Here is a 57,671-nt window from a genome sequence, read left to right on the forward strand (position 1 = left end):
TCAAAGGAGCAAGCTCCTTCTCTGTTCGCTCGACTTGCATGTATTAGGCACGCCGCCAGCGTTCGTCCTGAGCCAGGATCAAACTCTCCATAAAAAGAAATTTGATTAGCTCAAATTGTTTTGCTGGCATCATGTTTGATGTCCAAAATTTTGTTTCGTTCACCAACTCAAGGTTAGCTACTAAAAACTTTATTGATTACGTTTTGCTTGTTCAGTTTTCAAGGTTCATTAATCTTTTTTAAAGTGTCACCTCTTGGCGACTCACTAATAATATCAAGAATCTAAAACTATGTCAACACTTTCTCAAAAAAAAATAAATAGTTTTTTAAAATCTATTATTTTTCTTCTACATTACTATGTTCAAAGGATTAGTTAGCCTTAAATTCGCATTCATCTCACTATCTATAGAGGCGGACTTCTATAACCTGTCTCTTTGCTTTCGCTACGAAAACATTTGTAACTGCCGTTTCACTTACGTTACATAAAACACTTGCTGAAAGAAGTTAAATATTTTTAAAGAGATCATTTTCACTATTTGGCTTGGTTTTTAAGAGATTCATTTTCTCGTACTTAACTTTTTACATTTAGACGATGAAGTCTTTGTTGATACGTTGGTTTTATCTCCTAAATAATTTATCAATCGAATTAAAATAAAAAAGGCGAACGCCAATGTTAATGGGTTGCCTTTCAACTATTATAAATTTGTTATTATACGTGAAATATAGAAGGTACGATTTTTTTCTAAATCAAATATCTCCCCTGATTGGCTTAATTTAATAAGTGGTCGAGATGGTGCAAATTTATTTACAAACATCACTTCGCCTTGTTCCAGATTAGATAGTTCAACGATTGTCCCTATAGGAAGGTCAGCAACAATATCTATCAGTGCACGAACTACTTTTATATCGAACTTCCCAAATTCAGATTCATGAATCATCTCTATAACTTTAAAGGAAGATTGCTTTGTTCTATATACTCGCTCACATGTCATTGCATGGAATACATCTGCAACAGCAATAATTTGAGCGAAAGTAGAAATATTAGCAATTTTTTCTCCTTTCGGATAGCCACTACCGTTTAAACGCTCATGGTGCTGGAAAATAGCCTCTTTTATTGTATCTTTTAAGATTGTTACATCTTTGACCATACTATAGCTATAAATCGGATGCTTATAAATTTCATTAAACTCCTGCTCTGTTAAGGTTGTTTTTTTATCGCGGATACGCGGATGAATTTTTGCCATTCCACAATCAGCTAATAACCCTCCAATTGCAACTTGAATCGTAATTCCTTTGTCATAGCCTAATTTTTGTGCAATCACCGAAGAAATCAATGCTGTTGCTACACAATGATGGTACAAATAGTCTTTTGGATTTGAATACTCATTTAAATCCAAAATTATTGTACGATCTTCTAAAACCATTTCTAATAATGGCAAAATAATTTTACGTGCTTTCGCAATATCTACCTTTGCACCAGCTTCCCAATTTTTAAATTCCTTTTTAAATTGTTCAACTGAATTGTCATAAATCTTTCTAAAAGTCGGTATAGGTTCTGTTGGAACAACTAAATCTGTTTCTTTTACTTCTGATTGAGCCTCTACACCTTCTTTATAAACAGGAACCCTAGAAATATTAAAAGCCAAAAAAACTTGTAGATGCTCATAGGAAATCATTGTGTTTTTAAAAATTATTGGATACTGTGTATTAGCAAAAATATCTTCAGAAATTACTTTACCAACGCGTAACTCTGAAATTGGGATATGTATAGTTTCCACGTAATTAACTCCTCTTCACTATTTCACTTGCATAAATATAAGGATCAATTATGCCTCGGCATAAAATGCCACAGGGCTTAGACTAAGCTCCTCTATCTCAACTGGTGTTTGGACACCTGCTGAAATAAGTTAAACTTATTTTATCATGGAATTCAAAATAATTACTTATTTTTCATATTCTATGATAAAAAAACCGATGAACGGCAAACATTAGCTGTCGTCATCGGTCTTTTTATTATTCCTCTACTTGGTCATTTTCTTCGATCGACTCTTCTTCGATCGATTCTTCTTCTTTTTCAACCTTCGCTACAGTTGCAACAAGTTCTTCATCGCCTAAACGAATTAAACGAACTCCCTGTGTACTACGACCAATTAATGAAATATCATTCACATCCATACGGATTAGCATGCCGTTAATTGTAATCAGCATTAAATCTTCTGAACCATCAACCGTTTTTACAGCTACCATTGGACCGTTTTTATCAGTGATTTGAATTGTTTTTAATCCAACACCACCACGGCTCTGTAAACGATATTCCTCTTCAGACGTACGTTTACCGTAACCTTTTGCTGTAACAACTAAAATTTCCTGTCCTGGTTCAACGATTTCCATACCAACTACTTCGTCACCATCACGTAGCTTAATACCTCGTACACCACCTGCAGTACGACCCATTGAACGAATATCATCCTCTTGGAAACGTACAAGCATTCCATCACGAGTACCGATAATCACTTGTTTCTCGCCATCTGTTAAACGAACAGAAATGAGATCATCATCTTCTCGCAAACTTATAGCTATTAAGCCGTTTGTTCGGATATTAGCAAATTGAGATACTGGCGTACGCTTTGTAATACCTGTTTTAGTAGTGAAGATAAAGTATGCATCTTCTTCAAATGAACCTACACGGATCATTGCTGTTACTTTTTCACCTTTTTCAATATTGAGTAAGTTAACAATCGGTAATCCTTTCGCTGTACGACCAAATTCCGGGATCTCATAACCTTTTGCTCTAAATACTTTCCCTTTTGAAGTGAAGAATAAAATTGTATCGTGTGTAGATGTATTCATAAGATGCTCTACGAAATCATCTTCATTTGTGCCCATCCCTTGTACACCACGACCACCACGTTTTTGACTGCGATATGTATTTGCAGCTAAACGTTTGATATAACCATTGTGCGTTAAAGTTACAACTGAATTTTCGACTGGGATTAAATCCTCGTCCTCAATCATTTCTAAACCGCCAGATGTAATTTCAGTACGGCGTGTATCATTAAAGCGTTCTTTTAGTTCTAATATTTCAGTACGAATAATATCAACAATTTTAGTCTCATCCGCTAAAATTGCTTTTAATTCAGCAATTAATATTTGAAGCTCTTGGTATTCTGCTTCAATTTTTTCACGCTCTAATCCACTTAAACGAACTAAACGCATATCTAAAATCGCTTGCGCTTGACGTTCAGATAAATTGAATCGCTCCATTAATTGAGGTTTCGCTTCATCACCACTACGTGAACCACGAATAATAGCAATAATTTCATCGATATGATCAAGGGCAATACGTAAGCCCTCTAAAATATGTGCTCGATCTTCTGCTTTCCTTAAGTCAAATTCCGTACGACGACGAATAATAACCTTTTGGTGCTCTAAATAATGATACAACATTTCTTTTAAGCCCATTACTTTAGGCTGACCATTTACTAATGACAGCATATTAATACCGAAGCTTGATTGCATGGCTGTTTGTTTATATAAATTATTTAAAACTACATTGGCATTTGCATCTTTACGAATTTCAATGACTACTCGCATACCACGTCGGTCAGATTCATCACGTAGATTTGTAATACCGTCAATTTTTTTATCGCGTACAAGCTCTGCTATTTTTTCAATAAGCTTAGCTTTATTCACTTGGTATGGTAATTCATGAATAAGAATTGTTTCTTTACCATTTGATTTTTGTTCAATCTCTACCTTTGCGCGAATAATGATAGAGCCACGACCAGTATCATAAGCACGACGAATACCGCTACGACCTAAAATTAATCCGCCAGTTGGGAAATCAGGTCCTGGAATGATTTCCATCAATTCTTCTGTTGTGATAGCTGGATTTTCTGAAAGTGCTATCACTGCATCTATCGTTTCCCCAAGTTGATGTGGTGGAATATTTGTCGCCATACCAACCGCAATTCCTGCCGCTCCATTTACTAATAAGTTTGGATAGCGACTAGGAAGGACAATAGGCTCTTTTTCTGAACCATCATAGTTATCCGTATAGTCAATTGTGTCTTTATTGATATCACGAAGCATTTCCATTGCAATACGAGACATACGTGATTCTGTATAACGCATTGCTGCCGCTCCGTCGCCATCGACAGATCCAAAGTTACCATGACCATCGACTAGCATGTAACGATAGCTGAAATCTTGCGCCATACGTACCATTGCATCATAAATAGATGAGTCACCATGTGGGTGGTATTTACCCATTACGTCCCCAACAATACGTGCTGATTTTTTGTACGCTTTATCTGCTGTATTCCCTAGCTCTTGCATGCCATATAAAATACGGCGATGTACAGGCTTTAATCCATCTCTCACGTCTGGTAACGCACGAGAAACGATTACACTCATCGCATAATCGAGGAAGGATGTTTCAATTTCTTTTGTTATATTAACTCCTTTAACACCGGAGCGTTCTTGTTCTGACAAAGTGTAGACCTCCTCTCAAGAAAAATTAAATATCTAAATTAGCGTATACCGCATTCTCTTCGATAAATTGACGGCGTGGTTCAACTTCATCGCCCATTAAACGTTCAAATGCTTGGTTTGCTTTAATTGCATCATCTAATTCTACTTGTAACAATGTGCGGTGCTCAGGATCCATTGTAGTATCCCAAAGCTGCTCTGCATTCATTTCTCCAAGACCTTTGTATCGTTGTACATTTGGTTTTGGCATTTTCGGTAACCGTTCTAAAATTCCTTGAAGAGTAATATCATCATAGCAATACTCTACATGTTTACCTTGCTTAACTTGATAAAGAGGTGGCTGTGCAATATAAATATAACCTGCCTCTATAAGAGGTCGAAGGAAACGGAAGAAGAATGTTAAGAGTAATGTACGGATGTGCGCACCATCAACATCGGCATCTGTCATAATAACGATTTTATGATAACGAGCCTTTTCTAAAGTAAACTCTTCACCAATACCTGTGCCAAATGCTGTAATCATTGCACGAATTTCTGCATTCGATAAAATTTTATCTAAACGCGCCTTTTCAACGTTAAGGATTTTACCACGTAACGGTAAGATGGCTTGGAAGTGTCGGTCACGTCCAGATTTCGCAGATCCTCCGGCAGAGTCACCCTCAACGATATAAATTTCGCATTCAGATGGATTTGTTGATGAACAGTCAGCTAATTTACCTGGCAAACTCGATACTTCAAGTGCATTTTTACGACGTGTAAATTCACGTGCTTTTTTAGCGGCGACACGTGCACGAGCAGCCATTAAACCTTTTTCTACAACTTTACGAGCGACAGTTGGATTTTCTAACATAAATCGTTCAAAACCATCTGAGAACAAGGAGTTAGTAATTTGGCTAACTTCAGAGTTACCAAGCTTTGTTTTTGTTTGTCCTTCAAATTGTGGATCTGGATGCTTAACCGAAACAATAGCTGTTAACCCTTCTCGAACATCTTCACCAGTAAGATTTGCATCTGACTCTTTTAAAAGTCCATTTTTTCGTGCGTAATCATTAATAACACGTGTTAGAGCCGTTTTAAAACCAGACTCATGTGTACCGCCTTCATACGTATTAATGTTATTAGCAAATGAAAAAATATTAGAAGAGAATCCAGCGTTATATTGCATAGCAATTTCAACTGAAATACCATCCTTTTCTCCAAGAACATCTATCGGATCATGGATTGGCTCTTTAGATTGATTCAAATGCTCTACATAAGAACGAATACCACCTTCATAATGATACGTAGTAGAACGTTCTTCACCTTCACGTTCATCAGCAATTGTAATCTTGATACCACGATTCAAATAAGCTAATTCACGAATACGATGTGCTAAAATGTCATATTCATAAACAGTCGTTTCTTTAAATATTTCAGGATCTGCTTTAAAACGTGTAGTCGTTCCGTTACGGTCTGAATCACCAATAATCATTAACTCTTGAACAGTTCTTCCACGTTCAAATTTAATTTCATGAATATGACCTTCACGATGAACTTGAACGATCGTCTCAATTGATAGAGCATTTACAACAGATGCCCCTACACCATGAAGACCACCTGAAACTTTGTATCCTCCACCGCCGAACTTACCTCCGGCATGGAGTACTGTCATAATAACTTCAACAGCAGGCTTACCCATTTTCTCTTGAATACTTACCGGAATACCACGACCATTGTCCTCTACACGAATCCAATTGTCTTGTTCTATCGTTACTTTTATATCTGTACAAAATCCTGCCAGTGCTTCATCAATACTATTATCAACAATTTCCCATACTAAATGGTGAAGCCCTTTAGAGCTTGTTGAACCAATATACATCCCAGGTCTTTTACGTACAGCTTCTAATCCTTCTAATACCTGTATCTGATCGGCTTCATAAGCTTGATTTTGTAAACCTTCGTTCTCTATAGCCACGGCTTTCATCTACTCCTTCATAACATCATTGTGTGTAAATGAATGAACAGTCAACCGAGCTGACTATTACCATTCTTTTGTAATCTAAAAAACTCCCCGGGCTAACTTTCTTCAATCGCTCCTTGTTTCACGTGAAACAGCTGTGCATGCTCCATCGTTTCATGATGAATTCCATCAACACTTGTAGTCGTAACAAAGGTTTGAACTTCACCTTGAATGGTGTTTAATAAATGCGATTGACGATAATCATCGAGTTCCGACAATACATCATCTAAAAGTAGTATGGGTGTTTCATTTGTTTCTTGTTTAATTAACTCGATTTCAGCAAGCTTTAATGAAAGAGCGGTTGTACGTTGCTGTCCTTGTGAACCGTATGTCTGAACATCATAGTTATTTACCAAAAACTGTAAATCATCTCGATGTGGACCAACTAGTGTTACACCTCGATCAAACTCACGGTCCTTAGCTTCTATTAGCTTTTTATGCAAAAAGCCTTCAATTTCACTGGAAGTATGTTCTTTTTCAATACCAGCTACTGTGCGGTATTTAATAGCTAACGTTTCTTTACCTTGTGAAATACCTGCGTGAATTGGCTCTGCCCACTCCTGCAATAAATCCATGAATTGAAATCTTTTTCGAATAATTTGGGTAGCTGCGTGAATATATTGTTCATTATAAACTTCGTACATCACGTCATCTGGCATTTTTTTACCTTGATTCATTTTTAAAAAATGATTACGTTGCTTTAAAATTTTTTGAAAGGTTAATAAATCATGCAAATAAACAGGCGAAATTTGCCCAATCTCCATATCAATAAAACGTCGTCGTAATTGCGGACTCCCCTTTACGACGTTTAAATCTTCGGGTGCAAACATAACGACATTCATTTGGCCAATATAATGACTGAGGCGGCTTTGTTCTATATGATTTATCTTACCTTTTTTGCCTTTTTTCGTAATCGTAAGCTCAATCGGTAAAATACCATGCCTTTTTTGAACGGCCCCTTCTATTTTACCATAGTCTGAATCCCAACGTATTAATTCTTTATCGTTCGTCGTTCGATGGGATTTAGCCATCGCCAATACGTAAATAGATTCCATAACATTTGTTTTCCCTTGTGCATTTTCACCAATGAAAACATTAATTTTTGGAGAGAAGTTTAATGCTAAGTCATCATAATTACGGTAATTTGTAAGTTTTAACTGCTCTATCTGCATAATCTACTGTCCAGTTGTGCCAACGATACGATATCGACCACATCCAGGAATATTTACAATGTCACCATCACGTAATTTACGACCGCGGCGGTCATCTACTTCTCCATTTACATAAACCTCATTTTCATGTAAAAACCACTTCGCCATGCCACCAGAGCTTATAGCATCGGTCATTTTTAAAAGTTGCCCTAATGTGACAAATTCCACATCAATTTTAATGTCCTTCATAGTTGTGTTCCCCTCCAAATACAGACTGTCTATCTCTCTATCATACCTAAAATTCCGTCATAAGTAAAAAAAGATAGCCGCAGCTAGCGACTATCAGAACGTTTTTCAAAATATTTAGAGCTTGAAATTATGGAGTTTATTCTCTCCAACAAAAACTGTTTGAATTTTAATAAGTTCGTACAGGTAAAATTAACTGTAAAATTGCATCATCATGAACAGAACGCAAAATAAACGGTCTCATTGCTCCTGTGAATTGAATGACTACTTCTTGACCATCTATTGCTTTCAATGCTTCCATCATGTACTTCGCACTGAAGGAAATTTTTAAGTTCTCCCCTTCTAATGACTCAACAGGAATTTCTTCTTGAACCTTACCGATTTCTGGTGAATTAGAAGAAACTTCAACAGATTGATTATCAAAAATCTCAAAACGTACAACATTATTACGATCACCACGAGCAACAAGAGATGCACGATCGATTGCTTGTAATAACGATTTACCGTTAATCGTTAGATTTGTTTGATATTCTTCAGGGATTAGACGTGTTGTATCTGGGTAGTTACCTTCAAGTAAACGTGAGAAGAATAATACTTCTCCAGTTTTAAATAATACTTGCTGGCTTGTAATAACGATTTGCACAAGATTTGTCGAATCCTCTAAAACTTTATTTAACTCATTTAAACTTTTACCAGGAATGACAACACTATGTTCAACCTCAGGTAAATTTTCCAGTTGAACTTTGCGTCTTGCCAAACGGTGGCTATCTGTTGCAACACAGATTAACGCTTCGTTTTTTATCTGCCAGTTTACACCTGTCAACACCGGTCTACTTTCTGAAGTGGCAACAGCAAATACTGTTTCACGGATGATTGTCTTTAATAGGTCTGCAGGAATAGTAAATTTTTGATCCTCTGTTAACTCAGGTAATAAAGGATATTCAGCAGCATCTGAGCCAATTAAGTGGAATTCAGATTTACCTGAACGGATATGAGTCTGGAAACCAGTTGTTACTTGAATTTCAACCTCATTTGTTGGTAACTTACGTACAATTTCATTAAACATACGAGCTTGTACAACAATTGATCCTGTTTCTGTAATATGAATTATTTGTTGGCCATCTTCTTCAACTGGAATAAATGTTTGTATAGTGATATCAGCGTCACTACCTGTTAAACGAATACCCTCAGATGTTACATCAATTTTAATCCCCGTTAAAATTGGAATAGTTGTTTTAGAACTTACGGCTTTCATGACATCATTTAAACCCTCTAATAAACGGTCACGTAAAATATCAAATTTCATTCGTTTTCCCTCACATATTTATATTATTTATTTATATAAAATAAAAAAGATATAGTAATAGGTCCTGTGGATTTGTGGATAAGTGTGTTTAAGTGAATAAAATCAGTCTATCCACATGTAGATAGACTGTGTATAAGTTTGTGTTTAAACGTATGGGTTGTCCACAGTTTTATTTCCCTAGCATGCTTCGAATTTGTTTAATATCTTGCTGTAGCTGAACGTCATTTTTCAACATAGAAGATATTTTTTCGTGAGCATGGATAACAGTAGTATGGTCACGTCCACCAAATTCTTCGCCAATTTTCGGCAGCGAAAAATCTGTTAATTCGCGAGATAAAAACATCGCGACCTGACGTGGAAAGGCAATTAACTTTGTACGTTTTTTCGCGGCAAAATCCTCTAAACGAATGTTAAAGTGCTCACCTACTGCATTTTGAATGTCTAGTATAGTGACAGTTCGTGGCTTCGAATTAGGAATAATATCCTTTAGTGCCTCAGCAGCCAAAGTCGCATTAATATCCTTGTTAACAAGTGATGAATAGGCAACGACGCGAATAAGCGCACCTTCAAGCTCCCGAATATTGGAGTCAATCTGGTTCGCAATATAGAGCATGACTTCATTTGGCACTTCTAGACCATCAGCCTTTGCTTTTTTTCGAAGAATGGCGATACGAGTTTCCAAATCAGGAGGCGCAATATCTGTAATTAGTCCCCATTCGAATCGAGAACGTAAGCGATCTTCCAATGTCGGGATTTCCTTAGGAGGACGGTCACTGGAAATAACAATTTGTTTCGATTCTTCATGCAATGTATTAAAAGTGTGGAAAAATTCTTCCTGAGTTGATTCTTTTCCAGCTAGAAATTGAATATCATCAATTAGCAGTACATCAACATTGCGATATTTATTGCGGAAATCAAGTGCCTTATTATCTCGAATTGAGTTAATAAATTCATTTGTAAATTTTTCAGATGATAAATAAACTACCTTTGCATTTGGATTGTGTTCCAATACATAATGACCAATCGCATGCATTAAGTGTGTTTTGCCAAGCCCTACTCCCCCATAGATAAAGAATGGGTTATAAGCCTTCGCAGGTGCTTCTGCAACAGCTAACGAGGCAGCATGTGCAAAGCGGTTACCAGAGCCAATAACAAACGTATCAAAAGTATACTTCGGGTTTAACATACCTGGTGAAATATCATGGTGATCGTCATTTTTTGCTTGGATAATCGGCGCTGGTAAATCGAAATCGTCCGAATCCTGGTTTTTTTGAACAACAAACTTAATAAGCAAGTCTTCGCCTGTAAGCTCCGTTAATATACCTGTAATCAAATGAATATAATGATTTTCAAGCCAGTCTCGAGCAAACGAATTTGGCGCAGCAATTGTCACAGTAGAACCACTACCATTGTAGGAAAGTAGTTTTGTAGACTTTAGCCACGTTTCGAAGCTTGGTTTAGAAATTTTTTGTTCAACTTGAGCCAGGACATTATTCCATAGTTCTTCTAAATGTTCCAAGCTGCTAATCTCCTTTACAGTTCAATACAATTAAAAAAGCGCATTTATAGAAACGGTAAATACGTTCATTTTACAACTAGTCCACAAACTCACAAGTTGTGGATAAAAGTTAACCAAAGGCTGTGATAAAAATTATCCACAGCATATTAACAGTTGTGGATAAAATAATAAGTAATTTCAGTTTTCAACAAAGTGAAGCACAGATATCGTATCAGAAAAACAAAGCTATTTCAATAGTTTGTGAAACTTATCCACATACCTTTTATTTATGCACGTTCAAGTTGTCCACAAGGTCTGCGTATGTGAAAAAGGTGTAGATAAGTGTTGTGGATAAAAAATAATGCAAAAATTACTATACACAACCCTGTGTAAAAAAAACAAGTATTCTGTGGATAATTTATTTTATTCAGAAGAAGAGGATTGTAGGTAAAGATAGACATGGATTTGCTTAAATATATAAATTTATAAAAGTCATTGACAAAATAACTAGTTACTTTATATAATATTCAGGTCTGTATGTTGAAAAATTCAACTCATTCAGGAGGTGTCTATATAAATGAAACGTACTTACCAACCAAAGAAACGTAAGCACAGCAAAGTTCACGGTTTCCGCGCACGTATGAGCACGAAAAACGGTCGCAAAGTTCTTGCTGCTCGTCGTCGTAAAGGAAGAAAAGTATTATCAGCATAAAATAAGTCCACTGAGACACATCAGTGGTCTTTTTTTTCTTTATTTTTGGGAAACCTAGAAATGAGGATCAAAGGATAATTATCGAGTAGCAGGTGAAAGTAATGAAAAAACGCCAACGAGTGAAAAAAAACGATGATTTTCAAAAGGTGTTTAAGAAAGGTAAATCTTTCGCTAATCGTCAGTTTGTCGTATATTTTTTAGAAAAAGAGGGACAAACAGAATTTCGTGTAGGATTATCGGTTAGCAAAAAACTTGGGAATGCAGTAACACGCAACCAGATCAAGCGCTATATTCGACAAAGTATTCATGAAGTAAAAGATGAACTAAAGCAGAATATGGACTATGTTATTATCGCCAGACAACCGGCGGCCACTATGGATTTTTATGAAGTAAAACAAAGTTTGCAGCATGTACTACGAATCGCAAAAGTATTGAAGAAGACGTAATATGGATGGCAACCAAAGTGGTGAAATAGAAGCGTTTCTGCGCGAAAGTGAAGTCGCTGAAAATACGCATAGGGGTATTTTGAAGATAGGATTTCACTGCGATATGTGAATGATTAGTAACATTACTTAGCAAATATATGTACATTGTTAGAATATTTAGTAGAGTGAAACGTTATATGCATGATAAAATAACTGATAACTTTATTCAGTCGCAGGAAACTGTAAATGTATAAAGAAGAGAATGCATATAGTTTTAGAAAAAGTGAATAGTATTTGTAGGGGGAAGAAGGTTGAAGAAACAACTTTGGGTAATTTTGTCGCTAGCATCAGTAGTATTACTACTATCTGGTTGTACAGAGTTCAAAGAACCAATCTCCAAAGAAAGCACAGGCTTCTGGAATGAATTCATTGTTTGGCCTTTAGTGTCAGCAATTAAATACTTTGCTGATATGCTTGGTTCATATGCATGGGGGATTATTGTTGTAACGATTATTATTCGTTTAGCTATTCTTCCATTGATGATTAAACAAACAAAGAGCTCTAAAAAAATGCAAGAAATTCAGCCGAAATTGAAGGAATTGCAAAAGAAGTATGCTTCTAAGGATGCACAGACACAGCAACAGTATCAAAAAGAGATGATGCAGCTTATGAGTGAGTCTGGTGTCAATCCACTTGCTGGATGTTTACCTGTACTCATTCAAATGCCAATTTTAATGGGTTTCTACCATGCGATTAGTCGTATGAATGCTACAGCTGCTTTCGATTTAGGGAATTTCTTTATTTTCCCGTTAGCAGATCCTGCACCGGCATTAGCAATTACTGCTGGTTTAATGCAATTTATCGTTCTACGTACGGGCCCAGCAATGGATAACCCTCAAATGAAAATAATGATGTACATTATGCCATTTATGATTATTGGTTTTGGTATGGCATTACCAGCAGCATTATCACTATACTGGGTAATCGGTAACATTATTTCGATTGCTCAAAACCTGTTTATTTATAAACCTTGGAAAAAAGATAAAACACAACCTGCTCAAAATGGAGGGGCTAAAAAGTGAAACAACTTACGCAAATAGGCGCAACAACACAAGAAGCGATCTCATTGGCGTTACAGAAACTTGGCAAAACCCGTGAACAAGTAGATGTTGAAGTTTTACAAGAAGGTAAAAAAGGATTTTTAGGTTTTGGGGCACGATCTGCAGAAGTTCGTGTAACAGTAAAGGAAGTGCAGGTTCGACCAACGATTGAGGAAGAAAAAGCTGAACAGCGAAATACGACTCAATTTGTCGAACCAACAGTAATAGATGATGTTGAAACAATAAGTTCACAAGTTTCTGAACAACAAAGTGATATCGAAGCTGTTCAACAAGTCGTGGAGGAACAAAAAGAGGAAGAAGAAACCTCAGTAAACCCAATTGAAGAGGCAAAGAGTTATTTAGTCAACATTGCTGAACAATTGGATATTCATGATCTGGAAATTGAAACGACACGAGAAGGGAAATATGTATTATTTCAACTGAAAAGCGAGAAAGCTGCACTGCTTATAGGGAAACGTGGTCAAACATTAAATTCCTTGCAGCAATTAACACACCTTGTGTTAAATAAAAGTTCCAAGCAGTTCTTAATGGTGAAATTAGACGTAGAAAACTATCGTGAACGTCGTCAAGAAGCATTGGAGTTACTGGCAGATCGTATGGCGGATAAAGCACTTCGCTTAAATCAGCGTGTGACGTTTGAGCCAATGCAGTCGTACGAAAGAAAAGTTATTCATAATCAATTGGCAAATCGCTTTGATATTGAAACATACTCAGAAGGAACGGAGCCTAATCGTTATTTAGTCATTGAACCTGTAAAGAACGACTAAACTTCGTAGAAAACATACAGACAAAGCTAAAGTCATTTTATCGTCATGATAAAATGACTTTTTATGTTGTTGAAAACAAGATGGTCAATGAACATTGCTGAAGTTTTCATTGTATCGCTATAAATTTTGAGTGACATGCCAGGTTGATTGGAGTGGAGACTGAGCGACTCCTTGGGGATCAGTAATAGGGGAACCAAGGCTAAAATCATCACATCCTGTGATAACGCCTTCTTGACCAACATCGTGTTGGCCCGAGACCCTGGAGCGAGCAAATAGGGGAACGAAGGCTAAAAGCATCACGTCCTGTGATAACGCCTTCGTGACCAACATCTTGTTGCCCCAAGCGGCTCATCGGACGCCCCCAGGAAGCTTTGCTCTGTGCGAAAGCGTAGTGCTAACGTAGCGACAGCAACAAAGCGCTCAGTCGGAACGGAAATCAACCCCTCGTTTTGCCGAAGAGCATATTTTATTCATTGGCAAGATAGTTTTTTTATGATCTAGAATGAACGCTCTAGCATTTGCAACTTTTGTCGAAATACGTGCTATAATGTTGAGCTTTCTTATTATCCACAATTGGAAATTATCCTTACTTTAGATTTTGCAGAAAATATGTTAGTCTAAGGTGTTAGTAAGTATTGGTCGGTTTTTATTTATCCACATGTGGATAACGTTAAGGAGGTCATTAAATGGAGTTCGATACAATTGCTGCGATATCCACACCTATGGGTGAAGGAGCTATTGCTATTGTTCGTTTAAGTGGGGACGAAGCAGTCGCAATTGCAGATAAAATATTCAGATCGCCTGGTGGAAAAAGTTTAACAACGAAGGCTTCACATACAATTCATTATGGACATTTAGTCGATCCAAAAACAAATGAGATTGTAGAGGAAGTAATGCTGTCGTTAATGCGCGGACCTAAAACATTCACTCGTGAGGATGTAATAGAAATTAACTGTCACGGTGGACTTGTTTCGGTGAACCGTGTATTAAAGCTAGTATTAACAAATGGCGCAAGACTCGCAGAGCCAGGTGAATTTACAAAGCGTGCATTCTTAAATGGACGTATCGATTTATCACAAGCTGAAGCAGTCATGGATTTAATAAGAGCGAAAACAGATAGAGCGATGAATGTAGCATTAGGACAAATGGATGGCAAATTATCGCGTTTAATTGGTGACTTACGCCAAGCATTACTAGAGACATTAGCGCAAGTTGAGGTTAATATAGATTATCCGGAGTATGATGATGTAGAAGAAATGACAGTACCAGTATTAGTAGAAAAATGTACATGGGTACGAAATGAAATTATAAAACTTTTGCAAACATCTTCTCAGGGGAAAATATTACGAGAGGGTCTATCAACTGTTATTTTAGGCCGCCCAAACGTTGGGAAATCTTCTCTTTTAAATAGTTTAGTACAGGAGAATAAGGCTATTGTGACAGATATAGCAGGGACAACTCGTGATATTATAGAAGAGTACGTGAATGTACGTGGTGTTCCGCTTCGTTTAGTCGATACAGCTGGTATTCGAGAGACAGAGGATATCGTTGAACGAATTGGTGTTGAACGTTCACGTGAGGCGTTGCGTGGCGCGGATTTAATTTTATTTGTTTTAAACTACGCAGAAGAATTGACCGCTGAGGATGAGCGTCTATTCGAAACCATTAAAGCGATGGATTACATCGTTATTGTTAATAAAACAGATCTACCGCAAAAAATTGATTTAGCACACGTCAAAGAGCTAGCAGGCAACCGTCGCGTTGTGACAACTTCTCTTTTACAAGAAGAGGGTATCGTAGAGCTAGAGGAAGCGATTGCCGCGTTATTCTTTGAAGGGCAAATTGAAGCGGGCGATTTAACATATGTTTCAAATGCAAGACATATTGCATTACTTCATCAAGCACAAGCAACTGTCGAGGATGCATTAGCTGCAGCACAAGCTGATGTACCTGTTGATATGGTGCAAATAGATGTAACAAGAACATGGGAATTACTTGGTGAAATTATAGGTGACACAGTACAGGAAAGCCTAATTAATCAGTTATTTTCACAGTTCTGCTTAGGAAAATAATTTTACTAAAGAAAGGAAGATACGAGCTATGCCAACAAAATATGAGGCAGGCACGTTTGATGTTATCGTAATTGGCGCAGGTCACGCAGGTTCTGAAGCTGCATACGCCGCAGCCAAAATGGGTGCTAACACACTGATGTTAACAATCAATTTAGATATGATTGCATTTATGCCATGCAATCCTTCCATTGGTGGTCCTGCCAAAGGAATCGTAGTACGAGAAATTGACGCATTAGGTGGCGTCATGGGGAAAGTTATTGATAAAACGCATATTCAAATGCGTATGTTAAATACAGGGAAAGGTCCTGCTGTGCGTGCATTACGTGCGCAAGCGGACAAAGTTTTATACCAACAAGAAATGAAACGCGTGTTGGAGGAAAATGAAAACTTAACAATGCACCAAGGAATGGTAGAAGAGCTAATTATCGAAGACGGGGAAGTAAAAGGTGTTATTACACAAATTGGTGCTATTTACCGAGCTAAAACTGTTGTTATCACAACAGGTACATTCCTTCGCGGTGAAATCATTATTGGAGACATTAAGTATTCAAGTGGTCCTAATAACCAACAACCGTCCATTCGTTTAGCTGATAACTTAAAAGAAATTGGCTTTGACCTTGTGCGTTTTAAAACAGGTACACCACCACGAGTGAATAGCCGTACAATTGATTATGATAAAACAGAGATTCAACCAGGGGATGATGTTCCACATGCATTCAGCTTTGAAACAACTGAATTCATCATGGATCAGATGCCTTGCTGGCTGACTTATACAAGTCTAGAAACGCATGAAATTATCGAGGCAAACCTACACCTTTCACCGATGTACTCAGGGATGATTAAAGGTACTGGTCCACGTTATTGCCCTTCTATTGAAGACAAAGTTGTGCGATTTAACGATAAACCGCGCCACCAAATTTTCTTAGAGCCAGAAGGTCGCAATACACGTGAAGTGTATGTACAAGGTTTATCAACTAGCTTACCAGAGCATGTACAAACACGTTTACTAAAATCAATTCCAGGCTTAGAAAAAGCAGAAATGATGCGTGCAGGCTATGCTATTGAGTACGATGCAATCGTGCCAACACAATTATGGCCAACGTTAGAAACAAAACGTATTAAAGGCTTATATACTGCTGGTCAAATCAATGGAACATCAGGTTACGAGGAAGCAGCAGCCCAAGGCTTAATGGCAGGGATGAATGCTGCTGCTAATGTGCTTGGAAAAGAAGAATTAATTTTAGGTCGTTCAGATGCTTATATTGGCGTATTAATTGATGATCTAGTAACAAAGGGAACAAATGAACCGTATCGCTTACTAACATCTCGCGCAGAGTATCGTTTACTACTTCGTCATGATAACGCTGATTTACGTTTGGTAGAGCAAGGGTATAATATGGGAATGATTACTGAGGAAAGATATGCAATATTCAATGAGAAAAAAGAGCTGATTGAAAACGAAATTGCACGTCTTCGCGAAGTTATTATTAAACCAAATGAAGCAACACAAGCCGTTATCCGCTCTGTAGGTGGCAGTGAGCTAAAAGATGGTATTCGTGGAGCAGATTTATTAAAACGTACAGAAATGCATTATGGTTTAATTTCTTCATTAATTCCAGCAGACATAGAGTTTTCGGATGAAGTGAAGGAACAAATTGAAATTCAACTTAAATATGAAGGCTATATTGAAAAAGCATTGCAACAAGTTGAAAAGCTTCATAAAATGGAGAATAAAAAAATCCCTGAAAATATTGATTATGATGCTATTTCAGGTCTAGCAACAGAAGCTCGACAAAAATTAAAACAAGTTATACCACTTTCCATTGCCCAAGCATCGCGGATCTCTGGTGTAAACCCAGCAGATATTTCAATATTGCTTGTTTATATTGAGCAAGGTAGAATCGCACGCGTCAGCGGCGAATAATTAAGAACAGTAAAGTGAATATGAGGCGGGCATACCTTTGTGCCCGCTTCCTATTTTTAACTTCTTTCAGCATTCATCTCCCATCTCCATAGGTGGTGAGATGAATGCGGTTTTAAGTCACTTTTCAGTGGGTGTCCAAACATCCGCTGAAATAGAGGAACTCAGTCTAAGGACGCCACGTCCTGTGGCAACGACTGAGTGACCAACATCATGTTGGCCCAAAGCCTCCGGCGGATGTCACAGAATCGGAAAGGAGTTCGCATAGGATGTTAGCCTAAAATCATCGCATCCATGCGATAACGACTAACTGACCTGCGTCATGTTGCTGTCGCTGCGTTAGCACTACGCTTTCGCACAAGAAACATCTGCAGGCCTAAGCACAAAGCCGATTCAAGACGCAATTATGCCGAGGCATAATTGATGGTTATGCTATTTTTATATAGTTGATTTGGGAATGTAAACGAATATATGCTTACAAATCAATAATAGAGATAGTAAGGCCATTTAGAAAAAGGAGACTTTACATGAACGAACAACAATTTATCGAGGCTTTAAAGAAAAAGGGCATCGAACTTTCTGAAAAGCAGATTGCTCAATTCAAAAAATACTTTGAGTTACTTGTTGAGTGGAATGAAAAGATGAACTTAACAGCTATTACCGATTTAGAAGGTGTTTATTTAAAACACTTTTATGATTCAATTAGTGCCTCTTTCTATTTTGATTTTTCAAAAGTAACAACAGTTTGTGATGTTGGAGCAGGTGCTGGTTTTCCAAGTATTCCAATTAAAATCTGTTTCCCACATTTACATGTAACAATTGTCGATTCTTTAAATAAAAGAATTACATTCTTAAATCATTTAAGTGATGAGTTACAATTAGAGAATATGAATTTTGTACATGCACGTGCAGAGGAATTTGCTCAAAATGCGAAATATCGTGAACAATTTGATGTTGTAACAGCTCGTGCAGTAGCCCGCTTATCGGTCTTATCAGAGTTATGTGTACCACTAGCAAAACAAGGTGGCTATTTTGTTGCTTTAAAAGCAGCAGCTGGTGCGGAGGAATTAAAAGATGCCAAAAAAGCATTGACTACATTAGGAGTCGCGCTAAAAGAAGAGTTTTCTTTCCAGCTACCTGTTGAAGAAAGTGACCGCATGTTATATATCTTTGATAAAATAAAAGGAACACCAAAAAAATATCCGCGTAAACCAGGTGTACCAAATAAATCACCGATTCAATAATTAGTGTTTCATGTGAAACTTCTCAAAGTAGAAAATATTTTTTCTATTTTGAGCATACATACTAGTTATGGATGGTTCACGCAAATGACATCTACGAACTATATACATTTTAAGAAATATAATAAATAATAATAGAATAAAACAGAGCAAGATAGTTACTTAAAGGTGGTGCCACTTGGATGAAAAGTCCTTTTTCACGTTTTTTTGGAGGCGGAAATAAAACTGAGCCTATTGTGAAAAATGAAGTAGAACAAGCAGAGACGGTTCATGCAGCGGAAGAGGTTATAAAGCTGCCGATTGATCAAATTGTGCCTAACCGTTTTCAGCCACGTACTATTTTTGATGATGAAAAAATTGAAGAATTATCAAGAACCATTCATACGCATGGTGTAATTCAGCCAATCGTTGTACGTAAAACAGCAGAAAACCAATATGAAATTATTGCTGGTGAGCGTCGTTATCGAGCAATGAAAAAGCTACAATGGACAGAAGTTCCGGCAATTATAAGAAATTTAACTGATAAGGAAACAGCCTCTATCGCGTTAATTGAGAACCTACAGCGTGAGGAGTTAACAGCAATTGAAGAAGCTGTTGCCTATCAAAAATTATTGGAGCTTCATGAGCTGACACAAGAAGCTCTAGCCCAACGACTTGGAAAAGGACAATCCACGGTAGCCAATAAATTGCGTTTATTAAAACTTCCTGAAGAAGTGCGGCAAGCTATTTTGAAACGTGAAATCTCTGAACGACATGCACGAGCATTAATTGCAATTAAAGATCAGCCACTACAGCTAGAGGTTTTACAACAAACGATTGAAAATGATTGGAATGTTCGTCAGTTAGAAGAGCAAATTTATTCTTTATTGCATCCAGAGTTGGAAGTACAAGAAGAAGCAGAGCCGAAGAAAGTAAAGCCGAAGCGTAAGGCCATTAGTAAAGACGTACGAATTGCTTTAAACACGATTAAACAATCGTTATCAATGGTAACAAAGAGCGGTATTACAGTTAAGACTGAAGAAGAAGATACAGAGGAATATTATCAAATTACAGTGAAAATACCTAAAAAGAAAAAGTCTTAGGTCGTGATTGAAGTTTTATTAGAAAAATAAAGAATTGACTTTTGTGACATCATCAAAATTGAGGATGTCATCTTTATAACGTATACCATATAAGTTGATGATAAGTCGCTTTTATATCTCTGTACGGAGGAGACATCTTAGTAATATTTCTGAGATGTCTCCTTTTTTGCATATATTCTTAATATTTTATACAACTCTTTTCTGTTTTTTTGATAGAATGAAAGTAAGATAGAGGTATTTAACTTCTTTCAGCAGAAGTCTCTCACCTCTATAAGTGGTAAGTTGAATGCGGGTTTAAGTTACTTTTCAGCGGGTGCCCAAACATCCGCTGAAAGAAGTTAAAGCCTCCGGCGGATGTCACGGATTCGGAAAGGAGTGCTTTGTGCAAGCACAAAGCCGAATCCGGACACAATTATGCCGAGGCATAATTGATCAGTGATTTTACAAATGATTTGTCAAAGTGAACTTTGATAGATGAAAGCAGGTGCTTTTAAATGGGTAGAATTATAGCAATCGCCAATCAAAAGGGTGGCGTAGGAAAAACAACGACATCGGTCAATTTGAGCGCTTGTCTAGCATATTTAGGAAAGAAAGTGCTCTTAATCGATACTGATCCACAAGGAAATACAACAAGTGGACTTGGTGTTAATAAGGGAGAACTTCACGGCTGTATTTATGATGTGTTAATTGATGATGAAAAAGTTGAAAACGTCATTCAACAAACAAATGTTGAAAACTTAGCAATCATTCCAGCAACCATTTCATTAGCAGGTGCAGAAATTGAATTGGTTTCGACCATTTCCAGGGAAGTACGTTTAAAGCATGCACTTCAAGATGTAAAAGAAGACTATGATTATATTATTATTGATTGTCCGCCTTCGTTAGGGCTGCTAACAATTAATGCTTTAACGGCTTCGGATGCACTCATTATTCCTGTACAATGCGAATATTACGCATTAGAGGGATTAAGTCAGTTATTATCAACTGTCCGTTTAGTGCAAAAACATTTAAATCAGCAATTATACATTGACGGTGTATTATTGACGATGCTTGATGCACGAACAAACCTTGGCTTACAAGTTATTGATGAAGTAAAAAAATATTTCCAAGAAAAAGTATACAAAACAATTATTCCTCGTAATGTGCGTTTAAGTGAGGCTCCTAGTCATGGACAGCCAATTATCACTTATGACGCAAAATCAAGAGGTGCAGAGGTGTATTTAGAGATGGCGAGGGAAGTGATTAAAAATGGCTAAAGGTTTAGGAAGAGGCATTAGTGCATTATTTCCTGGGGAGTCTTTAGAACAAAGTGGGCAAGTGGAAGAAATACAATTAGAACTTATCGTCGCAAACCCATTTCAGCCTCGTAAAATTTTCGATGAAGAAACTTTACAAGAATTAGCTGACTCCATACAGGAACATGGTATTTTACAGCCTATTGCCGTACGTAAAAAGGGACGTAAATATGAAATCGTAGCTGGGGAACGCCGTTATAGAGCAACTCAATTAGCAGGGTTAGATGCTATTCCAGCTATTATAAAAGAGCTATCAGATACGCAAATGATGGAACTAGCTATTTTAGAAAATCTACAGCGTGAAGATCTAACAGTTATTGAAGAGGCTGAGGCATACCAAAGCTTAATGGAAAACTTACATTTAACACAAGAGGAGCTATCCAAACGCTTAGGGAAGAGTAGACCACATATTGCCAATCACGTTCGTTTACTTGCATTACCAGATGATGTTCGTGAGTTTATGAACGATGGAACATTATCGATGGGACAAGGGCGAGCATTACTTGGATTAAAGAATAAAAGACAAATATCAGAAGTGGCAAATAAGGTCATTAAACAAGGTTTAAATGTGCGGCAAGTTGAAATGTTAGTACACAACTTAAATGAAGAAGTTTCACGTGAAACAACTCAACCAAAGAAAAAGGATATATTTGTTGCAGCTAAAGAATCGCAGTTACGTGATTATTTTGGAACAAATGTACAAATTAGAAAAGCTAATAATAAAGGGAAAATTGAAATTGAATTTTACTCCGAAGATGATTTAGAACGCATTTTAGAAATACTAAATTTACAAGAAGAGTAAGAAAGATCGATAACGTAATCAGAGCGCCGAACTACAAGGCGCTCTCTATTTTTCTAGAGAGAAGGAAGGTAGGGACGTGGTATTACTAGGGGCATTCATTAACGCGCTGCTCATTATGGTAGGAGCATTGGTAGGACGCATTTTTAAAAATATACCTGAATCGATGAAGTCTACTGTATTATCGATTATCGGTTTAGCAGTTGCACTTTTAGGGATTAAAATGGGCTTTGAAAGTGATAATTTTATTATTCTAATGATAAGTTTAGTGGTCGGTACAGTAATTGGTGAGTGGTTAGATTTAGATAAGCAAATGAATAGACTTGGACAATGGGTAGAATCTTTATTCGGTAAAAAACGTACTGATAATAATCAAATTAGTATAGCGGAAGGCTTTGTAACAGCTTCTTTAATCTTTGTAGTTGGCTCTATGGGCGTCATTGGTGCACTCGATAGTGGTCTGCGTAATGATCATAATGTACTGATTACGAAAGGATTAATCGATGGATTTATATCGATCATCTTAACATCTACATTAGGTATTGGCGTGCTATTATCTGCATTACCTGTATTCGTCTATCAAGGATTAATTGCACTTTTTGCGGGTGTTATTAGCTCTTTTATACCAGAGGCTGCACTACAAATGTTTATTCATGAAATGACTGCTGTAGGCGGTGTTATGATTTTTGCTATTGGTTTAAATATAGCAGGTTTAACTAAAATCAAGGCTGCTAACTTGTTGCCAGGTATCGTTGTTGTCGGTATTGTGGTTGCTATCTTCTATATTTTTCAATGAGTAACGATGTGCAGCGAGCAATAGAGCTCTTGAAAGCTTTTCAGCCATTGCATAGGAAATATGAAGTCTTGTATTTTGTAAAACAAGCATTTCCATAAAGCCTCCAACATTGACGATTCCCTTAATGGAAATGTCACCGATTGGAGGTAATTGTTTTTTTACGGCTTTTCCCGGGAAAATAGGTCCGTTCTGTACAGAAATATGTCCAACATTTTGTTCACTTCCAAGACATGCATCAATCGCAATAATGAAAGGTTTTATAGTATGATTGTGTAGCTGTTGCATAGTAGTGTCTAAATTAAGGGCATGCAAAGGATTGTCTAAAGATCCTACAATTTCATATGGAAAACTAACTGACTTTTTTAGGAAGCTACCTGTTAACGGCCCAAGCGTATCACCTGTACAACGGTCACTTCCAATACAACAGAAAATAAGGCGTTCATGATGAAAGGGTATATGTTCTAAAAATAATGTACTTAATTGCCAAACGATATTTTTACTTTCATGATGAATAGAATAAGGGAGTAACAATTTAGGTATAGTATTCATAAAAAAACTCGCTTTCCTTTTTATTTGTAAGAAGTGCTCGATTTTTATGAAGTATACGCAAATTTTTAGCAAGTTATTCAAGAGGTGGTAATAATGGATTGGTTTAGTGAAAAGGTATTAAGTAACTTATGGGATAAGCTGCTGTCAGAGAAGCTTTGGGAAACGATAATGACTGCTTCAATTAAGATAACGGTTATTTTGATTGCATCGTGGTTAGCTGTTCGATTAGGTAAAAAATTTATTAAAAAAGTGTTTTTAATGCGTATGCGTTCGCCTTTAGATCATTCAGAACGTCGCCAAACAACAATTTCAAGATTATTACAAAGTGTCATTTCCTATGCTGTTTATTTTTCAGCAATCATTGCTATTCTCTCTATATTAAACATTAAGATAGCAGGGTTACTGGCAGGAGCAGGGATTGTCGGTTTAGCCATTGGTTTTGGTGCGCAGAGCTTAGTAAAGGACGTCATTACTGGATTCTTTATTATTTTTGAAGATCAATTTGGTGTTGGCGATTATATAAAAATCAATGCAGCTGAAGGAACTGTTATAGAGATAGGCTTACGTACGACAAAGATTAATGGTTCTACAGGGGAGCAGTTTATTATTCCGAATGGTTCGATTGGCGATGTTGTCAATTACTCTGTCAACAACTCTAAAATTTATATAGATTTACAAATGACGACGGATGCCAATTTTGAAAGAGCTGAATCTATTATTCAAAAGTATTTGAATACTTTACCTGAAATTCATAAGGAACTTGTAGCAGTACCTGCCTTTTTAGGTGTACAAAATGTTAAGGGTACAGAAGTAACGATTCGTATAGCCGCAGAAACATTACCACAGCAACAATATGGGGTGGCTCGTACTATTCGTCGTGATGTTACAAAACTCTTTGAAGAAAATAATATACCAATGGCTCATCCGAAAATGATGTTCTATGGTGTGAATGGAAATGAAGAGGGGAGAAGTGAGTAATATGGACGCAAAGAAATTTGGTTTAAATGATATTGTTGAAATGAAAAAGCAGCATCCATGTGGCACAAATAAGTGGAAGATTATTCGGATGGGGGCGGATGTACGCATTAAATGTGAAGGCTGTCAGCATAGCGTCATGATTCCACGCCGCGAGTTTGAGAAAAAAATGAAAAAGGTTTTAATTTCCTCTAGTGAAGACTAGTTTGATGTGTATTAGACTTTTTATGAGTGAATCAATATAATAGATAAGGTTATACAGTGATTCATCAGTGGGGACTTCTGTAACCTCACAGTATCCGTTAGTACGGGAAATAAAAACAAATTTGAACAGATCATAGAAAGGTTGTGTCCATTCATGGCATTAACAGCTGGAATCGTTGGTTTACCTAACGTTGGAAAATCAACATTATTTAACGCAATTACAAAAGCGGGCGCATTGGCTGCAAACTATCCATTCGCAACAATCGATCCGAACGTCGGTATTGTTGAAGTACCAGATGCACGTTTAGATAAATTAACAGAATTAGTAACACCTAAAAAAACAGTACCAACAGCATTTGAGTTCACAGATATTGCTGGGATCGTAAAAGGCGCTTCAAAGGGTGAAGGGTTAGGGAACAAATTCCTTGCTCATATTCGTGAAGTAGATGCAATTTGCCAAGTTGTACGTTGTTTTGTTGATGAAAATATTACACACGTATCAGGTGGAGTAGATCCGATTGACGATATTGAGGTCATTAATTTAGAGCTTGCACTTGCTGATTTAGAATCTGTTGATAAGCGATTGCAACGTGTTGGCAAAATGGCAAAGCAAAAAGACAAAGAAGCAATGATCGAAGAACCAATTCTTGTAAAAGTTAAAGAGCAATTAGAAAACGGTCGACCAGCACGCGCTGCAGAGCTTTCAGAAGACGAGCTAAAGGTTATTAAAGGACTTCATCTTTTAACAATTAAACCTATGCTTTATGTGGCAAACGTTTCTGAAGATGAAGTTGCTGACGCAGATAATAACGAATATGTGCAAAAGGTACGTGAGTATGCAGCTGCTGAAGGAGCTCAAGTTATCACAATTTGTGCAAAAATCGAGGAAGAAATTTCTGAGCTTGATGATGAAGAAAAAGCAATGTTCTTAGAAGAACTAGGCATTAAAGAATCTGGTTTAGACCAGTTAATCCGTACTTCATATGATTTACTAGGACTAGCAACTTACTTCACTGCTGGGGTACAAGAGGTACGTGCATGGACGTTCCGTAAAGGTATGAAGGCACCACAATGTGCTGGAGTCATTCATACAGACTTTGAACGTGGATTTATTCGTGCAGAAACAGTTGCTTTCGATGATTTAGTAGAAGCTGGTTCTCAACCTGCTGCTAAAGAAGCTGGTAAAGTACGTCTTGAAGGTAAAGAGTATGTTGTACAAGACGGCGATATTATGTTATTCCGTTTCAATGTGTAAAAAACGAACAGGGGCAATCTTTCAATAGATTGCCTTTTTTGTATATATTTTTATCTGAATTTTCAATCTGGAGGATTAGTATGAACATATTACAAATAAAAGATCGTGGTTTAGAAATTGAGGAGCTAGGTAGATTACCAGAAGATATAGTAGAGCTTATTTATGAGCATCAATTGTTTAAGCTATTCACAGCAAAAGAATTAGGCGGTAAAGACTTAGAGCTACTAGAGGGCGTTAAAGTATTCCAGCAGATGTCTGCACTTGATGGCAACTTTGGCTGGCTTGTCACAATAGGGACAGGGGGTAACGCATTTATTCCAACATTGAACAATGAGATTTGTGAAAAAATATTTTCACCAAGAAATGCAGTCATAGCAGGCAGTGGCTATCCTACAGGGATAGCGGTGAAAATAGATGGGGGCTATCGTGTAACGGGTCAATGGAAGTATTGTAGCGGAGCAGATTATGCTACAACTTTTACGATGAATTGCTTTGTCGAGTATGAAGGTATTAGAACTGATAAAATAATTAGTTGCTCAGTAAATTGTGATCAAGTAGAGGTTCTTCATGATTGGCGAGCAATGGGCTTAAAAGCGACAGCTAGCCATACGATTCGTGTGCAAGATGTTTGGGTACCTGAAAAGGAAATATTCCAATTGGGCATAATTAAAAACAAGTATGGAAGTGCGGTACATAGTTTTCCGTTTGGTGCATTTGCAGAAGCTTCATTTGTAAGTGTTTGTCTTGGGATAACAGAAAATTTCTTAGAAGAGGCATCAGTTTTAGTAAAGCAAAGAAAGCATGATCCAAGCCGTACCGAACGTATGGGTGCCATACAATTTTTATTGATGCAACAACAGAAGAACTTTAAACAGCTTGAAGAGAAATTTTACTCAAAGTTGAATGAATACTGGCAAAAACATAAAGAAGGTCATGAGTTGACCGAAGAAGAACTACAACTATTTTCACAAATGGGTAAAGACATTGCAGCGTCTTGTGTAGACATTGCCAATAGCTTAATACGTAAACTTGGTATGGATGCGATTACGGAGACATCTTCAATTAATCGTATTTGGAGAAATTTATATACAGCTGCACAGCATAGTTTTTTAACGCCATAACTTTGTGTTAAAAAATAGAATCTGCTTGGAGACAAGCAGATTCTATTTGTAACGTGACTCTCAGCAAAGTTATTTCTTTCCCTCGGACAAATATACATAAAGCTTAGGTAAATGAGGATCATCCTGTATTAACGCATTTTTGGGGTATTTACGCAATTCTTTATACATGGAAAAATCACCGACTGCTCCAGCGATTAAAAAAGCACCTACTAATACTAAAATAGTACTGTTAAAGTAGAAACCAGCAATTGTCGGGAGAACACCAGTTGTCCAAAATGGAAGTAATAAAGCTTTTTTCATTGCATGATTCGGTAACGGTTGTTCAGTTGTTGCGTACGCTATGCCAAGCTCTAAATTCAGTCCATATTTTAACGATTTAAAGGGTACGCCTCCAAAGACCATAAAGCCAATTAAATGAAAGGCTTCATGTAAGACAATGAAAACAATATACAGAATAACAAAAAGGATAGATCCAATAATCATATTCCAAAATGAAAAATCAAAATCTTTAAAGCAAATAGATTGAATAGCTACAAATAATATGACGAGACCACTTGTGACAACAATATTGTCCATCATTAGTTTTTTTATATCCAACTCTATTATGATAGGTTCTTTATCTGGTAGCATGAAGATCCTCCGTTCATTCATGAATTAAGTTCATTATATAGAAAGAATTGTTTAGTTGCGACTTGAAAGACATGTATCTATATGTTACAATTCATTGATGTGAGTAATAATTATTACTTGCTCCTTGCTCCCTGTGTACAGGAGAGCCTAAGTCCATAAGGAGGTGTAAACAGATGAGAAAATACGAATTAATGTACATCGTACGTCCGAACATTGAAGACGAAGCGAAGAAAGCTTTAGTTGAACGTTTCAACGAAGCCTTAACTTCTAACGGTGCAGAAGTCATCGAATCAAAAGAGTGGGGCAAACGCCGCTTAGCTTATGAAATTCAAGACTTCCGCGAAGGTTTCTACCAAATCGTGAAAGTAAACGCTACTTCAGAAGCAATTAACGAATACACACGTCTTGCTAACATTAGCGAAGATATCATTCGTCACATTGCTGTTCGCCAAGAAGCATAATCATTTATTTTTAACAAAATGCTGAAAAAGGAGGTTGCATTTCTGATGATTAACCGTGTCGTATTAGTTGGAAGACTAACAAAGGATCCTGAGCTACGCTATACGCCTAATGGTGTTGCGTCTACAAGATTTACAGTTGCTGTAAATCGAACATTCTCAAACCAACAAGGTGACCGCGAAGCTGATTTCATTAGCTGTGTTGCTTGGCGCAAACAGGCTGAAAACTTAGCGAACTTCATGCGAAAAGGAAGTTTAATTGGAGTGGAAGGCCGCATTCAAACAGGCAGTTATGAAGGACAAGATGGTAAGCGAGTATACACAACAGATGTAGTGGCAGATAGCGTACAGTTTTTAGAACCTCGTAATGGTAGCGGTGCTCCTGCATCTCCTCAATACGGTGGACAGACTTACGGTAATAACCAACCGTCATATGGCGGTGGTCAACCACAACAACAGTTTGGTGGTGCTATGCCAGGACAGGGTTCATTTGGCGGCGATGCTTATCAGCAAAATCAACCACCTGTGAATCAGCCGAATTATACACGTGTAGATGAGGATCCATTTGCTAATAGCAAAGGACCGATAGAAGTATCTGAGGATGATTTACCGTTCTAATACTTCTAAAATAAAAAATGATAAGGAGGAGACACACTATGGCACCACGTCGCGGAGGCCGCAAACGCCGTAAAGTTTGCTACTTCACTGCTAATAACATTTCGAATATCGACTATAAAGATGTGGATTTACTAAAAAAATTCATCTCTGAACGCGGTAAAATTTTACCACGTCGCGTAACTGGCACTAGCGCTAAGTACCAACGTAAATTAACTTCAGCTATCAAAGTTTCTCGTATTATGGGATTACTTCCATTCGTAGCAGAAGATAAATAATATTTAAAATAAAGGCACAACAAGGTTTAATCGCTTTGATTGTGCTTTTTTTATTTGTGAAAATGGAGTTGCTAATCTTATAACCGCCAATATGGAAATATTAGAAGGTGGAACTTGTGAACAATTACAAAGGGTAGGAGTATTGAAAATAGCAATCCTTATTTTGATAATATTGTTTATTTTTCACCAAAAGATGTGGATGACGCTTGTTAAAATGTAGTCATTTATATTAGTTGATTGGAGTGGAGACTGGGCGACTCCTTGGGGATTAGCAATAGGGGAACGAAGGCTAAAATCATCACATCCTGTGATAACGCCTTCGTGACCAACATCGTGTTGGCCCGAGACCCTGGAGCGAGCAAAGCGAGTGAAGCGGCTCATCGGACGCCCCCAGGAAAGCGCCCGGTCGGAACGGAAATCAATCCCACATTATGGAGGTTGATGAGCTTAGTTTATCTCAGTAATTGCTCTATAAATTACCATTTGCTATTATGATAAGAATTTATTACACTCTTAATAGACATGAATAAAGAAAAGATGAAATTTTAGAGATTGAGAAACAATCGACTAAGTAACATTTTTTAAAACAAAACGGCTTATAATCATTTCGATTAAAAGCCTTTTTTCATGTATTAGTAACTGTCGTAAGTTGCTTTTTTTTATTGTTAGAGAAATTTTGAAATATATATATAGAAGAACATAATCAATGAATGAATTTGTTATGCTTTTTCGGTAAAAAATCTCCTATATAGCTATGTATTTTATGCTTTAGTCATTGGTTCTACAAAATTAATGACAAAGCATACAGTTGTTCTTAGCGTTTTTTGTTCAATAACCTGAAAAAATGGTACAATAAAGGTCAGTAAGTTTGACTAAAAAAAGGAAGGTTTTCAATGCCGAATAATCAAACAAAGGCGCTTGTACAAGGCTCAATGATGGTCGCAATCTTTACGATTCTAATGCTTATTTCTGCATATGTACCATTCATTTTTATAGTAGGTCTACTATTTGCCCCACTACCGATTGCTTGGTATAGCGCAAATTACAAGCGTTCTTCATCAATACTCGTAGTAGTAGTAGGATGTATCTTAACCACTTTAACGAGTGGCATAACTATGTTACCATTTGCTTTTATTTTGGCATTACTTGGTATTGTTATAGGAAGCGCAATAAATCAAAAGAAGAGCAAACTTTACCTATTCATGTCGTCTGGGGTTTCTGTTCTTCTGTCAATGGCAATTGCCTATGTAGCCTATGTTCAATTTGCTGGTATCAATATCATTAACATGAGCACAGATCTTTTACGCGAAAATTATGAGCAATCAAATGAACTTGCAAAAAATGTGACAGGTCAAGTAGTGTTTCAGCAAGAACAAATTGAGGCTATGTTAAAAACAATTGAGCTGACAATACCTGCAACAGTAACAATCTTTGCATTTATGGCAGCATTTATTATCATAACGTTAAATTTACCTGTATTAAAACGTCTTGGTTTAGACGTACCAAAATTTGCACCGTTCCAAAATATGCGTCTACCACGATCTATTTTATGGTATTACATGATTGTTTTATGCATTAATTTATTTATGCGTCCAGAATTTGGATCTACATTAGATATTATTGTTTTAAATGTTTCTTCTATCTTATGGATGTTATTAATCCTGCAGGGAATTTCCTTTATACATTACTTTATTTCTAAAAAGGAAATGCCCAATGTTGTCAAATGGATAGCGACTTTGTTAGCCTTACCACTATCATCCATTATGATATTGCTAGGCATCGTAGATTTAGGTTTCGACTTACGTTCACTTGTGAAGGGGAAAACCAAAGAATAAGGGGCTGATGTAATGGGGACTTTTAGAAAACGACCAATCCGCTATCCGCTTTTTGTTCTTTCCATTTTTGGCATTGTGACGTTCGTACTTCTATGTATTTGGAGTATCGGGATAGGTATCGGTTATGGAGTAGGTTTTGTTCTATTAATGGCCTATACGTGGAAGGTAGAAAAGATTACCTTTGAAGAAACAGAAAAGCATATTGAATCCATCTCTTTCCGCATGAAAAAAGTTGGGGAAGAGGCATTGCTTGAAATGCCAATTGGGATTTTGCTTGTCAATGATCAATATGAAATAGAATGGTCGAATCCATATATGCAAGGTGTTTTAAATATGGAGAGTTTAGTAGGTGAAGGAATCGTTAATATATCTGATGACATTTACGTGCTAATGAAGAACGAGGAGACAAACGAAGATACGATTACGCTCCGTGATCGTAAGTACCGCGTTTATTATAAAAAAGAAGAGAATTTACTATATTTCTTTGATATTACTGAGCAGATAGCTATTGAAAAACAATACTATGCTGATAGTACAGTTATTGCGATTTTATTTGTTGATAACTATGACGAAATTACACAAGCAATGGACGACCAACCACGTAGTATAACGAATACGATGGTGACATCAATTGTTAATGATTGGGCGGCTGAGCAAGGGATATTTGTGAAACGAATTTCATCCGATCGTTTTTTAGCTGTATTAAACGAATCCATTTTAATGGAGCTTGAAAAGAAAAAATTTGCTATTTTAGATACAATTCGAGAAAAAACAGCGCAAAAAAATACGTCATTAACATTAAGTATTGGCGTTGGTGCAGGATCATCTTCATTAATAGAGCTTGGTGAACTAGCACAATCAAGTTTAGATCTTGTTTTAGGCCGTGGTGGTGATCAGGTTGCCATCAAGCAACCTACAGGAAAGCTAAAATTTTATGGCGGGAAAACTAACCCGGTTGAGAAACGTACACGCGTTAGAGCTCGTGTTATTTCCCATGCACTACGCGATTTAATTCAGGATAGTGACCAAGTGTTTGTTATGGGACATAAAAATCCTGATATGGACTCTATTGGTGCCTCTGTTGGTGTACGTAAAATGGCACAAATGAACGATGTGAAGGGCTACGTAATCATAAATTTTGAAGAATTAAACGGAAGTGTAACACGTTTAATGAATGAAATTGAGAGTAAATCGGATTTCTATGAACATTTCCTAACACCAGAGGAAGCTGCGACAAAAATGACAGAAAAATCATTGCTCGTTATTGTCGATACACATAAACCGAATTTAGTCATAGATTCGCACCTATTGAAGTTGGCTGAAAAAGTTGTGGTCATTGATCACCATCGTCGAAGTGAGGACTTTATAGAAAATCCAACGCTTGTTTATATGGAGCCGTACGCATCGTCCACAGCTGAGCTTGTGACAGAATTACTCGAGTATCAACCAAAACGTGCAAAGATTAATATGCTAGAAGCTACTGCATTGCTAGCGGGAATCATTGTCGATACGAAAAGTTTTACACTACGTACAGGAGCGCGTACGTTTGAAGCGGCTTCTTATTTACGGACAAATGGTGCCGATACAGTGCTAGTACAGCGATTATTAAAAGAAGGTGTCGATACGTATATTGAGCGTTCTAAAATAGTGCAGACTGTTAAGTTCGTGAAGCCAGGTATTGCTATTGCTGTAGGTGAGGAAGCGAAAGTATATGATTCTGTACTAATTGCGCAAACAGCTGACATTTTACTAACAATGAAGGATGTTAGTGCTTCCTTTGTCATTGCGCATCGTTCAGATGGCAAAGTCGGCATAAGTGCAAGATCACTTGGCGAGGTAAACGTGCAGCTTATTATGGAAAAGCTAGGCGGCGGCGGGCATTTAACTAATGCTGCTTGCCAAGTAGAAGCAAATTCCATTGATGGAGTAAAAAAATATTTAGAAGAGGCCATAAATGAGGTACTCGAAGGGAGTTCTGAATCATGAAAGTAGTATTTTTAAAAGATGTTAAAGGAAAAGGGAAAAAAGGGGAAATAAAAAATGTAGCAGACGGCTATGCACAAAACTTCTTAATTAAAAATGGTTTTGCTGCTGAAGCAAATGCACAAGCATTAAGTCAATTAGAAGGTCAAAAGAATTTAGAAGCTAAAAATGCTGCTGCCGACTTGGCTGAAGCGGAAGCATTAAAAGAAAAATTAGAAGCTTTAACGGTAGAACTAAAAGCAAAATCAGGTGAAGGTGGTCGCCTATTTGGTTCAGTATCTTCAAAGCAAGTTGCCGATGCACTTCAAAAAAAGCATGGCATAAAAATTGATAAACGTAAAATGACTTTAAGTGATGGAATTCGTGCGCTAGGCTTTACAAATGTACCTGTAAAACTACACCATGAAGTATCTGCTACATTAAAAGTTCATGTAACGGAAGAATAAGGGGCGACAATCCATGACCGAACCGATGATGGATCGCGTTCCACCGCATAACCGGGAAGCCGAGCAATCGGTTATCGGTGCGATTTTCCTCGATCCTCAATCGTTAATCACTGCATCTGAAATTTTACTAGCAGATGATTTTTATCATAATGCACATAAGCAAATTTTCGAAACGATGCTACGTTTAAGTGATCAAGGGAAAGCGATAGATGTTGTCACAGTTACTGAAGAATTATCAGCTAAAAAAGAAATTGAGGATGTTGGCGGGCTATCGTATTTACTAGAGCTCGCCAATGCTGTCCCTACAGCTGCTAACGTCGCACACTATGCGAAAATTGTCGAAGAAAAGGCCCTATTACGTCGTTTAATTCGTGTAGCTACTAAAATAGTAGAAGATGGCTATACTCGTGAAGATGAGGTAGAGGCGTTACTTGGTGAAGCAGAGAAGAAAATGATGGAGGTAGCCAGTCGTAAAAATGCGGGTGACTTTAAGCATGTTAAAGACGTATTGGTGGAAACCTTTGATAACATTGAGCAGCTTCAATCACAAAAAGGTGATGTTACAGGTATTCCGACAGGCTTCCGTGACTTAGACCATATAACAGCTGGCTTCCAGCGTAACGATTTAATTATTGTTGCGGCACGTCCATCTGTAGGGAAAACAGCCTTTGCATTGAATGTCGCACAAAGTGTTGCCGTTCAAGCGCGGGAAAATGTTGCGATCTTCTCCTTAGAGATGGGTGCTGAGCAGTTAGTTATGCGTATGCTTTGTGCAGAGGGAAATATAGATGCACAAGTTTTACGTACTGGTGCTTTAACAACAGAAGATTGGGGTAAACTAACTATGGCAATGGGGAGTTTATCAAATTCAGGAATTTTTATTGACGATACACCGGGTGTACGTATTAATGAAATTCGCGCAAAATGTCGACGTTTAGCACAAGAGCATGGCCTCGGTATGATTTTGATTGACTATTTACAACTTATTCAAGGTAGTGGTAAACCAGGGGAGAACCGTCAGCAAGAGGTATCTGATATTTCACGTTCTTTAAAACATTTAGCGCGTGAATTAAAGGTTCCAGTCATTGCATTATCACAGCTATCTCGTGGCGTTGAGCAACGTCAAGATAAGCGACCAATGATGAGTGACTTACGTGAATCGGGAAGTATTGAGCAAGATGCTGATATTGTTGCCTTCTTATATCGTGATGATTATTACGATAAGGAGTCCGAGAGTAAAAATATGATTGAAATTATTATTGCTAAACAGCGTAACGGTCCAACGGGTACAGTTACTCTTGCCTTTAAAAAAGAATTCAATAAATTCATTAATGTGGATTGGTCGCAAATGCCGCCACCACCACCACGTGATTAAATATTTATTTGGCTCATCACCAATAGTTGGAGATGATTTTTGTTAAAACGTATGCTATGTTGGCCAAATACTGATTGAAAAAGAGGAACATAACGTTTCCGATTACGCCAAAACGGAATTAATCTGAATGTTAGATAATATTCATACCATTCTGTTATTAAACACGAACGTTGAATCATATTTTTTGATTTTATGTTCGTGTTTATAAGTATTTATGTTGACTAGGCGTTTCTATCATTGTTACAATAATTAACGGCTTAAAAATTGAGATACAAATCGTATCTAACGGAGGTGCTGACTATGACATCAGTTGTAGTTGTAGGAACACAGTGGGGAGACGAAGGAAAAGGTAAAATTACGGATTTCCTTTCACAAAAAGCCGATGCAATCGCTCGTTTTGCAGGCGGTGATAATGCAGGACATACTATTAAATTTGATGGTGAAACTTATAAGTTACACTTAATCCCATCAGGTATTTTCTATAAAGAAAAAACTTCAGTAATCGGAAATGGTCTTGTTGTAAATCCAAAGTCATTAGTGACTGAGCTTAGAGGTTTACAAGAGCGTGGCATTGATACAGATAATTTACGAATTTCTAACCGTGCGCATGTTATTTTGCCATATCATATAAAACAAGATATCGCTGATGAGGAAAGCCGTGGCGATAATAAAATTGGTACGACTTGTAAAGGGATTGGACCATGTTATCAGGATAAAGTAGCACGTATTGGTATCCGTATGGCTGATTTACTAGACAAGGATGTATTTGAAGAAAAACTACGTCAAAATTTAGCAATTAAGAATAAATTATTTGAGAAATTTTACGAAGTTGAAGGCGTAACATTCGAAGAAATTTTCGAGGAATATTACAACTATGGACAAGAAATCGCAAAATATGTAACAGACACGTCTAAAATCTTAAATGATGTACTAGATGAAGGCGGCAAAGTGTTATTTGAAGGAGCACAAGGTATTTTACTTGATGTCGATCAAGGTACGTATCCATTTGTAACATCTTCAAATCCTGTTGCCGGCGGAGTAGCGATTGGTGCTGGTGTTGGCCCATCACGAGTTACAAGTGTTATTGGTGTATCTAAAGCCTATACTTCTCGTGTTGGCGATGGTCCGTTCCCGACTGAATTATTTGATGAAGTTGGTCAACAAATTCGTGAAGTTGGTCGTGAATACGGTACAACAACTGGCCGTCCACGTCGTGTAGGCTGGTTTGATACGGTAGTTGTGCGCCACTCACGCCGAGTAAGTGGTATTACGCATCTTGCACTTAATTCAATTGATGTTTTATCTGGTTTAGAAACAGTGAAAATTTGTACTGCGTATAAATATAAAGATGAAACAATTACTGAGTATCCAGCAAACCTTCATATTATTGAACAATGTGTACCAATTTATGAAGAGCTTCCAGGCTGGTCAGAAGATGTTACAGGCTGCAAAAAATTAGAAGAGCTACCTGAGAATGCACGACGCTATGTAGAACGCGTGAGTGAATTAACTGGTATTGAAATTGCTACTTTCTCTGTTGGTCCTGCACGTGAACAAACGAACGTTTTAGTGGACGTTTGGGAAGCAAAATAATTATAAATCACAAAAAGGCGTACCATACACGGTACGTCCTTTTTTATACCTCTTTCCTTACTCTGAATTTTGGGGCGAGACGCAATTATTGTCCGTTATATTTTATATATTCAAAATTAAGTAAGACTCTTCGGCAAAACGAGGGGTTGATTTCCGTTCCGACTGAGCGCTTTCCTGGGGGCGTCCGATGAGCCGCTTCACTCGCGCTGCTCGCTCCAGGGTCTCGGGCCAACACGATGTTGGTCACGAAGGCGTTATCACAGGATGTGATAACGCCTTCGTTCCCCTATTGCTGATCCCCGAGGAGTCGCTCAGTCTCCACTCCAATCAACCACTTCACTTAACATATATTTTCTGGCATATTACTCTAATTTATAGTGATAATATGTGAAAATATAGCGGTCGTAATAGATGTCTTTTGTGCGAAAGCGAAGCGGCAGCAATAGATCCTTTTTGCAAAGCGTAGCTACACAAAATGTAATATAGCGTCACTGTAATAAGCCTATTCAATTTGATTATGGTAAGTAGCCATAATGTTCACTTTCATAGATGTTTTTCAAATAACATTAAAAAGGGCGTGCCATATATGGTACGCCCTTGTCATTAGTGAATATCTTTCTTCTTGAAGCGACCACCCTTAACCTCTGCAATATTGCCGATTGCTAGGAATGCATTATCATCAATTTCAGCGACGATTGATTTTAACTTCGATTCCTCTAATCGGGTAATGATGGTAAAAATAACTTTTTTATCGTTCCCCGTATAAGCCCCTTCACCATGAAGGAAAGTTACACCTCGACCAAGTCGGTCCATAATGGTCTGTCCGATTTCATCAATTTCATCACTAATGATATATACAGATTTTGATTCCTCCATCCCTTGAATGACGATGTCGATCATTTTATAGGCAATATAGTATGCCAGGATAGAGTACATAGCTTGTTCCCATGTGAACACAAATCCCGCTACCGTAAAGATGAGTAAATTAAAGAACATAATAATTTCACCAACGGAGAACGGTGTTTTTCTATTGAATAAAATAGCTAAAATCTCAGTCCCATCTAACGAACCACCATAACGAATGACGATGCCGACACCAATACCTAATATCATGCCTCCAAAAACTGTGGCCAATAAAGTATCTTGAGTAAATGGTTTTAGATTATGTAAGAAAAGTGTTGTTAATGAGAGTACTGTAATTCCGAGCCCTGATGAAAGTGCAAAAGTTTTACCAATTTGTTTATAGCCTAAAAAGATAAAAGGTAAGTTTAAAATGAAGATGAAGATACCGAGAGGTAAATTTAATAAATGAGAAGTGATAATGGATACGCCTACGATTCCACCATCCATAATGTTGTTTGGTACTAAAAATAGCTCCAGCCCGAGTGCCATAATGACTGCACCTAATGACACCATAATGGTCCTCATTATAAGTTTACGAACAGTATTCTTACTTTGGGGCTTTCTTACTTTAGGGGTTATTCCAGAGGTTTGTGAATCATTCAAATTAATCGCTCCAATCAACTAGTATATCTCTATTCTATTTTATCGGAATATTAAAAAAGTAAAAAGTGGTAAGTCTTAAATCATACTAAAAATAAATGAAATACTACGTTTTTCTCAAACACTACAAATTTACTGAAAGAATTTAACTTCTTTCAGTAAACGTCTTTTGTACCGAAAGTGAAGTGTATTGAGTGGATCCACATCAGATATCCTTTGAAAAGACACGGCTGGAGCGAAAATCCACACCTGAAATTATTTTTATTAATTGCTACAAAAATAGGAATTATGTAACAAGTAGTAGAGAAATAATACATTTACATTACAAAAAGATGAAAACAATCTAACTGTATTTTCTTTATGGTACAGTATATTGGTGCAAAAAATCCTTGTGGGTAATTAATCCTACGATAGGTTAAAGTTGGAAGGGGCTTTATTGATGAGTTCGTCTTGGTCAAGAAAAGGAAAAAATAGTAGATTCACTTACAATTTTTCTTCAATTAAAAAGATATCCATTATTACAGTGTTAATGACAAGTTTAACGGTTAATGTAGGTTTTGCAAAAGAAAATCATAATGAAGATTTGAATAAAATTTATCACGTTTACGTGGGAAATAAATATATAGGTGCGGTCTCTAATGAGAAAGCTATCGAAGAAATCATTGCGTCAAAGGAAAAAGAAGTAGGTCAAAACTACAAAGAGTTATCTATCGATGCTAGTTCTTCTGTCAAAGTAATTCCAGAGAAAGTATTTAGTAATCAAACTAAAGATGTGGAGATTTTGGAGAAATTAGAGCAATCTTTAGTAGTTCAATCTCCATCATTTACATTATCTGTAAATGACAAACCTGTAGTTTCTTTAAAAGATGCAAAAGACTATGAAGATACTATTCGTATGCTAAAACTACAATATGTTTCACAGCAAGAGCTAAATAGTTTATATGTTAACCAGCAATCAACGAACGTTCCACCATTACAGACTGGTGAAGCGCGACTTGTAGATGTTTCTTTTAAACAGGAAGTTTCAGGTACAACACAAAAAGTAGCACCAAATGCTATTGTAACGCCTACGGAAGCTGTGAAATATTTAATGACAGGCTCTCTTGAACAAGAAACATATAAAGTTCAATCAGGTGATGTTTTAGGCTCGGTTGCCCAAAAACATGGATTAACAACAACTGAGCTAGCAGCGTTAAATCCAGGTATCACTGTTGATACAGTTTTACAGATTGGACAAGCATTAAACGTAACAGTCGCTAAACCATTTGTAACACTTGAAGTAAAGCAGGAGAAGAAAGTTACTGATACTATTCCGTTTAAGAAAATAGTTGAAGAAGATCCGACGATGTATAAAGGTGAGAAAGTGATTAAACAACAAGGCGTTAATGGAAGAAAAGAAACATCTTATTTATTAACGTTTGAAAATGGGACTCGTATATCCAAAGTTGCGTTAGAAGAAGAAATTATACAACAACCAGTTGACGAAATTGAAGTAGTTGGTACGAAGGTAATTTCTTCACGTGGTACGGGTGAATTTACTTGGCCAACAGTGGGTGGCTATATTTCAAGTGGAATGGGTCAACGTTGGGGAGAACTCCATCGTGGTATTGATATTGCTCGTCCTACTAATTATAATATTTTAGCTTCAGATAATGGTGTTGTTGCCGCTGCTGGTGTCTCAGGTAGCTACGGTAATCGTATCGTAATTGATCATCATAATGGTTATACAACGCTTTACGGACACCTTTCTTCAATTGAAGTGGAAGTAGGACAAGTAGTAGAAAAAGGTTCTGTTATAGGTATTATGGGCTCTACTGGAAATTCAACAGGTACACATCTACACTTTGAAGTTGAAAAAAATGGTTCGTTAGAAAATCCATTAACATATGTAGGGCGTTAATCAGTTCGAATAGAAGACAGTCCAAAATAGGGCTGTCTTTTTGTATATGTTGTATATAAATCTATGTTATTTCCCGAGAAATATTTGTCGAAAAATAGTTCGATACAATATCGTATATTGTCTTAGGATTTAGAATAATGCATAGAAGTTAAAAGCATGGTAGAGTTAGAGTAGTGACTTTAACTTTTTTCAGCAAAATTCCCCCACCTCTATAGGTGGTGAGTTGAATGCCAGTTGAAGTTATTTTTCAGCGGGTGCCTGCTGAAATAGAAGAACTTAGGCTAAAAACTTCACATCCTGTGAAAACGCCTGAGTGACCAACATCGTGCTGTTGTTGCTGACGCTTCGCTTTCGCACAGTTAAAACCGTGTTGCTGACGCTTCGCTTTCGCACAGTTAAAACCGTGTTGCTGTCGCACAAAAGACATTTGTTGGCCTAAAGCCTCCGGCGGATGTCACGGATTCCGAAAGGAGTGCTTATAGGATGTTAGCCTAAAATCATCGCATCCATGCGATAACGGCTAACTGACCTGTATCGGTAAAAACGTCACGTCCTGCGGCATTACCTAAATGACTGACATCGTGTCGGCCATGTAGGCTTAGCCACAAAGCCGAATCATAATTGATAAAATACAAATCGTTTAAGAATAGATAAAAAGCGAAAGGGAGAGAAATATATGGAAAAAACCATTTTAGTTGTTGACGATGAAAAACCAATCGCAGATATTTTACAGTTTAATTTAATAAAAGAAGGTTACAAAGTTATTTGTGCTTATGATGGAGATGAAGCCCTAGAGAAAGTTGAGGAAGAGCAACCGGATTTAATGCTTTTAGATATAATGTTACCTAAGCGTGATGGGATGGAAGTTTGTAGAGAAGTACGAAAAAAGTATGATTTCCCTATCATTATGCTAACGGCAAAAGGCTCAGAGATTGATAAAGTATTAGGCTTAGAAATGGGCGCAGATGATTATGTGACGAAGCCATTTAGTACACGAGAGCTTATTGCGCGTGTAAAGGCAAATATGCGTCGCTTACAGGTAGTAGCCCCTACTGCTGAAGAGGTCGAGGAAGAATCCAATGAAATTGTAGTAGGCTCTCTTGTTATTCAGCCAGACGCTTACTTAGTATTGAAACGTGATGAAGCAATTGAACTAACGCATAGGGAGTTTGAATTATTACATTATTTAGGTAAGCATATCGGTCAAGTAATGACGCGTGAACATTTACTGCAAACTGTGTGGGGCTATGACTATTTCGGCGATGTACGAACAGTTGATGTAACGATTCGTCGTTTACGGGAAAAAATAGAGGACAATCCTAGTCATCCAGCTTGGATTGTTACACGCCGTGGTGTAGGTTATTATTTACGAAATCCTGAACAGGAGTAAAAAGGAATGCAGAAAGTAAGCTTCTTTAAATCAATTCATGTCAAGCTAGTACTAATTTACATTTTACTCATCCTACTTGCATTGCAAATAATAGGAATCTATTTTGCGCAAGAATTAGAGAAAAATTTAAAAAGCAACTTCCGAGAATCCATTTTTCAACGTGTCGATTTGATGGAATATAGCATTCGTGAAGAAATGTTAAAAGAACGCGATGAAAGTAGTATGCCATCTCTTGAAGAAAGCTTGAAAACGATAGTTATGGAGTTTTCCACGGGGTTGAGGGAAGTTTCTAATAGCGATATTTTAGAAATCCGTGTCATCGATAATAGACAACGTATTCGCGCCACATCTGAGGTAGACAATCAAAATTTGATTGGACAGCGCTCGAATAATGATCTCGTGCGCCGTGCAATCTCTGCAGAAACTTTATTTGAAAACATTAAACTTGATAATAAAACAAGAAATCGAGTGTGGGTGTTAGCTTCGCCAATTCGAGAGGGTGCAGGTCCTGATGATGAAATCGTAGGGGTACTCTACATTGAAGCTAATATTGAATCTGTTTTTAAACAAGTAAATGACATTAACGGTATTTTCCTTGGGGGTACGGCAGTATCCTTGGTGATTACTATCTTTTTAGGAATTTTAGTGGCACGAACAATTACACAGCCAATTGTAGATATGCGTAAGCAGGCACAGGCGATGGCAAAGGGTAACTATTCTAGAAAAGTGCGGGTTTATGGTACAGATGAGATAGGACAGCTTGCGATCACCTTTAATCATTTAACGAATCGCTTGCAGGAGGCGCAATCTACTACAGAGGCAGAGCGACGAAAGCTCGATTCGGTCCTTAGTAATATGACGGATGGTGTTATTGCGACAGATCGAAAAGGGCGCATCATTCTTATTAATGATCCTGCGCTAGAATTGCTGCATATTTCAAGAGATATTACATTAGGTCGTCCGATTGCATCTGTTTTAGGTATTGACCAAGAGTATAGTTTTGAGGATTTAATTCATATGAATGATGCGGTGAATCTAAATTTCAGTACAGCAGACGCACCGTATATTTTACGTGCGAATTTCTCGGTTATTCAAAAAGAAACAGGCTTTATTAATGGGCTCATTACTGTACTGCATGATATTACAGAGCAGGAAAAAATAGAGATGGATCGTAGAGAATTTGTATCGAATGTGTCACATGAATTACGGACACCATTAACGACGATGCGTAGTTATTTAGAGGCGTTAGCAGATGGTGCATGGAAAGATGAAAATATTGCTCCAACATTTTTGAATGTCACACAAACAGAGACAGAGCGTATGATCCGTTTAGTGAATGACTTATTGCAGTTATCACGAATGGATAGTTCAGATTATGAGTTGAATAAAGACATTGTTCTATTCAATTCATTCTTTAACCGTATTATCGATCGTTTTGAAATGTCTAAGTCAGACAAAGTAAGATTTGAACGTTTATTACCAGAGGCATCTTATTATGTAGAGATTGATACGGATAAGGTGACACAGGTTATTGATAATATCATTTCCAATGCTATTAAGTATTCACCAGATGGAGGTAATATTCGTTTTGGTTTTACAGTGCAAGGAGATATTCTGAAGGTTATGATTTCTGATGATGGTATGGGAATTCCTAAGGAAAATGTAGGACGTATTTTTGAACGTTTCTATCGAGTAGATCGAGCTCGAGCTCGTTCTATGGGAGGAACTGGTCTAGGGCTAGCTATTGCCAGGGAAATGATTGAAGCTCATGACGGTAAAATATGGGCTGAAAGTGAGGAAGGACATGGAACAACAGTGTTCTTCACATTACCACTTAATTTAGATGATTTTGACGAGGCAGGTGAGTGGGAATGAAATATATAGAACCAGTTAAATCAGTTGTATTATTTCTACTCGTTGTGCTAAGTGTGGTTTTAACTTTTATAATTTGGACATACACGCCAGATTATAAATATATTGAACAGACTGAGGGCAAAGAAATCCTGATTGGACCACAAAAAAAAGTGGCGGATGTTATTCGTCCATATAAAGCTATTTACCGTTTTGATAAGGAATTTACCGGAACAGTTTCTAATAGCGTCATGGAAGATATTATGCAAACATTTGAGGGATGGAATGTTCTAGATTTAATGCCTGTAAACAATAATCTTACGGCCGACTCTGTAAACGAGATGATTCGTACTAATAATTGTATGACTGTCTTTTTTACTGGTGAGATTCCTTACTCTGCCTTTAACACAATTTTTCAGTTTGCTGATAAGGAGCTACCTGAAACAACCTTTAATCGTATGATTATAGATTGGAGTACTTATAGTAACAAAGATTTACAGGTGTTTTTCATTAGTGGCAATAATGAATCATTGATGCGTTCGCATGTAAGTCTAGAAAATGCTAATCAGTTTGTACGAAATATTATTGAGCCAGCGAAAACATATGGCACTTTTACAGAGGTGGAGCGAGATGGCTTTACCTCACTATATATTGCAAACGATAAAGTTGAAGCAGCAAAGTATACGTATTTTATAGAAGAGAAACCCGAATTATTTAAAGATGTATTATTTACAAATCTAAAAAATGTTCGGCGAACTGATGAAAGTACAACTACTGAAAAATATCATGATGGAATGTCACGGATGGTGCTTGATTCAAAATTGAAATCATTGACCTATGTCTATCCAGCTGCAGAAAGTAGTTTAAGAATAGAACCTTCCAAGCTCTTGAAGGATAGTTTTGAATTTATCAATGAGCACGGAGGCTTTTCAGATGATTATCGCTATGTATCAACAAGTACAAGCAATAACCAATTAGAATATCAGTTATATTTACACGGATTACCGATTTATAGTGAACAGACTATGACTATAAGTCGAATTACAACCGTTTGGGGAGATAATACTATTTTCGTCTACAAACGTCCATACTTTTCTTTTGAGAAAGATATTTCATCCGAGAGAGAGACGAAAGTACTTCCGTCAGGATCGGAAATCGTTGAAAAAATTAAAAAGCTAGATAACATTGCTTTATCAGATATAGATGACATTGTTGTGGGTTTCAATTTGACTCATGATCAAAGTACAATAGTGACATTAGAGCCGTGCTGGTTTGTCATTCGTAATGGTGTATCCACGAAACTGACGCCTGAAATAGTAGGGGGTGTCAAAAATGGATTGGAATAGAACAAAATCTATTTTTATATTCGTTTTTTTAATCTTAAATATCTTCTTGTATTGGTTGTATTTAAATCGCTATAATGAAGCGCAGAGTGTAGAAATACTAGGTGAAAAAACAATAGAAGCCCGTTTAAAAGATGATAATATTACGTATGGACCACTGCCTAATAGTAACGAGTCTGCTACTTACATTACAGGCGAAGTGCATATTTTTAAAAATACTGCTCCTGATAATAATCAGAAAGTGAGTTTCACTGATGAAGCACATACACAAATAAGTGCTAATTTTATCAATCCTGTGAAATTACGAAATATTAATGATGATACAAGCTTTATCGATTTTGTCCACACAAACGTTAAGAGTGGAGATTCTTATGCATTATGGAAGGTAGACCGTGAGGAACGAGTCGCAGTCTTCTTCCAGAAGAAAAATAATCGAATGTTCTATTACAATGATAGTGCCTTATTAAAAGTACATTGGAATATGGATAACGAAGTGATAAAGTATGAGCAGACAATGATTGACAATATCGAAGAGATGGAGCAACAGGAAACTGTCATTCCACCACTTCAAATTTTCCAAACACTTTATAATAAAACGCTATTAAAGTCAGACTCGAGTATTACGCAAGTGAAGTTAGGATACTCGACATTTAGTAATTTAACGCAAACGCAAGTGTTAATACCAACATGGGAAGTACAAGTGGAATTATCGGACGGAGAAATAGAAGAGTACTTCGTTGATGCTATTGATGGAAAAATTATTGAAATTCAAGGAGACAAGCAACAAGAGGAAGACTGGGGAGTTGAATGATGCGATTTAGTGTTTTAGCCAGTGGCAGTACAGGAAATTCGATTTATGTAGAGAATGATGATCATGCATTTATTGTCGATGCTGGTCTAAGTGGCAAAAAGATGGAGCAACTATTTACAAAAATCGACCGCAATATGAAACAGCTAAGTGGCATTTTCGTTACGCATGAGCATAGTGATCATATTAAAGGAATAGGTGTATTGGCACGAAAATATAATGTACCTATTTATGCAAACACCAAAACATGGCAGGCGATGGACGGGCTAGTTGGTGAAATACCTTTAGAGCAACGTTTTGAATTTGACATGGATACTGTAAAGCATTTTGGTTCATTAGCCGTTGAATCCTTTGCCGTATCACATGATGCAGCAGATCCAATGTTCTATAGTTTCCATGAAAACGGGCGTAAGCTTGTTGTTATTACGGATACAGGCTATGTTAGCGACCGTATGAAGGGTATCATTCGAGGTGCTGATTCCTTTGTATTTGAAAGTAACCACGATGTGAATATGCTGCAAATGGGACGCTACCCATGGTCTATCAAACGTCGTATTTTAAGTGATGTAGGGCACGTTTCAAATGAGGATGCAGCTATAGCAATGAGCGAAGTAGTATTTGAAAAACCAACAAATATTTATTTATCACATTTAAGTATGGATAATAACATGAAAGAGCTTGCGCGCATGAGTGTCACACAAACGTTGCAATCCTGCGGCATTATTGCCGGAGAGTATTTAAATTTATTTGATACAGATGCAGAAGAGCCGACAAAATTAGTAACTGTTTAACTTCTTTCAACAAATGTTTTTGAAACGGTAGTTACAAGTGTTTTTGTAGCGAAAGCAAAGCGTTAGCTACAAATGTTCTTGGCTTAACGTGAGTTAATAATATCGATATATAATGAAGCTGTCATGAGGCTGTTCAATCACATTTTCTATAAAATGTGATTGAACAGCCATTTTTATGTCCATTTTATTTATTTTTCATCTGATTTTAATGTTTGAATTGTAATATTAGGGTAACAACTAACAAATACTGATAAGGGAAAGGATGAGGAGAATGAGCTATTTTCAAGATGATGATAAAAACAATGATTTATTAAAAAATGATGATATACAGAAGTCACCTCTTCAGGAGAGACTCGAACAAGAGGAGCGAGAAATGCAAGAGAAGCGTCATAAAAAGAAAGGCGGTGGCGGAGGTAAGGGTGGTTACTTTTTCACTGGTCTTATTGGTGTCATCATAGGCGCTTTACTCGTTTGGCTCATGATGCCTGGCCTTGTCAACCAAATGCCAGGTACAACGACAAGCAGCACAGCTAAAAATGAAACAACGATTAATCAAGTTGCAACAGAAGTGACTACTGATGTTACAAAAGCAGTAGATAAGGCTTCAGGGGCTGTTGTAGGAATCACGAATATTCAAGAAGTGGCAAGCGGCGGATTCTGGAATCCACAATCTTCAACAGAACAGCCTGCAGGAAGCGGTTCAGGTGTTATTTACAAAGTTCAAGGTGATAAAGCCTTTATCGTGACAAATAACCATGTTATTGAAGGTGCAAAACAGTTAGAAGTAACAATGCCTGATGGAACGAAAGAAGTAGCACAATTAGTTGGTCACGATGTTTGGACAGACTTAGCGGTCATTTCAATCAGCTCTAAAGATGTTAAGACAGTGGCGACATTTGGTAACTCAGATGTATTAAAACAAGGTGAATCAGTTATCGCAATCGGTAACCCACTTGGCTTAGAATTCTATGGCTCTGTTACTACAGGTGTTGTTTCTGGTAAAGATCGTTCTGTACCAGTAGACATAAACAGTGATGGCACAGTAGATTGGCAACAAGAAGTATTACAAACAGACGCAGCTATCAACCCTGGTAATAGTGGTGGTGCACTTGTTAACCTTGCTGGTGAATTAGTCGGCATTAACTCCATGAAAATTGCACAATCTTCTGTTGAAGGTTTAGGATTCTCGATTCCGATTAACTCAGCAATTCCAATTATCGAGGAATTAGAGAAAAATGGTGAAATGAAACGTCCAACAATGGGTATTTCATTAGTAGACTTAACGGATGTTCCAGCATTCTACCAACAACAAACATTACAATTGCCAAAAGACTTAACAACAGGTGTTGTTATTACAGATGTTGTAGCGAACTCTCCAGCTTCAAAAGCAGGCGCTAAACAATACGATGTAATTGTTGAAATGGATGGCCAAAAAATTGAAACAGCCATCGATTTACGTAAACATTTATATAACGACAAAAAAATTGGTGATAAATTAACGATGAAAGTATATCGCCAAGGTAAATTAGTGGATCTATCACTAACATTAACAAATAGCGATTCATTGTAAATTAAAAATCAGTGGGGATTATATGATCTCCACTGATTTTTTTTGGGGGAATCTAAAGATATTAATTATCTTCGAAAGTTGGAGCTAATATTCGTTAATCTATGCCATTTTATAAGTTGATTGGAGTGAAGCGGCTCATCGGACGCTCCCAGGAAGCTTTGCTCTGTGCGAAAGCGAAGCGTCAGCAACAAAGCACCCAGCCAGGGCGGAAATCAACCCTACATTATAGTGAGGAGCCTAAAATATTCAGAGGCATTGAGTGAATTATTAAGAATGATTTAGAAAATATTGTGGATAACTAGAAAATTGTGAATAATAACATTAACACAATGAGTGGCGGTGTGAAGCCTATTCTTCCATACTTGCCTGTCCTTTGTTACAATAGATTGTGGATAACATAGACCGAATTGTGAATAAGTTTGTGGAAATTTCGGAAAATAAGAAGAGGTGCAAAAATGGAAAAATACAGCTGTGAAAACCATATAGAACACGCTTTAGACATGTTTGTGGCAGAGCAAAAAGAGTTCCCGATTATGGATAAAATCGAAGTGGATAAAAAGTTATCCACAAAATGTAACTACTGTGAACTGCCTGCAGAATATCTTGTATCAAGTAAATAACTTTACACAAGATATAGGAATCACTTGTGGATATGTTGATAACTTTTGTGGATAATTTGTTTGTAAATGAAATGTAAAGGTGGATAACGTGTGAATATAACGATTGTATCAGTCGGAAAACTAAAAGAAAAGTACTTAAAAATGGGCATAGACGAATACGTAAAACGTCTTGGTGGCTACGCAAAAATGGATATAATCGAAGTACCTGATGAAAAAGCGCCTGAGCAGCTAAGTGAAGCAGAAATGGAAATCGTTAAGAAAAAAGAGGGTGAACGTATTCTATCTAAAATCGGCCCAGATACATACGTTATCGCCTTAGCTATTAACGGCAAAATGAAAACTTCGGAACAAATGGCGGCAGATCTTGAATCCCTCATGACCTACGGCAAAAGCAAAATCGCGTTTGTCATTGGCGGCTCCCTTGGTTTACATGATGATGTGTTAAAACGAGCTGATGAGCAACAATCCTTTGGAAAGATGACATTACCACATCAGCTAATGAAGCTTGTTTTGGTGGAGCAGGTTTATAGGAGTTTTAGAATTATGAAGGGTGAACCGTATCATAAGTAAGTGCGGTTTTGTTAAAGAACTTAACTGCAGATAGAAAGAATACGCAAAAGAATCACCAAGAATATGCATTTTAGAATATGGTCCAGATTTAAAAGCAAAAAGATGGTGTAGGATTGAATAAATAAGCAAAAAAGAACCTGATCTGGTTCTTTTTTTGCTTATTAGACTGGTTAAGTTAGTCTAATATTGTGACCTTTAATTGTTTTACTCCAAAATTAAGTGCATCTTGTTGAGAAGGGAAGAAGACATCGATTCGATTTCCTTTAATGGCACCGCCAGTATCCCCTGCGATTGCTTCACCATAGCCTTCCACATAAACTTTACTACCCAGTGGAATTACAGTTGGATCAACTGATATGACCTTCGCATTTGGGTTTGTTTTAAGGTTAATTCCAGTAGCAGTAATACCGGAACATCCCTCACATGAAGCCGTATAGGCTGAAGCTTCCACTATAAGTTCCTTTGAAGCAGTATTATTTGTTGATGGAGCAGTTGCTTCAGGTGCATTCTCCTTTGAAGCAGTATTATTTGTTGATGGAGCAGTTGCTTCAGGTGCATTCTCCTTTGAAGCAGTATTATTTGTTGATGAAGCGGTCGCTTCAGGTGCACTATCCTTTGAAGCTGTTTTACTTGTTGATGAAACAGTTTCTTCAGATTTACTCTCCATTGTAGTTGTATTATTTGTTACTGAAGTTGTAGTTTCCTTTGCTGCATGAGCTGCAGGCTTTATAGGTTTGTCAGTTACAGCCGTACTCGTTTTCGTACCATCAATAATGGATAGATTTAATCCCGGATGAATAAGGTCCGTATGTAATTGGTTCCATTCTTTAATTTGCGAAACAGTGACTTGATGATCTAGGGCTATGTCCCATAGTGTATCACCTTGCTTAACGGTATATTGTTGTGCAATGGTAAGTACATCGCCAGGGTGAATAAGGTTAGTAGTAATATGATTCAATGTTTTGATATTTTCTACAGAAGTATTATGTGCACGAGATAAATCCCAAAGAGTATCTCCTTTTTGTACGGTAATTGTTGCAGCTTGAGCATTAGCACCTAAAGTTGCCGAAAGCATTGCAACGGGTACAATTGAAATTATTTTTTTAAGCATTTATTAATCCTCCATGTGCGTTCTTAGTTGTTAATGTAAAATCATCGTAACATAGATTTTTCTGAGAAAAAGAACAAGGAGGTGTTAATTTGATTTCGTCCATGGCATTTATATTGCAATAATATTTCTAATATTAAAGGATACTATTTCCATGATGAGGATACCTGATTCATTAAGGGTTAAATGTGATAATGTTTATACATTAAATAAATTTAATAAATGAGGGATAATCATGTCAGTTGTGAACCTGTTAGCTTCTCAACTAGGTCGAAACGATGAAGAGCCAAATATTGAGCTGGCACATAAATTAGTTAATGAAGAAAATTATACGGGCATAGAAGAAATAATTGAAAACCTAACTTGCAAAGATAAAAAGATTCAATACGATTGTATTAAAGTAGCGTACGAAATTGGGCAAGTTAAACCAGAACTCATCAGTAAGTATGTCCTGACTTTTATAGAGTTGCTAAAAAGCCCTAATAATCGTTTAGTCTGGGGCGGAATGACGGCATTAGCAACGATTGCCGATAGAGCATCAGAAACCATTATGGCTCATCTTAATATATTAAAAAGTGCTATGAAAGTTGGTTCAGTTATTACAATTGATAAAGGTGTCCTAACTCTTGCGAAGTTAGCAGCTGTCAGTAAGGAAAACAATGATGTGATTTTTCCAATATTACTTCATCACCTTGAGAATTGCAGAACAAAGGAAATTCCTCAGCACTCGGAAAGTACGCTATTAGCCGTAACAGATGAAAATAAAGAGGAATTATTGAAAGTGTTACGAAAAAGAGAAAAATACCTAACTGCACCACAATTAAAAAGAGTCAAAAAGATTTATAAAACATTAGAAGCTTAATAAAAATAGTAAAAATTCCCCTATATGTGCCGTGCCATTAATGTAAATTTTAGCATCAGCGATGTTATTAGGAATTATTGAATAAATGTTAAAATAAAAACCGCACTTGGCCGCGTTACGGAGAACCGTATCATAAGTAAGTGCGGTTTTAGAAGGGGATTTCTCCTAAGCCATTTAGTGAATGAGAGATGGTCTCCTTTTTTCATGTATTGATTTCCGTTTCAGACGGACGCGTTCCGCGGGCATAACTTCAGTTTCTTCGTCGCACCGCTCCTGCGGGGCATTCAGCTCATGCTATTCCAGCTGGAGTCACCGCCTTCCACTACAATCCATCACCAACTAAAATAGTGATTTACTAAAAAGTATACAAAAAACAGGTATAGAAAAAGTTCTCTTTTCTATACCTGTTTCCATTTAAGAATTTGCTGGACAGTCCTTTTTCTCCAAACTGAGTATAAGCATAAAATGGGAATATAGTAGATTTATGAATTAAATGTTACTTTCATTTTTAAATGTGTATTGGTGCGAGTGTTAAATATTGCTGCTGAAAGGGAACAAATGACAATATATCAGGAACTAACAAAAGCGAATTGAAGTTATTAGAAGTCCTTATGGTCGTTCCTATTATCGGGTCGAAACAGGCTAGCGCTATCACGGTAAACCATATCATAAGTAATAGAGGTTTTCCATGTATAATAGGATACAGATATAAAATTAAAAATAGTAAACTGATCTAGAACTAGACTGTTAGCTAGAAATTATACTTTTACTTTTAATTTTAGTAGGCTTTGATTGGAGACATTGTGAATGTTAAGTGAACAGACGAGATATTCTAGGCTCGCGAGTATAACCAAAGTAATTAATACAAAGTTAGAACTACGTGAAGTTTTACAGCGTGTAACGCAGGCAATATCCGAGGAAATCGTGCAATGTAACTCGGTTGGTATTTATTTACCAGAAAAAGATGGCACATTTAGAGGATTTGTAGGAAAACCAGAAGATATGAATGGCATAACGCTCGATACGCAGGTAATTGATATTGAAACAGACTTACTGGCCAAAGAGGTTATTGAAACTAAAAAAACCATCTATATCTCTGATACCTCAAAGGATAATCGGCCTGACCCGAGATCGGTAGAAGCCTTCAAAATTAAATCCTTATTAGCACTGCCTATCTCATATGAGCAAGAGATATTTGGTTTAGTTTTTTTATTTGATTATGGAACGCCGATGAATTTAACAGAATCAGAAATTCAGAGTGTTGAAGCATATGTGAATATGGCTGCAGTTGCAATTCAAAACGCAAATAATTTAAAGCAAAAGGAAAACCTTATTGCAGAAAAGCAGTTGTTACTCAATGTTACACGTGATTTGTCGATGTGTTCCTCCGTGCAGAAAAGTCTTGATAAATGTTTTTACTACTTAGGAAAGGTTTTAGGTAGCAAAAAAAGTGCAGCACACATCCTGGATCCGTTGGGAAAAAACACAATCACATTCATGAAGTTTAATAAAGACTGTGATTGGACAGAAGCCAATTGGATGGAGAATCTTAAAAGCATAAGAATGAACCAAAGCTACGAAGCTATGATTCAACAGATTATTGAAACAAAAAGTATAATTCTCACTCCAAATATAGATAGTATGAGTCTACTTATGATGCCACTGGTTTCAATGGGGGAAGTATTAGGGGTTATAACAGTTGTCAATTTAGGAGGGGAAACATGTAATTTCCATGAATCTCAAATTCAATTAGCAAAATCGATAGTCGATGCCACAGCCCCTACAATTTCAAACTTGTTATATATGGACCAACTTGAAAATATGGTAGAAGAACGAACAAGGGAACTAGCTGCTGCTAATGAAAAGGTTACAAGTGTTATTGAAAGTATAACGGATGGATTCTTTGCATTGAACAAAGAGTGGGAATTTCTTTACATGAATAAACATCAATATTTGCCGCAAAGGAAAACGGCAAAAGATGTATTAGGCCAGAATATATGGGGAATTTTCCCGAAATGTGTAGATACGGTCATGTATAAGGAATTTCATCGTGCGATGTCAGAGCGAATAGCAGTACATTTCGAAATGACCTCAGCATATGGTGATTATTGGTACGAAGCAGTTGCTTACCCATATGATGAGGGAATCTGCTGCCTTTTAAAAAACATAACCGAAAAAAAGAAATATGAGAAGGAATTGAAAAGATTATCAAACCTAGACTTAATAGGTCAGATGGCAGCAGGTATTAGCCATGAGATTAGAAATCCTATGACAACAGTACGAGGATTTTTGCAGCTATTAAAAAAAGAGAGCGAGTTCGAAAAACATAATGATTACTTTAATGTAATGATCGAAGAGCTTGACCGTGCCAATTCTATTATTACTGAATTCCTTTCTATAGGTAATACAAAGACATCCGATTTACAGATGTTAGATTTAAATTCTATTATTCGAGATATTACTCCTTTAATAAAGATAGATGCATTTAATCAAAATAAAATTATTCAATTTAATCTGAAAGACATTCCAGATTTACTTTTAAATCGTAACGAAATACGACAATTGATAATAAATCTATACCGTAATGGCTTAGAATCAATGAGCACAGGTAAGGTTCTATCCATCAGTACCTACAAAGGAGATGAAAATTGTGTAATTCTTGCAGTACGGGATCAAGGAGAAGGTATCAGTTCTGCGATAGTAGAGAAATTGGGTACTCCATTTTACACGACCAAAGATAATGGCACTGGCTTAGGACTAGGCATATGCTATGCAATTGCTGCCCGTCATAACGCAAAAGTTGAATTTCAAACAGGATCTGAAGGAACTACTTTTTTTGTGAAATTTACTTATATATGAAAAAGTGAATCTCTGCTTTAGTGTTGTTACGAAGAACCGTAGTGTTGAATAGATTAGCAAGATATGCAAACTTCTTTACTTGCATATCTTTTATTGCAAAGCGCTTTTGTTCATGTTTTTAATTAATAGGCCCAAAAATTTCATGGAAACAAAAAAAGCAGCATCTCACAAGGAGATGCTGCGGTAGAATTCTTTGTTCCTGAAGAACTCTAATGGGTTTGGCACCCAATGATGCTAATTTGTTAAATCTAAAATTACCATTATTCGGTGTCAATAATTGTTGTTTACTACTTATTCAATATAGCATAGCAACCTGTGATATATTAATTAATTATGTATTCTGTGTATACGTTACGCAGAATACATAAAACTGAGGACACATTCGATTTATATTTAAGCGTTGTATAAAAATCGCACTTAAGCCTATTACGGTGAACCGTATCATAAGTAAGTGAGTTTTTTTAAAACAGGCACATTCGCATGAAGCGAATGTGCCTATTTGATTTGTATTTTTACTAAAGTATCTGTTGCATCTAAGTAAGTCACTTTACAGGCAACCGATTCTTCTTTTAAGTAAGAAAATTCATCGCCATCTGTCGAATGATTGCACCTATCATTTTTATGCTGATTTCTTTTGTTTTTGATCTAATAGATGACTAATGAAAGTTAGCAGACTTGCACAGACTGCAACTACTCCACCGACCCATGTTACATTCATCAAATTCCCTTGATGGTATACAATTCCGCCTAATGCAGAACCAAAAGCGATACCTACATTACTTGCCACTGGCATAAGTGAAGCAGCGAGTCCTGTAGCATTTGGATGATAAATTCCGGCGAGGTCTATTAAATAAAGTTGAGTAGATGTTGTTAAGAGGATGGCCATTAAAGACATTACTCCAATGTTTATCAAACCCAAAATAAAATGATTTGTAGTCCAAAATAAAGTTGTCAGAACAACTGCTTGCACGAGAAAAACAAACCGAAGGCGACCGATTGCATTATGGCTGGCAATTTTACCGGCAAGAATGTTGCTGAAAATCGAGATAAATCCGTAACCAAATAAGATTAAACTAATTGAATTATTTGGTGCCCCCATTTCCTTCAAGATAGGAACTAGGTACGTAAAGACGGCATAAGTTGCACCGAATCCGAGAGCAGGAATGAAAAAAGCCATCAAAATTCGTGGCTTGGTCATTAATGAAAATTGATCTCGTATCGAACTGCGAATTTGGCTAAGTTTATTAGGTAAGACAAAAAAAGATGCCAAAAACGCTAATCCTCCTAAGAAAGTGGTTAACATGAAAGTGGCATTCCAGCCGTATCGTTCAGCGATTATAATACCAATTGGCACTCCAACTACATTTGCAAGTGTGAAACCACCGAAAACAAATGATATAGCAAGTCCGCGTTTTTTAATCGGCATTGTTTCACTTGCAACAATCATGGCTAGAGAGATTAGTACTCCTGTTACAATCGCTGTCATAATCCGAAGTGTAAGAAGCATGATGTAGCTCGTCGAAATTACGCACAAAGCATTCAAAACGATGAAAGTCCCTATCAAAAATAACATCCATTTACGCTTTGGAAAATGACTTGTTGCTGCCATCACTAATGGTGTAGCGATAGCAAACGTGATTGCAAACGCAGAAACGAGTGTGCCTGCTTTTGCGTTTGTCATTTGAAGGCTTGAAGAAATATCTGTTAAGATTCCGACAATAACAAATTCGCTTGTCCCTAGAACAAACGTTAATAAAGTAAGTGTTAAGATGAGCAACCAATGTCGCTTGGATAATTCTGAAGGATGCATAAATACCTCTTTTCTTAGATGAATGTAAATGTGTCAGTAGTAGATATACAGCCTAAACATCATACCATAAAATTTTTTTGCGAGAATAATCCTCTCTTAATCAAATGATTACCAGAATCGACAAGGATGCAGAAGGCTATTTAAGAAAGCATACTTAGTTCTTTTGATGGCAGTAGGTATTAAAAAATATGTATGTAAAAAACCGCACTTATTTACCATACGGTGAACCCTATCATAAGTAAGTGCGGTTCCTATAGGTATCAATTGCCCGAATGCATATCTTCATTAGTGTTTCTTCAAAGCAAAACCCAAGAATGCTGTGAAATCACCATTCTTGGGTTTTTTATTTCGGTGTATTTACAAAGGACGCCCTAGATAGTCTCTTTGCCTTTATACACTGATATAAGAGCTATCGGAATTAGTTCTAGATGCTCTGAATTTTACCAGATGGAAACTCGATCCTTCGGAGCTACATACATGCCATCTCCAGGCTTAATTCCATAGGTATCATAGAATTGTTGGAAGTTCACAATCGTGCGGTTTACCCGGATTTTACTGGCTGAATGTACATCATTCTTGCTCAGCATCGCTGCAAATTCCTTTGTAGTTGTGGATTTCCATATTTCTGCATTGCTTTCGAAATATGCTTTATAATCCGGATTACTCATTTCTGATACAACTTGCAATGAAGCCGCCATGCCACCTAAATCAGCGACATTCTCGCTTAGTGTAAGCTGACCGTCGCTCAGCACACCGGGAATAATCTCAATTCCATTATAGAACTCAATCAGTTTCTGGTTTTTCTCTTTGAATTTCTTAAAGTCCTCATCTGTCCACCAGTTATTTGCATTTCCATTTTCGTCGTATGCAGATCCGTTGTTATCAAATGCATGGCTGATTTCATGGCCAATGACCACGCCAATGGCACCATAGTTTGCTTCAGGTTTAGCGTTAATATCATAGAAAGGCGCTTGAAGAATACCTGCTGGGAACGTAATATCGTTATTAAAAGTATTGTAGAAAGCATTTACGGTATATACGCTCGTTCTCCATTGCGTTTTATCCACCGGTTTTCCTAGCTGCGCTTTCGCGTCATCAATGTATGCTTTGGTTACTGTGAAAGTATTAGAGAACAGCGAACCACCTTCGTCATATGTCTTGATAGCTACTTTATCTAATGTCGTATCCCACTTATCTGGGTAACCGATCTTAACAATCATCGTATTCAGCTTTTTAATTGCTTTAGCTTTTGTTGTTTCTGACATCCAATCAAGGGATTTGATTCTTTCCTCATACGTAGCAATTAACTTCTTTACCATTTGCTCAACATCTTTTTTAGCTTGTGGTGAAAAATGTTTCTCGGCAAACATCTGCTCCAAATATCCGCCCATTGTGCCAGTTGTCTTGGCTACTGCAATTTCCTTATCAGTTTTTTTACCTGTAACGCCGTATATGCTTGCGTCAAACTCAATAGCAGCATCTGCGAATTCATCTGACAACAATCCGCCTGTTGCCGAAAGCAATTGCACTTTGGAGTAAGCTTTAAGTACATTAAGATTAGCCTCAGTCAAGAGTTCCGAGCCTTTTTGCGCCAGCTTCACATCGGTTACGATCACTTTATCTGCACTGTCGACTTTCATCGATTTCAAGACTTGTTTCATATCTATTGTTTTGAACATGTCATCGAATTGTTCGATTGTATACGGATTATAATATTTATTGACGTCGCCTTGTTCATGAGGTTCAAGTGAAACAGAAGCTAAGCTTTTCTCCATTTCGTAAACTTTCTCAGCAAGTTCTTTCGCAGAAGACTTTTCCGCGCCCGATGCCACAAGAAGTTTGTTCATATATTGAATATAGGCTTTTTTCGCTTTCGCGTCTTCCGTTACAAAGCTGTTCTGATCCAGACCAGTAGATAATCCAGAGTAGTACAAAGCATTTTCACTACTGTTTTTTGCATCGTTCATGATTGCAAAGCCGAATAATGAGCTTAGACCCAATTCTTTCTCCAGGGTAAGATCTGCTTGAACGAGTTCATCAAACGTTTTAGCCCCGTCTATTGCCTTTACATATTTTTGAATGGGCTCAATCCCTTGTTTATTTCTATTTTTTGAATCCAACGCTGTCGAATAGAAGTCGGCAATTTTTTGTTCTTTTGTTCCTTCTGCGAATTGTTTGCCAGCGAGTTCATCAATTATTTTTTCTATTTTATCGCTATTTTCCTTGTGCAGCTCGGAAAATACGCCGCCCATGATTTCTCCTGCTGGAATTGCTGATTTATTTAACCATTTCTTATTGATTGCTTCATAAAAATCGTCATTTAAATGGGAGCCTTGAAGCGACCAAATTCTGGCGATAATGTTTTGGAATTCATCGATTGTAATAGTGTCATTTGCGCCTAATGTACCGTCAGGGTTGCCTGTCAGTACGCCTGCTTTTGCTAATTTA

At 37.0% G+C, this 57,671-nt stretch carries 48 protein-coding genes and 1 rRNA gene (1 of these 49 running past the window's edge); 34 read left to right on the forward strand and 15 right to left on the reverse strand.

The annotated features are described in order from the left end of the window. From ACQKMI_RS17535 to dnaA, 8 genes are all read right to left on the reverse strand, one after another. Positions 1 to 94, reverse strand: a 16S ribosomal RNA gene (locus tag ACQKMI_RS17535); the annotation flags it as partial. A 600-nt stretch (positions 95 to 694) separates the two neighbouring features. Beyond that, positions 695 to 1,777 carry an HD-GYP domain-containing protein gene (locus ACQKMI_RS17540; protein ID WP_427491019.1) on the reverse strand — a complete coding sequence of 361 codons (1,083 nt, stop codon included), beginning with the start codon at positions 1,775 to 1,777 and terminating at the stop codon, positions 695 to 697. Between the two features lie 235 nt (positions 1,778 to 2,012). Next, positions 2,013 to 4,493, reverse strand: a complete 2,481-nt coding sequence (gene gyrA, locus ACQKMI_RS17545; RefSeq protein WP_427491021.1) for a DNA gyrase subunit A — start codon at positions 4,491 to 4,493, stop codon at positions 2,013 to 2,015. Positions 4,494 to 4,518: 25 nt separating this feature from the next. After that, complete coding sequence (gene gyrB / locus ACQKMI_RS17550; protein ID WP_427491023.1) at positions 4,519 to 6,453, reverse strand: DNA topoisomerase (ATP-hydrolyzing) subunit B; 1,935 nt, start codon at positions 6,451 to 6,453, stop codon at positions 4,519 to 4,521. A gap of 92 nt (positions 6,454 to 6,545) precedes the next feature. Beyond that, complete coding sequence (gene recF, locus ACQKMI_RS17555; RefSeq protein ID WP_427491025.1) at positions 6,546 to 7,661, reverse strand: DNA replication/repair protein RecF; 1,116 nt, start codon at positions 7,659 to 7,661, stop codon at positions 6,546 to 6,548. A 3-nt stretch (positions 7,662 to 7,664) separates the two neighbouring features. Next, positions 7,665 to 7,889, reverse strand: a complete 225-nt coding sequence (yaaA, locus tag ACQKMI_RS17560; RefSeq protein ID WP_323648363.1) for a S4 domain-containing protein YaaA — start codon at positions 7,887 to 7,889, stop codon at positions 7,665 to 7,667. Between the two features lie 166 nt (positions 7,890 to 8,055). Then, positions 8,056 to 9,192, reverse strand: a complete 1,137-nt coding sequence (gene dnaN / locus ACQKMI_RS17565) for a DNA polymerase III subunit beta (protein WP_323648365.1) — start codon at positions 9,190 to 9,192, stop codon at positions 8,056 to 8,058. Between the two features lie 169 nt (positions 9,193 to 9,361). Next, positions 9,362 to 10,711: a chromosomal replication initiator protein DnaA gene (gene dnaA / locus ACQKMI_RS17570; protein ID WP_132362479.1), complete on the reverse strand. Its 1,350-nt coding sequence runs from the start codon at positions 10,709 to 10,711 to the stop codon at positions 9,362 to 9,364. Positions 10,712 to 11,267: 556 nt separating this feature from the next. Between dnaA and rpmH the strand changes: the two genes are divergently transcribed. From rpmH to ACQKMI_RS17625, 11 genes are all read left to right on the forward strand, one after another. Then, the gene (gene rpmH, locus ACQKMI_RS17575; protein WP_004233310.1) at positions 11,268 to 11,402 is read left to right on the forward strand and encodes a 50S ribosomal protein L34; all 135 of its coding nucleotides are present in this window, start codon (positions 11,268 to 11,270) and stop codon (positions 11,400 to 11,402) included. A 101-nt stretch (positions 11,403 to 11,503) separates the two neighbouring features. Further along, positions 11,504 to 11,848, forward strand: coding sequence for a ribonuclease P protein component (gene rnpA, locus ACQKMI_RS17580; RefSeq protein WP_323648390.1), 345 nt, complete (start codon positions 11,504 to 11,506; stop codon positions 11,846 to 11,848). A 290-nt stretch (positions 11,849 to 12,138) separates the two neighbouring features. After that, complete coding sequence (gene yidC, locus ACQKMI_RS17585) at positions 12,139 to 12,909, forward strand: membrane protein insertase YidC (RefSeq protein ID WP_427491028.1); 771 nt, start codon at positions 12,139 to 12,141, stop codon at positions 12,907 to 12,909. Further along, the gene (jag, locus tag ACQKMI_RS17590; protein WP_427491030.1) at positions 12,906 to 13,715 is read left to right on the forward strand and encodes an RNA-binding cell elongation regulator Jag/EloR; all 810 of its coding nucleotides are present in this window, start codon (positions 12,906 to 12,908) and stop codon (positions 13,713 to 13,715) included. The genes yidC and jag overlap by 4 nt, the downstream gene beginning before the upstream one ends. A 686-nt stretch (positions 13,716 to 14,401) precedes the next feature. After that, on the forward strand, positions 14,402 to 15,787 hold the full coding sequence (gene mnmE / locus ACQKMI_RS17595) for a tRNA uridine-5-carboxymethylaminomethyl(34) synthesis GTPase MnmE (protein WP_427491032.1): 1,386 nt from the start codon (positions 14,402 to 14,404) through the stop codon (positions 15,785 to 15,787). Between the two features lie 28 nt (positions 15,788 to 15,815). Continuing rightward, positions 15,816 to 17,711, forward strand: coding sequence for a tRNA uridine-5-carboxymethylaminomethyl(34) synthesis enzyme MnmG (mnmG, locus tag ACQKMI_RS17600; protein WP_427491034.1), 1,896 nt, complete (start codon positions 15,816 to 15,818; stop codon positions 17,709 to 17,711). A 524-nt stretch (positions 17,712 to 18,235) separates the two neighbouring features. Beyond that, positions 18,236 to 18,952 (forward strand): 16S rRNA (guanine(527)-N(7))-methyltransferase RsmG, encoded by a 717-nt coding sequence (rsmG, locus tag ACQKMI_RS17605; protein ID WP_427491036.1) that lies wholly within the window; start codon positions 18,236 to 18,238, stop codon positions 18,950 to 18,952. 179 nt (positions 18,953 to 19,131) lie between these two features. Continuing rightward, a complete protein-coding gene (gene noc, locus ACQKMI_RS17610) occupies positions 19,132 to 20,031 on the forward strand; it encodes a nucleoid occlusion protein (RefSeq protein WP_427491038.1) in 900 nt (299 codons plus the stop codon). 494 nt (positions 20,032 to 20,525) lie between these two features. Continuing rightward, positions 20,526 to 21,287 carry a ParA family protein gene (locus ACQKMI_RS17615; RefSeq protein ID WP_079563360.1) on the forward strand — a complete coding sequence of 254 codons (762 nt, stop codon included), beginning with the start codon at positions 20,526 to 20,528 and terminating at the stop codon, positions 21,285 to 21,287. After that, a complete protein-coding gene (locus tag ACQKMI_RS17620) occupies positions 21,280 to 22,128 on the forward strand; it encodes a ParB/RepB/Spo0J family partition protein (RefSeq protein WP_427491040.1) in 849 nt (282 codons plus the stop codon). The genes ACQKMI_RS17615 and ACQKMI_RS17620 overlap by 8 nt, the downstream gene beginning before the upstream one ends. Positions 22,129 to 22,204: 76 nt before the next feature. Then, positions 22,205 to 22,921 (forward strand): DUF554 domain-containing protein, encoded by a 717-nt coding sequence (locus tag ACQKMI_RS17625; protein ID WP_427491042.1) that lies wholly within the window; start codon positions 22,205 to 22,207, stop codon positions 22,919 to 22,921. Here ACQKMI_RS17625 and yyaC read toward each other — a convergent pair. Then, entirely contained in the window at positions 22,838 to 23,470 is a 633-nt protein-coding gene (gene yyaC, locus ACQKMI_RS17630; RefSeq protein ID WP_427491044.1) for a spore protease YyaC, read from the reverse strand. The genes ACQKMI_RS17625 and yyaC overlap by 84 nt on opposite strands. A gap of 93 nt (positions 23,471 to 23,563) precedes the next feature. Here yyaC and ACQKMI_RS17635 point away from each other — a divergent pair, with 93 nt between their 5' ends. From ACQKMI_RS17635 to ACQKMI_RS17650, 4 genes are all read left to right on the forward strand, one after another. Then, a complete protein-coding gene (locus tag ACQKMI_RS17635; RefSeq protein ID WP_427491046.1) occupies positions 23,564 to 24,448 on the forward strand; it encodes a mechanosensitive ion channel family protein in 885 nt (294 codons plus the stop codon). 1 nt (position 24,449) lies between these two features. Next, positions 24,450 to 24,650, forward strand: a complete 201-nt coding sequence (locus tag ACQKMI_RS17640; RefSeq protein ID WP_427491256.1) for a DUF951 domain-containing protein — start codon at positions 24,450 to 24,452, stop codon at positions 24,648 to 24,650. Positions 24,651 to 24,803: 153 nt separating this feature from the next. Further along, the gene (gene ychF / locus ACQKMI_RS17645; protein ID WP_068985809.1) at positions 24,804 to 25,904 is read left to right on the forward strand and encodes a redox-regulated ATPase YchF; all 1,101 of its coding nucleotides are present in this window, start codon (positions 24,804 to 24,806) and stop codon (positions 25,902 to 25,904) included. A gap of 80 nt (positions 25,905 to 25,984) precedes the next feature. Beyond that, positions 25,985 to 27,025: an acyl-CoA dehydrogenase gene (locus ACQKMI_RS17650; RefSeq protein ID WP_427491048.1), complete on the forward strand. Its 1,041-nt coding sequence runs from the start codon at positions 25,985 to 25,987 to the stop codon at positions 27,023 to 27,025. Between the two features lie 69 nt (positions 27,026 to 27,094). Here the strand turns inward: ACQKMI_RS17650 and ACQKMI_RS17655 are convergent, their stop codons facing one another. Further along, positions 27,095 to 27,655 carry a DUF3267 domain-containing protein gene (locus ACQKMI_RS17655; protein ID WP_427491050.1) on the reverse strand — a complete coding sequence of 187 codons (561 nt, stop codon included), beginning with the start codon at positions 27,653 to 27,655 and terminating at the stop codon, positions 27,095 to 27,097. Positions 27,656 to 27,828: 173 nt separating this feature from the next. Here ACQKMI_RS17655 and rpsF point away from each other — a divergent pair, with 173 nt between their 5' ends. The 8 genes from rpsF to ACQKMI_RS17695 all read left to right on the forward strand — a co-directional run bounded on the left by rpsF (position 27,829) and on the right by ACQKMI_RS17695 (position 36,238). Beyond that, positions 27,829 to 28,116: a 30S ribosomal protein S6 gene (rpsF, locus tag ACQKMI_RS17660; protein WP_427416083.1), complete on the forward strand. Its 288-nt coding sequence runs from the start codon at positions 27,829 to 27,831 to the stop codon at positions 28,114 to 28,116. Between the two features lie 45 nt (positions 28,117 to 28,161). Further along, on the forward strand, positions 28,162 to 28,731 hold the full coding sequence (ssb, locus tag ACQKMI_RS17665) for a single-stranded DNA-binding protein (protein ID WP_323648417.1): 570 nt from the start codon (positions 28,162 to 28,164) through the stop codon (positions 28,729 to 28,731). 38 nt (positions 28,732 to 28,769) lie between these two features. Next, positions 28,770 to 29,006, forward strand: a complete 237-nt coding sequence (gene rpsR / locus ACQKMI_RS17670; RefSeq protein ID WP_427491052.1) for a 30S ribosomal protein S18 — start codon at positions 28,770 to 28,772, stop codon at positions 29,004 to 29,006. A gap of 893 nt (positions 29,007 to 29,899) precedes the next feature. Beyond that, positions 29,900 to 30,841, forward strand: coding sequence for a YybS family protein (locus ACQKMI_RS17675; RefSeq protein WP_427491054.1), 942 nt, complete (start codon positions 29,900 to 29,902; stop codon positions 30,839 to 30,841). Positions 30,842 to 30,853: 12 nt separating this feature from the next. After that, complete coding sequence (locus ACQKMI_RS17680) at positions 30,854 to 32,827, forward strand: DHH family phosphoesterase (protein ID WP_427491056.1); 1,974 nt, start codon at positions 30,854 to 30,856, stop codon at positions 32,825 to 32,827. Further along, entirely contained in the window at positions 32,824 to 33,270 is a 447-nt protein-coding gene (gene rplI, locus ACQKMI_RS17685; protein ID WP_427491058.1) for a 50S ribosomal protein L9, read from the forward strand. Before ACQKMI_RS17680 ends, rplI begins: the two co-directional genes overlap by 4 nt. 13 nt (positions 33,271 to 33,283) lie before the next feature. After that, entirely contained in the window at positions 33,284 to 34,645 is a 1,362-nt protein-coding gene (gene dnaB / locus ACQKMI_RS17690) for a replicative DNA helicase (protein ID WP_427491060.1), read from the forward strand. Positions 34,646 to 34,945: 300 nt separating this feature from the next. Next, on the forward strand, positions 34,946 to 36,238 hold the full coding sequence (locus ACQKMI_RS17695) for an adenylosuccinate synthase (protein WP_427491062.1): 1,293 nt from the start codon (positions 34,946 to 34,948) through the stop codon (positions 36,236 to 36,238). A 603-nt stretch (positions 36,239 to 36,841) separates the two neighbouring features. Here the strand turns inward: ACQKMI_RS17695 and ACQKMI_RS17700 are convergent. Beyond that, positions 36,842 to 37,654, reverse strand: coding sequence for a YitT family protein (locus ACQKMI_RS17700; protein ID WP_427491064.1), 813 nt, complete (start codon positions 37,652 to 37,654; stop codon positions 36,842 to 36,844). A 526-nt stretch (positions 37,655 to 38,180) separates the two neighbouring features. Between ACQKMI_RS17700 and ACQKMI_RS17705 the strand changes: the two genes are divergently transcribed. Continuing rightward, positions 38,181 to 39,641: a peptidoglycan DD-metalloendopeptidase family protein gene (locus tag ACQKMI_RS17705; protein ID WP_427491066.1), complete on the forward strand. Its 1,461-nt coding sequence runs from the start codon at positions 38,181 to 38,183 to the stop codon at positions 39,639 to 39,641. Between the two features lie 247 nt (positions 39,642 to 39,888). On the opposite strand, the gene ACQKMI_RS17710 is transcribed toward ACQKMI_RS17705, so the two are convergent. After that, positions 39,889 to 40,068, reverse strand: a complete 180-nt coding sequence (locus ACQKMI_RS17710; protein ID WP_427491068.1) for a hypothetical protein — start codon at positions 40,066 to 40,068, stop codon at positions 39,889 to 39,891. 249 nt (positions 40,069 to 40,317) lie between these two features. Between ACQKMI_RS17710 and yycF the strand changes: the two genes are divergently transcribed. The 8 genes from yycF to rlmH all read left to right on the forward strand — a co-directional run bounded on the left by yycF (position 40,318) and on the right by rlmH (position 48,584). Further along, entirely contained in the window at positions 40,318 to 41,031 is a 714-nt protein-coding gene (gene yycF, locus ACQKMI_RS17715) for a response regulator YycF (protein ID WP_323648426.1), read from the forward strand. A 6-nt stretch (positions 41,032 to 41,037) separates the two neighbouring features. Then, complete coding sequence (gene walK / locus ACQKMI_RS17720; protein WP_427491070.1) at positions 41,038 to 42,906, forward strand: cell wall metabolism sensor histidine kinase WalK; 1,869 nt, start codon at positions 41,038 to 41,040, stop codon at positions 42,904 to 42,906. Further along, positions 42,903 to 44,228 carry a YycH family regulatory protein gene (locus ACQKMI_RS17725; RefSeq protein ID WP_427491072.1) on the forward strand — a complete coding sequence of 442 codons (1,326 nt, stop codon included), beginning with the start codon at positions 42,903 to 42,905 and terminating at the stop codon, positions 44,226 to 44,228. Before walK ends, ACQKMI_RS17725 begins: the two co-directional genes overlap by 4 nt. Then, positions 44,215 to 45,036 carry a two-component system regulatory protein YycI gene (locus tag ACQKMI_RS17730; RefSeq protein ID WP_427491074.1) on the forward strand — a complete coding sequence of 274 codons (822 nt, stop codon included), beginning with the start codon at positions 44,215 to 44,217 and terminating at the stop codon, positions 45,034 to 45,036. Before ACQKMI_RS17725 ends, ACQKMI_RS17730 begins: the two co-directional genes overlap by 14 nt. Further along, on the forward strand, positions 45,036 to 45,824 hold the full coding sequence (locus ACQKMI_RS17735) for an MBL fold metallo-hydrolase (RefSeq protein ID WP_427491076.1): 789 nt from the start codon (positions 45,036 to 45,038) through the stop codon (positions 45,822 to 45,824). The genes ACQKMI_RS17730 and ACQKMI_RS17735 overlap by 1 nt, the downstream gene beginning before the upstream one ends. Positions 45,825 to 46,095: 271 nt before the next feature. Next, the gene (locus tag ACQKMI_RS17740; RefSeq protein WP_427491078.1) at positions 46,096 to 47,394 is read left to right on the forward strand and encodes a S1C family serine protease; all 1,299 of its coding nucleotides are present in this window, start codon (positions 46,096 to 46,098) and stop codon (positions 47,392 to 47,394) included. 455 nt (positions 47,395 to 47,849) lie between these two features. Continuing rightward, complete coding sequence (locus tag ACQKMI_RS17745) at positions 47,850 to 48,014, forward strand: CxxH/CxxC protein (protein WP_427491080.1); 165 nt, start codon at positions 47,850 to 47,852, stop codon at positions 48,012 to 48,014. A gap of 90 nt (positions 48,015 to 48,104) precedes the next feature. Beyond that, positions 48,105 to 48,584: a 23S rRNA (pseudouridine(1915)-N(3))-methyltransferase RlmH gene (gene rlmH / locus ACQKMI_RS17750; RefSeq protein ID WP_079563384.1), complete on the forward strand. Its 480-nt coding sequence runs from the start codon at positions 48,105 to 48,107 to the stop codon at positions 48,582 to 48,584. Positions 48,585 to 48,759: 175 nt separating this feature from the next. On the opposite strand, the gene ACQKMI_RS17755 is transcribed toward rlmH, so the two are convergent. Beyond that, on the reverse strand, positions 48,760 to 49,695 hold the full coding sequence (locus ACQKMI_RS17755) for a LysM peptidoglycan-binding domain-containing protein (protein ID WP_427491082.1): 936 nt from the start codon (positions 49,693 to 49,695) through the stop codon (positions 48,760 to 48,762). Between the two features lie 232 nt (positions 49,696 to 49,927). Between ACQKMI_RS17755 and ACQKMI_RS17760 the strand changes: the two genes are divergently transcribed. Next, the gene (locus ACQKMI_RS17760; RefSeq protein ID WP_427491084.1) at positions 49,928 to 50,554 is read left to right on the forward strand and encodes a hypothetical protein; all 627 of its coding nucleotides are present in this window, start codon (positions 49,928 to 49,930) and stop codon (positions 50,552 to 50,554) included. A gap of 807 nt (positions 50,555 to 51,361) precedes the next feature. After that, positions 51,362 to 53,413, forward strand: a complete 2,052-nt coding sequence (locus tag ACQKMI_RS17765; protein WP_427491086.1) for a GAF domain-containing sensor histidine kinase — start codon at positions 51,362 to 51,364, stop codon at positions 53,411 to 53,413. Between the two features lie 619 nt (positions 53,414 to 54,032). On the opposite strand, the gene ACQKMI_RS17770 is transcribed toward ACQKMI_RS17765, so the two are convergent. Together ACQKMI_RS17770 and ACQKMI_RS17775 are read right to left on the reverse strand one after the other, a co-directional pair. Then, the gene (locus tag ACQKMI_RS17770) at positions 54,033 to 55,223 is read right to left on the reverse strand and encodes an MFS transporter (RefSeq protein ID WP_427491088.1); all 1,191 of its coding nucleotides are present in this window, start codon (positions 55,221 to 55,223) and stop codon (positions 54,033 to 54,035) included. Between the two features lie 440 nt (positions 55,224 to 55,663). Further along, a protein-coding gene (locus tag ACQKMI_RS17775; protein WP_427491090.1) for a M13-type metalloendopeptidase crosses the window boundary here: on the reverse strand, positions 55,664 to 57,671 show its 3' portion. It continues 347 nt past the right edge of the window; the window shows 2,008 of its 2,355 coding nt (coding positions 348-2,355); the start codon falls outside the window, past its right edge — the gene reads right to left on this strand; the stop codon is at positions 55,664 to 55,666.

Source organism: Lysinibacillus sp. NPDC097214, from assembly GCF_050277945.1.
Classification (GTDB): domain Bacteria; phylum Bacillota; class Bacilli; order Bacillales_A; family Planococcaceae; genus Lysinibacillus; species Lysinibacillus xylanilyticus_B.

Excerpts from the sequence above, each read along its gene's own strand:
- walK (WP_427491070.1), top strand. The coding sequence starts at position 41,038 with ATGCAGAAAGTAAGCTTCTTTAAATCAATTCATGTCAAGCTAGTACTA.
- mnmG (WP_427491034.1), top strand. The coding sequence starts at position 15,816 with ATGCCAACAAAATATGAGGCAGGCACGTTTGATGTTATCGTAATTGGC.
- mnmE (WP_427491032.1), top strand. The coding sequence starts at position 14,402 with ATGGAGTTCGATACAATTGCTGCGATATCCACACCTATGGGTGAAGGA.
- ACQKMI_RS17675 (WP_427491054.1), top strand. The coding sequence starts at position 29,900 with ATGCCGAATAATCAAACAAAGGCGCTTGTACAAGGCTCAATGATGGTC.
- ACQKMI_RS17740 (WP_427491078.1), top strand. The coding sequence starts at position 46,096 with ATGAGCTATTTTCAAGATGATGATAAAAACAATGATTTATTAAAAAAT.
- ACQKMI_RS17765 (WP_427491086.1), top strand. The coding sequence starts at position 51,362 with ATGTTAAGTGAACAGACGAGATATTCTAGGCTCGCGAGTATAACCAAA.
- ACQKMI_RS17635 (WP_427491046.1), top strand. The coding sequence starts at position 23,564 with ATGGATTGGTTTAGTGAAAAGGTATTAAGTAACTTATGGGATAAGCTG.
- yyaC (WP_427491044.1), bottom strand. The coding sequence starts at position 23,470 with ATGAATACTATACCTAAATTGTTACTCCCTTATTCTATTCATCATGAA.
- gyrB (WP_427491023.1), bottom strand. The coding sequence starts at position 6,453 with ATGAAAGCCGTGGCTATAGAGAACGAAGGTTTACAAAATCAAGCTTAT.
- ACQKMI_RS17710 (WP_427491068.1), bottom strand. The coding sequence starts at position 40,068 with ATGTCTTTTGTGCGACAGCAACACGGTTTTAACTGTGCGAAAGCGAAG.
- dnaB (WP_427491060.1), top strand. The coding sequence starts at position 33,284 with ATGACCGAACCGATGATGGATCGCGTTCCACCGCATAACCGGGAAGCC.
- ACQKMI_RS17700 (WP_427491064.1), bottom strand. The coding sequence starts at position 37,654 with ATGGTGTCATTAGGTGCAGTCATTATGGCACTCGGGCTGGAGCTATTT.
- rplI (WP_427491058.1), top strand. The coding sequence starts at position 32,824 with ATGAAAGTAGTATTTTTAAAAGATGTTAAAGGAAAAGGGAAAAAAGGG.
- ACQKMI_RS17655 (WP_427491050.1), bottom strand. The coding sequence starts at position 27,655 with ATGCTACCAGATAAAGAACCTATCATAATAGAGTTGGATATAAAAAAA.
- ACQKMI_RS17745 (WP_427491080.1), top strand. The coding sequence starts at position 47,850 with ATGGAAAAATACAGCTGTGAAAACCATATAGAACACGCTTTAGACATG.
- ACQKMI_RS17755 (WP_427491082.1), bottom strand. The coding sequence starts at position 49,695 with ATGCTTAAAAAAATAATTTCAATTGTACCCGTTGCAATGCTTTCGGCA.
- yaaA (WP_323648363.1), bottom strand. The coding sequence starts at position 7,889 with ATGAAGGACATTAAAATTGATGTGGAATTTGTCACATTAGGGCAACTT.
- ACQKMI_RS17725 (WP_427491072.1), top strand. The coding sequence starts at position 42,903 with ATGAAATATATAGAACCAGTTAAATCAGTTGTATTATTTCTACTCGTT.
- rsmG (WP_427491036.1), top strand. The coding sequence starts at position 18,236 with ATGAACGAACAACAATTTATCGAGGCTTTAAAGAAAAAGGGCATCGAA.
- ssb (WP_323648417.1), top strand. The coding sequence starts at position 28,162 with ATGATTAACCGTGTCGTATTAGTTGGAAGACTAACAAAGGATCCTGAG.
- ACQKMI_RS17680 (WP_427491056.1), top strand. The coding sequence starts at position 30,854 with ATGGGGACTTTTAGAAAACGACCAATCCGCTATCCGCTTTTTGTTCTT.
- ACQKMI_RS17705 (WP_427491066.1), top strand. The coding sequence starts at position 38,181 with ATGAGTTCGTCTTGGTCAAGAAAAGGAAAAAATAGTAGATTCACTTAC.
- rpsF (WP_427416083.1), top strand. The coding sequence starts at position 27,829 with ATGAGAAAATACGAATTAATGTACATCGTACGTCCGAACATTGAAGAC.
- ACQKMI_RS17735 (WP_427491076.1), top strand. The coding sequence starts at position 45,036 with ATGCGATTTAGTGTTTTAGCCAGTGGCAGTACAGGAAATTCGATTTAT.
- noc (WP_427491038.1), top strand. The coding sequence starts at position 19,132 with ATGAAAAGTCCTTTTTCACGTTTTTTTGGAGGCGGAAATAAAACTGAG.
- ACQKMI_RS17640 (WP_427491256.1), top strand. The coding sequence starts at position 24,450 with ATGGACGCAAAGAAATTTGGTTTAAATGATATTGTTGAAATGAAAAAG.
- recF (WP_427491025.1), bottom strand. The coding sequence starts at position 7,661 with ATGCAGATAGAGCAGTTAAAACTTACAAATTACCGTAATTATGATGAC.
- ACQKMI_RS17760 (WP_427491084.1), top strand. The coding sequence starts at position 49,928 with ATGTCAGTTGTGAACCTGTTAGCTTCTCAACTAGGTCGAAACGATGAA.
- dnaN (WP_323648365.1), bottom strand. The coding sequence starts at position 9,192 with ATGAAATTTGATATTTTACGTGACCGTTTATTAGAGGGTTTAAATGAT.
- ychF (WP_068985809.1), top strand. The coding sequence starts at position 24,804 with ATGGCATTAACAGCTGGAATCGTTGGTTTACCTAACGTTGGAAAATCA.
- ACQKMI_RS17615 (WP_079563360.1), top strand. The coding sequence starts at position 20,526 with ATGGGTAGAATTATAGCAATCGCCAATCAAAAGGGTGGCGTAGGAAAA.
- ACQKMI_RS17730 (WP_427491074.1), top strand. The coding sequence starts at position 44,215 with ATGGATTGGAATAGAACAAAATCTATTTTTATATTCGTTTTTTTAATC.
- ACQKMI_RS17770 (WP_427491088.1), bottom strand. The coding sequence starts at position 55,223 with ATGCATCCTTCAGAATTATCCAAGCGACATTGGTTGCTCATCTTAACA.
- rpmH (WP_004233310.1), top strand. The coding sequence starts at position 11,268 with ATGAAACGTACTTACCAACCAAAGAAACGTAAGCACAGCAAAGTTCAC.
- yycF (WP_323648426.1), top strand. The coding sequence starts at position 40,318 with ATGGAAAAAACCATTTTAGTTGTTGACGATGAAAAACCAATCGCAGAT.
- ACQKMI_RS17650 (WP_427491048.1), top strand. The coding sequence starts at position 25,985 with ATGAACATATTACAAATAAAAGATCGTGGTTTAGAAATTGAGGAGCTA.
- ACQKMI_RS17620 (WP_427491040.1), top strand. The coding sequence starts at position 21,280 with ATGGCTAAAGGTTTAGGAAGAGGCATTAGTGCATTATTTCCTGGGGAG.
- rnpA (WP_323648390.1), top strand. The coding sequence starts at position 11,504 with ATGAAAAAACGCCAACGAGTGAAAAAAAACGATGATTTTCAAAAGGTG.
- ACQKMI_RS17695 (WP_427491062.1), top strand. The coding sequence starts at position 34,946 with ATGACATCAGTTGTAGTTGTAGGAACACAGTGGGGAGACGAAGGAAAA.
- rpsR (WP_427491052.1), top strand. The coding sequence starts at position 28,770 with ATGGCACCACGTCGCGGAGGCCGCAAACGCCGTAAAGTTTGCTACTTC.